This is a genomic window from Streptomyces sp. NPDC107765 (assembly GCF_055657085.1).
In genome coordinates this window covers 169891-226329 of record NZ_JBVKBL010000014.1, presented here as the reverse complement: position 1 = coordinate 226329, position 56439 = coordinate 169891, and the positions used below count along the sequence as shown (strand labels likewise).

Sequence of the window (56439 nt, the reverse complement as noted above, 5' to 3'; positions counted from 1 at the left end):
ACGGCCCCACAGGCGACGGGCCGGCGGGCAGCGAGCCAGCGGGCAGCGGACCGGCAGACAGCGGTCCGGCCGGCGGTGGCTGAGGAAAAGCGGGTGCGAAACGGGCATCCGGTGGGCAGGCTGGTCATCATGATCCTTCCGTTCCACGGCGTCCTCAGGACGTTCCCGATCCCCGCAGGCAGGCCAGCGTGACCGACTGGATCACCACCCCCGTGGAACCGCACCTCCTGCGCGGTGCCCTGGAGGTGGAGCGCACCGCGCACGGCGTGCTGCCGCACCGGCTGCCCGCGTGGGCCCGTCAGCAGTGGCCCGACGACTACCTGTCCATGGTCGAGTCCCAGCCCTCCGGCGTACGGCTGGTCTTCCGCACCCGTGCCACCGCCGTCGAGCTGGACACGCTCCCCACGAAGACGGTCTACGAGGGCGCCCCGCCCCAGCCGGACGGCGTGTACGACCTGGTCGTGGACGGCCGGCTCACCGCCCGGGCCGGTGTCGCGGCCGGCAACGTCCGCACCATCGACCTGTCCACCCAGGTGATCGCCACCCGCTCCGGCCCGCCCGGCACCCTCCGGTTCGGCGATCTGGCCGCCGGCATGAAGGACATCGAGATCTGGCTGCCGCAGACGGAGACCACCGAGCTGATCGCGCTGCGCACCGACGCACCGGTCGAGGCCGCCCCGGACCGCGGCCGCCGGGTCTGGCTGCACCACGGCAGCTCGATCAGCCACGGCTCCTCCGCCGAAGGCCCCACCGAGACCTGGCCGGCGCTGGCCGCCGCCCGCGGCGGGGTGGAGCTGATCAACCTCGGTTTCGGCGGCAACGCCCTGCTGGACCCGTTCACCGCCCGCGCCATGCGGGACACACCCGCGGACCTGATCAGCGTCAAGATCGGCATCAATCTGGTCGGCCACGACCTGATGCGGCTGCGCGCCTTCGGGCCGGCGGTCCACGGCTTCCTCGACACGATCCGCGACGGGCACCCGACCGCGCCGCTGCTGGTCGTGTCGGCCGTCCTGTGCCCGGTCCACGAGGACACCCCCGGACCCGGCGCGCCGGACTTCAGCTCCGGGACGCTGCGCTTCACCGCCCTCGGCGACCCCAAGGACCCCGGGCGCCTCACGCTGAACCGCATCCGGGACGAGCTGGCCCGGATCACCGCCGCGCGGGCGGTCGATGACCCGAACCTGCACTACCTCGACGGCCGCGTGCTCTACGGCGAGGCGGACCACGCCGAACTGCCGCTGCCCGACGCGCTCCACCCGGACCCGGCCGGCCATCGCCGTATCGGCGAGCGGTTCGCCGAGCGGGTCTTCGGGGACGGCGGCCCGTTCGCCGTCAGGGACGACTGACCGTGTGCCCGAGGACGTTGACGATCCGTCCGTCCGGGTCGCGGACGAAGAAGCGGCGTACGCCCCACTCCTCGTCCGCGAGGGGCCGGACGATCGTGGCGCCCGCGGCCTGAAGGGCGGCGTGGACCGCGTCCACGTCGTCGACCTCGATGCTGAGGTCGGGGGTGACCGGAGCGGTCCGGTCCGCGGTCAGGAAGGTGAGCTGGGCGGTGGGGTTGGCCGGCGAGGCCAGGGTCATGACCCAGCCCTGGTTCATGACCTCGGCCAGGCCGAGCAGCCCGTAGAAGTCGCGGTTCTCCTCCAGGGCGGTCGACCGGAGGTCGGGGACGACCCGGCGTACGGACATGGGGACTCCTCACAGCTGACGTGCGGACAGGTGCGGTCGGGTGTGGCCGGTCAGGGGGTGGCGGGCGGTGACTCGTGGTGCCGGACGGCGTCGAGGACGTCGCGCAGCACGGTGCGGTGGTCGTCCGGGCGGCGGACCAGCGCGAGGCGGGTGGGGGCCAGGCCGGTGACGGGGCGGGCGACGACGCCGGGACGCCGGTAGAGCGCGGCGTTCCCGGCCGCCAGCAGGACCACCCCCAGGCCCTCGGCCACCGCCTCGAAGGTCTCGTCCGCGTTGGCGACCACCCCGCCGACGCGCACCGGCCGGCCGCCCCGTTCGTCCACCGCGAGCCAGTGGTCCCGCAGGACCCCCGCGGATTCCGGCAGTGCCAGGAACGGTTCGTCGAGCAGCGCGGCGAACGGGATCTCGGCGGCCGCCGCGAGCCGGTGGCCGGCCGGCAGCGCCACCCACCGCGGTTCGGTGGCCACGACCTGCACGGCGAACGCCTCCTGCCCCGGGAACGGCAGCCACAGCAGCGCCAGGTCCGTCTCGCCGCCCGCGAGCCCGGCGGTGGCGTCCGCCCAGTCGATCTGCCGCACCTGGAGGCGCCAGTTGGGGCGGCGCTCGGCGAGCCGCGCGCGGATCGCGGGGAGCAGTCCGCGGCCGGTGCTCGTCGAGATGCCCAGGGTCAGCACGGCGGCCTCCGCGGCGGCCGCGTCGCTGACCGCCCGCTGCGCCTCGTCCCAGAGCTGGACCAGCTCCCGCGCCCTGGGCAGCAGCGCGGCACCGGACGCGGTCAGCGTCACCGTGCGCCGGTCGCGGTCGAACAGCTTCACCCGCAGGCCGTCCTCCAGCTGCCGGATCTGCTTGCTCAGCCCCGGCTGGGAGATGAACAGCCGCTCGGCGGCCCGGGTGAAGTTCAACTCCTCGGCCGTGGCGACGAAATAGCGCAGGTCCCGCAGATGAGCGTCCATAGCCATGGGTTATCAGAAGCGGCCTTGGACGCGCAGGAAGTTGCGGACGGACGATGGATCCATGGACACCGACCCTCCCACCGGACCCGTCGCCCTCGTCACCGGCGCCACCCGCGGCATCGGCCGTGAGGTGTGCCGGCAGCTGGCGGCGCGCGGGTACACGGTGCTGCTGACCGGACGCTCGCCGGGCGCCGTGCGGCGGGCGGCCGGGGAACTGCGCGGTGCTCCCGGGGCGGGCCGGGACGTGCGGCCGTTGCGCATGGACGTCACCGACGACGCCGGTGTGGCGGCGGCCGCGGCCGAGGTCGCCGAGCGCTTCGGCCGGCTGGACGTGCTGGTCAACAACGCCGCCATCGGCTACGACACCGGGCAGCGGGCGGTCACCGCCGATCTCGGGCGGGTGCGCGAGGTGGCCGAGACCAACCTCTACGGGCCGTGGCGCACCGCGATCGCGTTCGCCCCGCTGCTGCGCGCCTCGGACCATCCGCGGCTGGTCAACGTCTCCAGCGAGGCCGGCTCGCTGACCACCATGGGCGGCGGCACCCCCGCGTACACCGCGTCCAAGGCGGCGCTCAACGCGCTCACCCGGATGCTGGCCGCCGAGCTGCGGGCCGACGGCGTGCTGGTCAACGCGGTCTGCCCGGGCTGGGTGGCCACCGACATGGGCGGGCCGGGCGGCCGGCCGGTGGCCGAGGGCGCGGCCGGTGTCGTGCACGCGGCGACCCTGCCGGACGACGGCCCCACGGGCGGCTTCTTCCGGGACGGCCGCCCGCTGCCCTGGTAGCCCGCCGCGGCCCCAGGGTGACCCCTCATGTCCGGACAATGTGACCTCCGGACTTCCCGTCAACTGTGCGGGCGGATACGCTCGCGAACGTGGGGAAACGCGATACGGAACAGGCCCTGGGCGCCGAGAGCCCCGTTCAGTTCAGCGTGGACCGGAGCAGTCCGGTCCCGCTGTATTTCCAGCTGTCGCAGCAGCTGGAGGCGGCGATCGAGACCGGCAAACTGGCCCCCGGCAGCCTGCTCGGCAACGAGATCGAACTGGCCGGCCGGCTCGGGCTCTCCCGGCCCACGGTCCGCCAGGCCATCCAGTCGCTGGTCGACAAGGGGCTGCTGGTGCGCCGCCGCGGCATCGGCACCCAGGTCGTGCACAGCCAGGTCAAGCGCCCGCTGGAGCTGAGCAGCCTCTACGACGACCTGGAGGCGGCCGGGCAGAAGCCGGCCACCCGGGTGCTGCTCAACACCACCACCGAGGCCGATGCCGAGGTCGCCGCCGCGCTGGGCATCGCCGAGGGCGCGGAGGTCGCGCTGGTCGAGCGGCTCCGGCTGACCCACGGCGAACCCGTCGCCCACCTGCGCAACCACCTCCCCGCCGGCCTGCTGAAGCTGGACACCGCCGAACTGGAGCAGACCGGGCTGTACCGCCTGATGCGGTCGGCCGGGATCACCCTGCACAGCGCCCGCCAGGCCGTCGGCGCCCGGGCCGCCACCCCGGAGGAGGGGCAGCGGCTCGACGAGCCCGAGGGCGCCCCGCTGCTCACCATGCAGCGCACGACCTTCGACGACACCGGACGCGCCGTGGAGTTCGGCTCGCACGTCTACCGGGCGTCGCGCTACGCCTTCGAGTTCCAGCTGCTCGTACGGCCGTGAGGGCGCCGGGCGGTCCCCGGGAGCCGCGCCGCGGCCGCACCGTGCTCACGTTCACCCAGCCATGTGCTTTCGTCAGAATGTTCTGACAAAGCATTGACGTGGCTCCGCGCCGCCCGTTACAACTCCTCCAGCCGCATTCCGGCGGCCGTGGAGAAAAGGCGGTTCCACGATGATCAGCGTCCGTACGACCGGCGTCCGGCGGCTCACCCTCCGCAGCGCCGCCGCTTTACTGACCACCGTCGCACTGGTCGCCGGGTGCAGCGCCACCGGCGGCCAGGACGCCAAGGACGAGGGGGCCGGCGGCACCCGCATGACCATCGGGATGGTCAGCCACGCCGGCGACGGCGACACCTTCTGGGACATCGTCCAGAACGGCGCCCAGCAGGCCGCCGCCAAGGACCACGTGAAGTTCCTCTACGCCCACGACAAGGAGGGCGGCCAGCAGGCCGAGCTGATCCAGTCCTACATCGACCAGAAGGTCGACGGACTGATCGTCACCCTCGCCAAACCGCAGGCCGTCAAGGCGGCCGTCCGCAAGGCCGAGGCCGCCGGCATCCCCGTGATCACCATCAACTCGGGCGGTGAGTTCTCCCGGGCGTACGGGGCGCTCACCCACATCGGGCAGGACGAGTCGGTGGCCGGCCGCGCGGTCGGCGAGGAGCTGAACCACCGGGGGGCGAAGAAGGTCCTCTGCGTCCTCCACGAGCAGGGCAACGTGTCGCTGGAGGACCGCTGCGCGGGCGTCCGCAAGGGCTTCCACGGGACCGTCGAGAACCTCAACGTCGACGGCACCAACGCCCCGGCCGCCCAGTCCTCGATCGAGGCCAAGCTGCAGTCCGACACGTCGCTCGACGCGATCGTGACCCTCGGCGCCCCCATCGCGGCGCTCTCGGTCAAGGCCAAGCAGGACGCCGGCAGCCACGCACAGATCGCGACGTTCGACCTGAACGGCGCCGTGGTCAAGCTGCTCAAGGCCAAGGACGTCACCTTCGCCGTCGACCAGCAGCCCTACCTCCAGGGCTACGAGGCCGTCGACCTGCTCTGGCTGCACAAGACCAACGCGGACGTCCTCGGCGGCGGGAAGCCGGTGCTCACCGGGCCCGCGCTGGTGACCCAGAAGGACGTACCCCAGCTGACCGAGTACACCGGGCGAGGCACCAGGTGAGAGCAGAGGGAAGACGGGACGACCCCATGAACCGGGACAGATCACCGGTAACGGATACTTGGCCGGTTGGCCCCGGCCGGCCGGCGCCGGAGTGCGGCACCGCACCCGCCCGGACCGGGCGGCCCACACAGCGAATACGACCGACGCAGCCGACACGGCGAGATCAGCGGGAAGGGCGAGTCCTCGTGGCAAGGGTTCGAAGAAGGGGACGCGTCGTGAGCGCCGTGCTGGCAGCGGTGCTCGGCGCCTCCCTGGCGGGGTGCAGCAGCACCGGCGGCAAGCGCGCCGAGGAAGAGCGCGCCGCCAAGGCCGCCGGCGGCAAGGCCGCGGTGAACACCCCCAGGTGGACGTTCGCCATGGTCACCCACTCGGGAGACGGCGACACCTTCTGGGACATCGTGCAGAACGGCGCCCAGCAGGCCGCCCTCAAGGACAACATCAAGTTCGTCTACGGGCACGACGAGGAGGCCCAGCGGCAGAGCCAGCTGGTGCAGTCCTACATCGACCAGAAGGTCGACGGGCTGATCGTCTCCCTCGCCAAGCCCAACGCCATGAAGGACGTCGTCGAAAAGGCCGAGAAGGCCGGCATACCCGTGATCACCGTCAACTCCGGCGCCGAGGAGTCCAAGGCGTTCGGCGCGCTCACCCACATCGGGCAGGACGAGACGGTGGCCGGCGAGGCGGTCGGCGACGAGCTGAACCGGCGCGGCCGCAAGAAGGCCCTGTGCGTCCTGCACGAACAGGGCAACGTCGGCCACGAACAGCGCTGCGAGGGCGCCGCCAAGACGTTCAAGGGCAAGCTGGAGAAGCTCTACGTCGAGGGCACCAACATGCCCGACGTGCAGTCCTCCATCGAGTCCAAGCTCCAGGCCGACCCGGCCATCGACGCCGTGGTCACCCTCGGCGCACCCTTCGCGCCCACCGCCGTCAAGGCCAGGGAACAGGCCGGCAGCAAGGCCGAGATCGACACCTTCGACCTCAACGCCCAGGTCGCGGCCGGCCTCAAGGACAACACCCTCGGCTTCGCCGTCGACCAGCAGCCCTACCTCCAGGGCTACGAGGCGGTCGACCTGCTCTGGCTGTACAAGTACAACTCCGACACCCTCGGCGGCGGGAAGCCGGTGCTCACCGGGCCCCAGGTGATCACCAAGAAGGACGCCGGCGCCCTGCAGGACTACACGAAGCGGGGTACCCGATGACCGCCACCCTCAAGGCCCCCGTCCAGGACGAACGGCTGCTGCACCGCTCCCTGGCCCGCCGGCTGATGGGCCGCCCCGAACTGGGCTCGGTCGTCGGCGCCGCCGCGGTCTTCGTCTTCTTCTCGATCGTCGCCGAGCCCTTCCTGCGGGCGTCCAGCCTCTCCACCGTGCTCTACGCCTCCTCGACCATCGGGATCATGGCCGTACCGGTGGCGCTGCTGATGATCGGCGGGGAATTCGACCTCTCGGCCGGCGTCATGGTCGTCAGCTCGGCGCTGATCTCGTCGATGTTCAGCTACCAGATGACCGCCAACACCTGGGTCGGCGTCGGGGTGTCCCTACTGGTCACCCTCGCCATCGGGGCGTTCAACGGATTCCTGCTGACCCGCACGAAACTGCCCAGCTTCATCATCACGCTCGGCACCTTCTTCATGCTGACCGGCCTCAACCTCGGCTTCACCAAGCTGATCAGCGGCACCGTGTCGACGAAGTCCATCTCCGACATGGAGGGCTTCGCATCGGCCCGTACCCTCTTCGCCTCGCACCTGACCGTCGGCAGCGTCGACATCCAGGTCACCATCGTGTGGTGGATCGCACTGGTCGCCGTGGCCACCTGGGTGCTGCTGCGCACCCGCGTCGGCAACTGGATCTTCGCGGTGGGCGGCAACGCCGACGCCGCGCGGGCGGTCGGCGTCCCGGTCACCAAGACCAAGATCGGCCTGTACATGGGCGTCGCCTTCGCCGCCTGGATCTCCGGCCAGCACCTGCTGTTCTCCTACGACGCGATCCAGTCCGGCGACGGCGTCGGCAACGAATTCCTCTACATCATCGCCGCGGCGGTCGGCGGCTGCCTGATGACCGGCGGCTTCGGCTCGGCGATCGGCGCCGCCGTCGGCGCCTTCATCTTCGGCATGGCCAGCAAGGGCATCGTCTACGCGCAGTGGAATCCGGACTGGTACAAGTTCTTCCTCGGCGCGATGCTGCTGCTCGCCACACTCCTGAACGCATGGGTCCGCAAGCGGGCGGAGGACAAGGCATGACAGCGCTGGTCGAGCTGACCGACGTCAGCAAGTACTACGGCAACGTCCGGGCACTGGAGGCCGTGTCCCTGGAGGTGCACGCGGGGGAGATCACCTGCGTGCTCGGCGACAACGGCGCCGGCAAGTCCACCCTCATCAAGATCATCGCCGGGCTGCACCGGCACGACCGCGGCAGCTTCACCATCGAGGGCGAGGAGACCAGCCTGGCCTCCCCGCGCGAGGCCCTCGACCGCGGGATCGCCACCGTCTACCAGGACCTCGCCGTCGTCCCCCTCATGCCGGTCTGGCGGAACTTCTTCCTCGGCTCCGAGCCGACCACCGGCATCGGCCCCTTCAAGCGCCTCGACGTCGCCACGATGCGCGAGACCACCCGCAGCGAGCTGCTGCGGATGGGCATCGACCTGCGCGACGTCGACCAGCCCATCGGCACCCTCTCGGGCGGCGAACGGCAGTGCGTGGCCATCGCCCGCGCCGTCTACTTCGGCGCCAAGGTCCTGGTCCTCGACGAGCCGACGGCGGCGCTCGGCGTCAAGCAGTCCGGCGTCGTCCTCAAGTACGTCGCGGCCGCCCGGGACGCCGGCCTCGGCGTGGTGTTGATCACGCACAACCCGCACCACGCCTACCTCGTCGGCGACCGCTTCGTCCTCCTCAAGCGCGGCACGATGGCCGGCAGCCACACCAAGAAGGAGATCGCCCTGGAGGAGCTGACCCGTCAAATGGCGGGCGGCAGCGAACTGGAACAACTCAGCCACGAGCTGGCCCGCACCGCCACCCCGGAATTCCCCGGCGGCCACCGGCCCGACTGAGCAGGTCAGCAGGGTGCCGCGCCCCGCACCGGCCGCCCGGCCGCGCGGGGCGCGGCACTGCCGGTCGCGGTGCGCCGGACGCCGCCGGTGATGCACAATCGCACCGGACCCGCACGCCGAGGCCCCGGCCTCCCGAGACCCCCTAGGGACGAGACGACTCTTGCGAGCACGCAGCCACCGCACGGGGGAACCACCCACACCCGTCAGGCACCGGGGGAGCAACGGCGAAGGGGTGGGCCGATGAGCATGTACCGGGACCGGGTGCACCGGGGATCGGCCAGGGCCACCGTGCTGCGCACGGTCGGCACCCGTGAGCGGCGCTCCCACCTGACCGCCCCGCGCGTGCCCACGGTGGGCATCGACATCGGCGGCACCAAGGTCATGGCGGGCGTGGTCGACGCGGACGGCAGCATCCTGGAGAAGGTCCGCACCGAGACCCCGGACAAGTCCAAGAGCCCCAAGGTCGTCGAGGACACCATCACCGAGCTGGTGCTCGACCTCTCCGACCGGCACGACGTGCACGCGGTCGGCATCGGAGCGGCCGGCTGGGTCGACGCGGACCGCTCCAAGGTCCTCTTCGCCCCGCACCTGAACTGGCGCAACGAGCCGCTGCGGGACCGCCTCGCGGGCCGCCTCGCGGTCCCCGTCATGGTCGACAACGACGCCAACACCGCTGCCTGGGCGGAATGGCGGTTCGGCGCCGGCCGCGGCGAGGACCACCTCGTCATGATCACGCTCGGCACCGGTATCGGCGGCGCGATCCTGGAGGACGGCGCCGTCAAGCGCGGCAAATACGGGGTCGCGGGCGAATTCGGCCATATGCAGGTCGTGCCCGGCGGCCACCGCTGCCCGTGCGGCAACCGCGGCTGCTGGGAGCAGTACAGCTCCGGCAACGCCCTGGTCCGCGAGGCCCGCGAGCTGGCCGCGGCCGACTCCCCGGTCGCGTACAACATCATCGAGCGGGTCGGCGGCCGCATCGGCGACATCACCGGGCCGCTGATCACCGAGCTCGCCCGTGAGGGCGACGCGATGTGCGTCGAGCTCCTCCAGGACATCGGCCAGTGGCTCGGCGTCGGCATCGCCAACCTCGCCGCCGCCCTCGACCCGTCCTGCTTCGTCATCGGCGGCGGCGTCAGCGCCGCCGACGACCTGCTGATCGCCCCGGCCCGGGACGCCTTCCGGCGCCACCTCACCGGCCGCGGCTACCGTCCCGAAGCCACCATCGCCAAGGCCCAGCTGGGCCCCGAGGCGGGCATGGTGGGCGCCGCGGACCTCGCCCGCCTGGTCGCCCGCCGCTTCCGCCGTGCCAACCGCCGCCGGGTCGAGCGCTACGAACGCTATGAACGGGCCGGCCGCCGATGACCGAAACCGAAACCCCCACCATGCGCGACGACCACCACACCGCCCTGCCGCCCCGGGCCAAGCGCCGCCGCCCCCTGCTGACGGCGCTGATCGTCTTCCTGCTGATCGCGATCCCGGCCGGCTACATCGTCATCTCCGCCGAGCAGAGCCGCGACAGCGGCGAGGGCAAGGAGGCCGAGGCCGCCGCCACCGGACTGACCAACGCCTTCCCCTCCAAGGTCCAGCAGCGGATCTACAACGTCCCGGTACCGATCGGCTCGACCCCGGTCTACTACTACGAGACCAACTCCTGGGAAACCAGCTCGCTGTTCGTCCAGTTCCGGACCAACGAGTGGGGCCTGGAGCACTACCTCGCGGCCGTCGGCACCAGCACCGCCGCCCTCAAGAAGGACCACAAGACCATCCCGCCGGAGCAGGCGGCGAAGGTCGGCTGGGACTTCAGCGTCGACTGGCCCTGGGCGGGCACCACGACCACCAGCCGCGGACCGCATCCGTCGCAGCGCATCATGGTCAGCTACGACGAGCCGGGACACCCCGTGGTGTACACGGTGTCGACGGTCCGTTTCTGACCGCCGCAGACCCGGCGGGGGTGTGCGTGTGACGGCCGGCCGAGGCCGAGGCCGAAGAGCAGGCCGGGCGGTTGCACCTGCCCCGGCTTCCTGATCGGCCTGAGGGCGGGGCCGTTCGAGGACGCGGGCAGGAGCTGGTGAAGTCATCGGCGGGCTGCGGTCAGGGGGAGTGCGGCTACTGCCGCGAGCAGGTGCCTGACGCGTTTCCCAGGGTGGTCCCCCATGTGCGGTGGCGTACGGGTTCACCGGGGATCGAATCGGCCCGGCAATGGCCTGCGCCAGGGGCGGAATAAGCCCCTCCATGAGTATTCGTGGCCATTTCCGACCTCACGCCGCCACCTCTGTGGCCGCTACATTCACCCCCGACCGGACACATACCCGACCAGGGGGAAATAGGCGACGATGCGCCCCATAGGACCCGTCAGCCGCGTTGGCAGATCACTCATGGCGGTGACCGCTACGGCGGCCGCCTGGGCGGTCACCGCCATGGGCCTTGCCGCCTCACCGGCTGCTGCCACACCCACCAATACGACGGCGCCCCGGCCCGGCGACACCTGTACGGCGGCCGACCTCGGCACACGCCACCCGTACATCAAGACCACCGAAGTGTCCCCGACGATCACCCACTTCAAGGGCTGGTACGTCACCGAGGGCACAACCGGCAACCAGACCGTCAGCACCAGCACCCAGACGACCATCTCGGTCTCCGTCGGCCTCAACGGCAACGTCGAGGGGAGTTTCGCCGTCGAGACCCTCGGCAAGGTCGGCGCAAGCCTGGGCCTGAACGTCAAGGTCGACTACTCCTCCACCAGCACCGAGTCGAATGCGGTCACGTGGAACTTCAACCAGCCCGGCTACTACGGCGCCTACAAGGGCACCAAGAAGGTCACCGGTACGTACGGAAGCCTCAACTGCAACCGCGTCCAACAGGGCGACGGCAGTTGGGCGTTGAAGTGGATCGAGGGGCCCGACGGCGGTAGCTTCACCACCTTCACCACCCTTGAGGAAGGCGCGGTGCGCTGCCAGGACAAGGTGCCCGCAGGCAGCATCATGGCCAAGGCACAAGACCTCCTCGACTGCGGCTCGGCCGCCGCGAAGGCCGAGCACCCGGCGGGTGCGGTGGCGCCGACGGCGGAGCAGAAGCGGGACCGCCTCGTGCAGCACCCGGCTCCCACCAGCGGCACGATTGCCGAACAGCCCAAGGCCACCGGGCGCAGCGCGCGGGCCGCGCTCGACTGCCAGGCCGGCGCCTACAAGATCGCCGTACCCGGCAAGCCCCTGTCCTGGGGCGCGCCGCTCCTGGCGGCCGACGGTGTCCGCCTGCGGCCCTCGACGATCTTCAGCGCCCACCTGGACAACTGGCGCCTGTGCAACGTGACGGAGCACAACGGGGTCCTCGAAGCGTCCCTGTGGAACTGGGGCAACGGCGGGTGCGCGACCCTCGCCGGGCAGAACGCGGCCGCCGAACGGGCGGTCCTGACGACGGCCCCCTGCGCGGAGGACGACCTCCAGCGGTTCTACATCTACCGCGACGTACCCGGCAGCTCGAAGATCGGTGTGCAGAACAAGTACACCGGCTCCATGATGGGCCACGACCGGTACGCGGACGGGGAGTTCATACGCCAGTACTCCAGCGGCAGGCAGGCAGGACGGTACGGGTACGTACACCCTGATCGGAGTCTGACGGCCCACACCCCGTGAGCGGCCCCGCACGTGAACCCCCGACCTCCCGGTTTCGTGCGGGGCCCTCCGCGTCCCTGCTCCGAGCCCGGCCTTGGGGACCAAAGCCGGGCTCGGAGCAGCCGACACCTCGTTGCCGCCCACGCACTTGCCTGATGAACGGCCAGGAAGTGCCACATGGAGCCGGCGTAGGCGGAGTCGGGGTGACGCAAACCGAGGAGGATCTTGCCGTCGGCGTCTTGCAGGTAGAGGTGGGCGCCGATGCCGTTGAGGACGGTTTTCGCGCCTCTGGACGAGGCTGGAGGGGGGCTGGGCCGGTCAGCGGCTGGTGCTGTTGCCGGTGGCCGTCTCAGCGGCAGCTCCTGGGCCGGCGAGTCGGAGCAGTTCGACGTGGCGGCGGATCAGGTCGCGGGTCGAGGCGGCCATCCGGAGGCGTGGCATGACCTCTGGCCGGAACCAGTGCAGCATGACGCCCTCGGTCAGGTGCAACGTCGCGGGGTCGCCGGTCCAGTGGCCGGTGCTCCTCCAGGACCGGTCCCCCGGTTCGCGGCCGCCGCCGAGCAGGGACCACGCTCCTGGCTCCCAGATGCCGGGGATGTCGTCCCGTAGGTGCAGCAGGTATGCGCCGGCTCCGTTGTAGATCAGCACTGATGCGTTCGCCGGCGGACACGGGTTGGGCAGGGCCGAGTCGGTCGGCGTGGTCTGTTCGGTCACGGACGCACCGTCCTGGGGTCGGAGTCGGAGGCCGCGGGGGCGGCCTGGTAGCCGGATGCCTGGAGGGTGAACATCTGGGCGTAGTCGCCGCGGAGGTCCATGAGCTGCTGGTGCGAGCCGGATTCGGTGATCCGGCCACCGTCGAAGACGTAGATCCGGTCGCATTCGACGACGCTCGCCAGCCGGTGCGAGATCAGCACCGTGATCTGATCGGCCCGCGCCTTGTTCCGCAACACCGCCTGATAGACGGCGTGTTCGGCCTTGGGATCCATGCTCGCGGTGGGTTCGTCGAGCAGGAGCACGGGAGCGTTCTTGTACAGCCCTCGGGCCACGGCGATCTTGGCCCATTGGCCGGCCGACAGCTCTTGGCCACCCCGGAACCGTTTCGACAGCACCGCCTGCCAGGTGCCCGGCAGACCTGCGATGACCTGCTCGGCTCCGGAGGCCCGCGCCGCGTCCAACGCCCGCTGGGGGTCGGTGTGGGTGAGCGTCCCGCGGGAGACCGTGAGGTTCGCCAGTGCGCTGAACGGAAAGTGCACCGGGTCCTGGAGCACGGTGGCGACCCGGGCTTGCAGCGACTCGGAGTCCATGTCCCGCACATCCACCCCGTCCCAGCGCACCGTGCCTTCGCCCGCCTCGTACAGCCCGGCGATCAGCCGTGAACAGGTGCTCTTCCCGGAGCCGTTGACGCCCACGAAGGCGACCGTCTCCCCGGCGCGCAGCGTCATCGAGACCCCGCTCAGTGCGGGCGTCTCCTTGCCGGGGTAGGTGAAGCCGACGTCCTCGAGCGTGAGGGCGGCGACGGTGGCCGGTGCGGTCAGCGCACGCCGACGGGGTTGCAGCCCGCGGCAGCGTTCCTGGAACCTCAGGAGGTCATCGACCCACATGGCGTGCTCGTAGACCAGGTGCGCCACGTCCACGAAGCGGGTGAGCGCGGCCTGTCCGGTCTGGATCGCCAGGACCGCGCCGGCACCGGCGGCGAGCGGAAGCCAGCCGGCGATCAGCATGGCTCCCAGCGCGACATACGTGACGCCGGTCCCGATCCCGCCCACGGCCCGGCCGGCCAGCGTCAGTACGGCGGAACTCACGCCGAGATGGGTGTCCTCCTCGGCGATCCGGGCGGTCAGCCGGCGGTGCTCGTCCAGGATGGCGTCCTGGGCGGTGTCGGAGCGCAGTTCGGCGGCGGCGTCCCGCTCCAGCAGCAGCCAGGAGAAGACCCGCACCCGGCGCTGGAGGGCGTTCCACCGCTTGAAGCTGTGGAATCGCGCCCTCGCCGTGCGCACCGCCGCGGCCCCGACGGGCAGAACGGACAGCAGGAGCAGAGGGAGCAGGGCGGGGTGCAGTGCGGTGAGCACGCTGGCCGTGCCGATCAGTCCGAGCAGCGTGGAGGCCAGGGCGACGACCTGGCCGACGATCTGCCGGGCATAGAACAGGCCGCGGTCGGAAGCGCGGTAGGCGTCGTCGTGCCAGTCGGCATCGTCGACGACCTCCAGCCGGACATGTGCGGTCAGCCGCAGGAAGTCACACTCCAGCGCGGTGCGGATCTTCGGCGTCACCCGCGCCTGCGCGACGGCGACCCCGGCCTCCAGAAGCGCCCGTGCGGACAGGAAGCCCACCACGAGCAGAAGCTGCGGCACCGCGCCGCGGACCTTGTCCGGCGTCGGCCCGTGGCCGAACAACTCCCGCAGCACCCCCACCGACGCCACCAGCCCGCAGGCCGCCATGGCCGCGGAGACCAGCTGGAGCACCACGACGGCCAGCGTGGCCGATCGGTCCGCCTGCCACGCCAGCCGGCCGATCTGTCCCACGATGCGCGGCAGCCGCACCAGGACCTCGCCGACCGTCGACCTGGCCGCGGCGCCGTCGTAGACCGACCAGTACGCCTCCTCCAGCTCATCGGCGACATCACCGTCCCCCGGTTTCGCGGGCTCAGTTGCCGGCGGAAGGCTCAGTGGTTCCTGCCGGGGCCCGGGCAGGCTCGCGCGCTGCTGCGGTGCCGGCGCCGCGGCTTCTTTATCCGCTTTGTCCGCGCTCATGCCCACCACCTCGTATCCGGACGGGATGAGCGCGGCGCACGTCGAGAAGAGGCGTCAGCTACCTGCCTGGGCTGAGCTGCGCCCCGGGCTGTGGTCTGCCGTCGTTCGAACCGAACAGGGCGATATGTGAGGGCGAGCGCAGGATTCATGGCTTCTCCAGAAGACGGGGATGGGTACAGGTGCTCTAAAGAACGGCCCGTTCCGCTCCCCGTAACGGGTGATGAAGGGGCAGATCGTGAACAAACGTTCTCTTGAGCGGCCGTGGGCAGACGGGGCCTTGAATCCGGAGTGAGGGCGGAACTCGAACGGCATGTTTCCTCCCTGCGTGGGATTGCCTCGCTGCGACCGGCGCGGGCTGGAGGCGGGGTTTCGGGCATGCCTGGGTGGGCAGTGGCGCCGGCGTGCCGCTGCCCTGGGGGCGGGGTGCTTCAGGAGGCGGGGGTGTGCAGGTCCCGGTTCCAGGTCTTGATCGCGTGGGGAGGCAGGGGCGGGGCGACGGGGTGTGAGAAACCGTGAGAGGGGAGAGCGCGCAGGGCGTGAGTGAGATGGGAGAGCGCGCAAGGCGTGCGCGAGATGTCGTCGCACATCGTCCACGATGAGGCTCTGACCTGCACAGATCCCGCTTCGGGCGCGGTGGGCGGCCACGCTCCGGCGGTCCTCGGACCGGCTCGTCCTGACCCGGGTGTCAGGATCGCGTCACGGAGTGGGTAGCGTGGTCGGGTGAGTGAGAAGACCCTGCAGCACCGGATCGATGGTCCAGACGACGCACCCGTACTCGTCCTCGGTGCCGCGCTGGGTACCACATGGCACATGTGGGACCGGCAGATCCCCGAGCTGACCCGCCAGTGGCGGGTCATCCGTTTCGACCTGCCCGGACACGGCGGTTCCCCCGCCCACGCGGCGCCCTCCGTCGCCGAGCTGGCCGACCGGCTGATCGCCACGCTCGACGCCCTCGGCGTGGACCGCTTCGGCTACGCCGGCTGCAACATCGGCGGCGCCATCGGCACCCAGCTGGCGCTCACCCGCCCGCATCGCGTCACCTCCCTGGCACTGGTGTCCTCCTCGCCGCGCTACGGGACCGCCGACGCCTGGCGGCAGCGCGGCGTCGTCATCCGCACCAACGGACTCGACCCGATCGCCCGCACCGCCCCCGAGCACTGGTTCACGCCGGGCTTCGCCGGCGCCCAGCCCGCCATCGTCGAATGGGCCGTGCAGATGGTGCGGACCACCGACCCCGGCTGCTACATCGCCGCCTGTGAGGCGCTGGCCTCCTTCGACGTGCGCTCCTCGCTCGGCCGCGTCGGCGTGCCCACGCTCGTCGTCGTCGGCTCCGAGGACCAGGTCACCCCGACCACCGACGCCCGCACCCTGGTCGCCGGCATACCCGACGCGAGCCTGGCCCTGGTCCCCGGCACCTCCCACCTGGCGCCCGTCGAGCAGCCCGCGGCCGTCACCGAGCTGCTCATCCGGCACTTCACCAACGCCTGGCACGACAAGCCCGGCCCCGGTGGCCAAGCGGCCATCGGCGCCGCCGCCCCCAAGCCGCAGATCGCACCCCCGCCGCCCCCGCAGGCGCCCCCCGCCGCCATAGAGTCCGGCCTCGCCCAGCCCGAGCAGGACCGCGGCGGCACGTACGAGGCGGGCCTCAAGGTCCGCCGGGAGGTGCTCGGCGACGCCCACGTCGACCGCGCCCAGGCCGCCGCCGACGACTTCACCGGCGACTTCCAGGACTTCATCACCCGCTACGCCTGGGGCGAGACCTGGACCCGCCCGGGCCTGGACCGCCGCACCCGCAGCATCATCACGCTCACCGCACTGACCGCCCGCGGCCACAAGGAAGAGCTGGCCCTGCACACCCGGGCAGCCCTCCGCAACGGCCTCACCCCGTCGGAGATCAAGGAAGTCCTCCTCCACACGGCCATCTACTGCGGCGTCCCGGCCGCCAACTCCGCCTTCGCAGTCGCCCAGCAGGTCATCCGCGAGGAAACGACACCGGAGGGCTGAGGAGGGAGGGGAGCGGAGCGGGGGCCGCCGGCCCTCGGCGTCTCCTTGTGTCGGCTGCACTGCCTGAGCGCCCTCTTTCCCCGCCGCCCACCCGCTCCTTGGTTTTACCGGCCGCCCATCTGCTCCTTGGTTTTGTCCGTCGCCCACCCGCTCTTGCTTTTTCCCCGCCGCTCACCTGCTTCTTGGCTTTCCCCGCCGCGCACCCGTTCCTTGGTTTTTCCCCGCCGCCCACCCCCCTTCGGGGGGTGGGCGGGTCAGGTGACGCGGGGACGCGCGTGTCAGAGACGCGAGCCGGGCGATCACACCGGCGCCCAGCCCGCTCCCCGGCGCGGCAAGATGGCAGGCATGGAACTCACCAAGAAGACCCATGCCTGTGTCCGGCTGGAGAAGGACGGGCAGACGCTCGTGATCGACCCGGGTGTCTTCAGCGAGGAGGACGCGGCCGTCGGCGCGGACGCGATCCTGGTCACCCACGAGCACATGGACCACTTCCACGAGGACCGGCTGCGGGCGGGGATGGAGGCCAACCCCGGTGCCGAGATCTGGACCCTCGCCAGCGTCGCCGAGCAGCTCTCGGCCGCTTTTCCCGGCCGCGTCCACACCGTCGGCGAGGGCGACACCTTCACCGCGGCCGGTTTCGAGGTCGAGGTGCACGGCCAGCTGCACGCCGTGATCCACCCCGACATCCCGCGCGTCACCAATGTCGGCTACCTCCTCGACGGCGGCGCGGTGTTCCACCCCGGCGACGCGCTCACGGTCCCCGAGGGGCGTACGGTCGACACCCTGCTGCTGCCCGTCCACGCGCCCTGGAACAAGGTCGCCGAAGTGATCGACTACGTCCGCGAGGTCGCGCCCCGGCGGGCCATCGACATCCACGACAGCCTGCTCCAGGACCACGCCCGCCCGATCTACGACTCCATGATCGACAAGCTCGGCGGTACGGACCACGGCCGGCTCACTCCTGGCAGCCACACCGCAGTGCGCTGAACCACGGTGGGCTGAGCGAAGTGGGCTGACCGCAGTGCGCTGAACCGCGGCGGGCTGAACCCCGGGCTGAACCCCGGGCGGCCGATGGCCCCCGGCCCGGCCCCCAGGCCCGCTTCCCACCCACCAGGCCCCGCCGAGTGGGCCGGGACCGGGCCCGGACCAGGACCGGGCCCGGGTTGTCAGTGGCGGGCGGTAGGTTTGCAGACATGCGCATCGCGACCTGGAACGTCAATTCGATCACCGCCCGCCTGCCGCGGCTGCTGGCCTGGCTGGAGAGCTCCGGCACGGACGTGCTGTGCCTCCAGGAGACCAAGTGCACCGCCGAGCAGTTCCCGTACGAGCAGCTCCGCGAGCTCGGCTATGAGGCCGCGGTCAACGCCAACGGCAGGTGGAACGGCGTGGCCGTGCTGTCCAAGGTCGGGCTGGAGGACGTCGTCGTCGGCCTCCCCGGCGGGCCGCAGTACGACGGCGTGGAGGAGCCCCGCGCCATCGCGGCGACCTGCGGCGCGGCCCGGGTCTGGTCGGTCTACGTGCCCAACGGCCGCGAGGTCGACCATGCGCACTACACCTACAAGCTCGGCTGGTTCGAGGCCCTGAAGACCGCGGTCGCCGAGGACGCGGCGGGCGACCGCCCGTTCGCGGTCCTCGGGGACTACAACGTCGCCCCCACGGACGAGGACGTCTGGGACCCCGCCGTCTTCGTCGGCTCCACCCACGTCACTCCCGCCGAGCGCGCCGCCCTCCAGGCCCTCCGCGAGGCGGGCCTGTCGGACGTCGTCCCGCGCCCCCTCAAGTACGACCGCCCGTACACCTACTGGGACTACCGCCAGCTCGCGTTCCCCAAGAACCGCGGTATGCGCATCGACCTCGTCTACGGCAACGCCCCCTTCGCCAAAGCCGTCTCCGACGCCTACGTCGACCGCGAGGAGCGCAAGGGCAAGGGCGCCTCGGACCACGCCCCGGTCGTGGTGGACCTGGACGTCCAGCCCGTCGGGGCGTAACGGGCTTCCCGTTCGAGGCTCCTCAGGGCACGAGGCGGATCCCCTCAGACCACGAGGCAGATCCCTTCAGGGCACGAGGCGGATCCCTTCAGGGCGTGGGCGTCCTGCCGGACATCAGCGTCCTACCGGAACATCAGCGCCCTCCCGGGCATGAGCGTCCTCCCCGGCACGAGCGTCCTCAGCTCGATCGACTCGCCCAGCGCGCGCAGCCCCGCGTCGCCCGGGTGGAGGTGGTCGCCGCTGTCGTAGGCGGGGCGCATGCGGGCGGGAGCGGCCGGGTCGCGGAGTACGGCGTCGAAGTCCAGGGTCGCGTCGAAGGCGCCCTGCCCGGCGCCGTCGCGCAGGAAGGCGTTGACGGCCTGCCGGCGGGCTTCCGCGGCCGGGGTGCAGTCGGGGTAGCCCCCGCACGGCGTGAGGGTTGCCGCGACCGCCCGCAGCCCCCGCTCGTGCGCCCGCCGGGCCAGCGCCCGCAGACCGGCGATGACGTCCTCGGCCGGGGTGCCCCAGCGCACGTCGTTGATGCCCTCGAAGACCACCACGGTCCGCGCCCCCGCCTGGGCCAACACGTCCCGTTCCAGGCGGTGCTGGGCGCTGACCCCGCCGGTGTCCGTGCTCACCCCGTCGCCCTGATAGCGGTCGGTGACGATGCGGTTCGCCGAGATGCCGTGGTTGAGCACGCCGTAGCGGGGCAGCGCGTGCTGGGCCCGGAAGCGGCGGGCGAGGACGTCCGGCCAGCGGCGGTTGGTGCCGCTCGTCGACTTCACCCCGTCGGTGATCGAATCGCCCAGCGCGACGATCGAGCCGGGGCCGCCGTCGATCTCCAGACCGGTCAGGAACGGCCAGAAGGCCATGGTCTGCGGGTAGGCGCCACCGGCCGTGTCCCGGGTGCGGTCGCCGCCGCCGTCGGCGCTCACGTACGAGAGCTGGGCCGCCTCCTGGTGCACCGGCGCCGCGGTCACCGTCCCGGGCAGATGCAGGCTCACCAGCAGATCGGTGTCCGCGGGGACGGTGAAGGCGGCGGGATCGCTGAACAGTTCCGCGCCGGCCGGTATCCGGGCCCCGGCCCGCCCCCGGAAGGTCAGCGCCACGGGCCGGCCGTCGGCCGCCGCCCCCGTACCGCGCACCGCGATGCTCGCCGCCCCGATGGCGACCGGTGCCGCCGCGAAGGTGTTGGCGATCCGGATCCGCGCCCGTGGCCCGCCCGCGCCGCTGTGGACGACCAGCCGCACCGTACGGTCCCGCCAGGGGCCGACGGCGCGGTAGCCGGCCGTGCTCGCCGCCCAACTCCCGGTGCGGCCGCGCCCGGTGTCCCGCACCGACAGCGCGAAGACGTGCAGGGCGGCCGCGGCCGGGGGCGCGGGTGGCAGCACCACCGACGCCACCTCCCGCCCCGGCCGCAGCGGTACGGTCACCGCGTAGAGGCGCGCCGGACCGGCCGACTGCCCGTCCGGGGCGTTGACGTGCGGCAGCGCCACCGCCTTGGTGCTCAGCGGGCCGGCGCGCCAATCGGGAGCGGTGAGTTCGTAAGCGCTGTGCGAGCCGTCCCGGTAACGGACGGTTCCGCGGCCGGCCGCCTGGCCACCCGTACCTGCCACGAGGAAGGTCAGCGCATCACCCCGGCCGCGCACCGCGACCGCCTGGCCGTCGGCCCGTACGTTGTCCGGCGTCCCGGCCGCGCCGCGCGGCCGGCGGAGTCGTGCGCCGTCGAGGGTCAGCACGCTCCCCGGCGACCAGCCGGCCGCCGCCAGGTCCTGCGCGGACAGCGAGCGGCCCGCACCGTCGAAATCGGCCGCAGCGGGGCGGGAGTTGTCGCTCACCGCCGTGTTGTCGAAGAGCCGGGGCAGCGGGCGGGGTGCCGGCGGCGCCGTGGTTGCCGCGGCCGTCGGCGCGAGCGCGGTGCCCGGCAGCGCGGTCATCAGGAGCAGCAGTGTCAGGGCGGTACCCCATCGGCGTAGGCGCATCGGTCCGTGTCCCCCTCCGGTCGCCGTTCCGCTCCGGGCGGACTGAAGGTAGGGAGCCGACGGGGGCGCGTCAAGGTGGCGTACGGCGCCGGGGCACGCCGCGCGCCTGTGGCCCCGACCACAGGTGGGGTGGGACCCTGCACACCATGAACATGTCTTTCCTGGACAAGTGGCGCAAGCGACCGCCGACCCGCCGGTCCGTGCCGCTCGCGGAGTCGGTGCGCGCCGACCCGGAGAGCGTCATCGAGCTGCTGTCCGAGTGCGAGCTGCTGCGGTCCCACGCCGCCACCGCGGGGGTCGAACTCGACGATTCGGTACGGTCGTTGGAGCGGCTGGACCAGCTCCAGCCGGTCTGGCGGGACGATCCCGAGGTGGCGCCCTGGCTCGGCAACGACGCGGGCCTGTACCTGGGCACCGTAGTGGTGCGTACCGTCCGCGGCGCGGTCTGGCACGTCTGGCCGGACGGGCAACCGGTGGTCCGGCTGGCGTCCGGGCGCGAGATCGACGTCGTGGCGGCCGGCCACCAGTGGGCCGACGACGGCGCGCCGGAACTCTCCCAGGTGTACGCCGAGGCCGCGGAGAGCTGAGCCGTAGAGCGAGGCCGCGGAGAGCTGACCCGTAGGCCGAGGCCGCCGGGAGCCGACCCGTAAGCCCGCGATCGCCGCACCCGGCCCCTCCGTACCGCTCCGGTGCCCGCCACCGAGGGCACCACCCGGCCCCGCACCTCATCAGACCGACTTACCCGATTTATCCTCGCGAATCCGCCTGGACGTGCGTGTCAGGGCGTACCGCCTCAATCTCCCCGGTAGTTTGCGGGCTCTCCGCTGTACGGATGAGAGTGGGCAGGTCGGACATGGCCGGTGAGGCGCTGATTGAACTGCGCGGGGTCAACAAGCACTACGGAAAACTGCACGTCCTCCAGGACATCGACCTCACCGTCGACCGTGGGGAGGTGGTCGTGGTCATCGGGCCCTCCGGGGGCGGGAAGTCCACCCTGTGCCGGGCCATCAACCGCCTGGAAACCATCGAATCGGGCACAATCGAACTCGACGGCAGACCACTGCCCGAAGAGGGCCGGGCACTCGCCCAACTGCGCGCCGAGGTCGGCATGGTCTTCCAGTCGTTCAACCTCTTCGCCCACAAGACCGTGCTCGACAACATCATGCTGGCCCCCGTCAAGGTCCGGAAGAAGCGCAAGGACGAGGCCGCGCGGCGCGCCCGTGAGCTCCTGGACCGGGTCGGGCTCGTCTCCCAGGCCGACAAATATCCCGCGCAGCTCTCCGGCGGCCAACAACAGCGCGTCGCCATCGCCCGCGCGCTCGCCATGGACCCCAAGGCGCTGCTCTTCGACGAGCCGACCTCCGCACTCGACCCGGAGATGATCAACGAGGTGCTGGAGGTCATGCGCCAGCTCGCCCGGGAGGGCATGACCATGGTCGTGGTCACCCACGAGATGGGCTTCGCCCGGTCCGCCGCCAACCGCGTGGTGTTCATGGCCGACGGCCGGATCGTCGAGGACCGCACCCCCGAGGAATTCTTCACCGCCCCGCGCAGCGAGCGGGCGAAGGACTTCCTCTCCAAGATCCTCAAGCACTGAACGGGGGTGCCGCCATGCCGTACCGACAGTCTGCCCACCGACGCTCCACGCGCCTGCCCCGCACCCGCACGGTCCTCGTGCTCGCCGTAGTGGGCGTCCTCGCACTGGTCCTCGCGGGCTGCGGCCGGGCCGGCAGCCCACCGGTCAAGGGCCCCGAGGGCAGCGAACTGCCCCAGTACCCGGTCGCCAGGAACTTCCGACTGCCGTCCTCCCCGACCTGGGTGGCGGCCAAGCGCCGCGGCCACCTCATCATCGGCGTCAAGGAGGACCAGCCCTACCTCGGCGAGAAGGACCCCGCCACCGGCGTCTACACGGGCTTCGACATCGAGATCGCCAAGATGATGTCCGCCGCCCTCGGCTTCCCGCCGCGCACCATCCAGTTCCGGACCATCGCCTCCGCCAACCGCGAGACCGCCCTGCAGAACGGCCAGATCGACCTCTACGTCGGCACCTACACGATCAACGACAAGCGGAAGAAGCTGGTCGGCTTCGCCGGCCCGTACTACATGGCCGGCCAGTCCCTGCTGGTCCGCACCGACGAACACGACATCCACGGACCGCAGGACCTGGCCGGCAAACGCGTCTGCTCGGCGGCCGGCTCGACCCCGTACCAGCGCATCCAGTCCGAGTACCCCAAGGCCGTCCTCGTCGCCTACGACACCTACTCGGTGTGCGTGGACAACCTGCTCACCTATCAGGTCGACGCGGTCACCACCGACGACGCGATCCTGCTCGGCTACGCCGCCAAGGTCCCCCGCGAGCTCAAGGTGGTCGGCAAACCCTTCTCCGAGGAGCCGTACGGCATCGGCGTCCCGCGCGCCGACAACGCGCTGCGCTTCGCCCTGAACGACGCGCTCGCCGCGAACGAGAAGAACGGCAACTGGAAGAAGGCCTACGACGCGACCCTCGGCCTGTCCGGGGTGCCTGCCCCCGAGCCGCCCCCGATCGACCGCTACCCGGCGACCTGAGCCGCCAAGGAACCGACCGATGAACGTTCTCCTCGACAACCTCTCCCTCTACGCGGAGGGGCTGCTCGGCACCGTCGAACTCACCGTCTACGCCTCCCTGCTGGCGCTCGCCCTCGGCTTCCTCATGGCGGCCTTCCGGGTCGCCCCGGTCCGCTCGCTGCGGGCCTTCGGCACCGCGTGGGTGACGGTGCTCCGCAACACGCCGCTGACCCTGCTGTTCTTCGCGGTGGTGCTGGGCCTGCCGCGGTTCGGCCTGGTCCTGCCCTTCAAGCTCTTCGCCATCCTGGCGCTCGGCTGCTACACCTCCGCCTTCATCTGCGAGGCGGTCCGCTCCGGCATCAACACCGTGCCGACCGGACAGGGCGAGGCGGCCCGCAGCCTCGGCATGACCTTCCCGCAGACCCTCGGCATCGTCGTCCTGCCGCAGGCGTTCCGCTCCGTCATCCCGCCCATCGGGTCCACACTGATCGCGCTCGCCAAGAACTCCGCGATCGCCGGCGCCTTCAGCGTCGTCGAACTCCTCGGCGTCTACAAACCGCTCAACGAGCTCGGCTACAGCATCATCTGGACCTTCGTCTGGATCGCCGTCGGCTACCTGATCGTGACCCTTTCCATCAGCGCGATCTTCAACGTGCTGGAGAAGCACTACGGAGTCGCCCGATGACCGCCAACGCCCTCTACGACGTCCCCGGCCCCCGGACCAGGACCCGCCACCGGGCCTACGGACTCGCCGGGACGGTCGTGATCCTCGCCCTGATCGGCTGGATCCTCTATCTGCTCTTCGTCACCGGCCAGTTCACCACCGCGAAATGGAGCCCCTTCACCTACGTCGGCATCCAGGAACTCCTGCTGAACGGACTGGCCAACACCCTGCGGGCCTTCGGGTTCGCCGCGGTGCTGTCACTGGCCTTCGGCGCGGTGCTCGCCACCGGGCGGCTCTCCGTCCACCGGCCGGTCCGCTGGCTGTGCACGCTGGTGGTGGAGTTCTTCCGCGCGATGCCCCTGCTCGTCATGATCTTCTTCATCTACGTGGCGCTCCAGGTGGCGCCGCTGCCCGCCCTGGTCGCCGGCCTGACGCTCTACAACGGCTCGGTCCTCGCCGAGGTCTTCCGCAGCGGCATCAACGCCGTCGAGCGCGGCCAGGGCGAGGCCGCCTACGCGCTCGGCATGCACAAGACACAGGTCATGACGTACGTGCTGGTGCCCCAGGCGGTCCGGGCGATGCTGCCGGCGATCATCAGCCAGCTGGTCGTCGCGCTCAAGGACACCTCGCTGGGATTCCTCATCACCTACGAGGAGTTCCTGCACGCCGGCAAGCTCATCGCCTCCAACCTCGACTACGACCTGCCGTTCATCCCCGTCGTCATGATCATCGCGCCGATCTACATCGGCATGTGCATGCTGCTCTCCTGGTTCGCCAACTGGGTCTCCCGGCGCCAAATGCGCAACCCCAAGGTCGAGTCCGCCGAGGTGGCCGCCGCGGAACCGGGGAACCTCATGCCGGGCGACCACCAGCGGCCGGCGCTTTGAGGCGGGGGCCGGGCGGAGGAGGCGCGGGGAGGCAGGGAAGGGGAAGGGAAGGGAGGAGGAGGGAAGGGAGGGGGCGCGGGCTTTCCCAGGCCCTTCCGGGGCGTTTGAGGATCCGTACGGGCCCTCCGTGGCCGCTGGGGCCGCCGTCAGCGGATGTGGCGCGCGAGCCAGGGGCTGAGCGCCCCGCCCAGGACCAGCTCCTTGTACGTCTCATCACCGGGCAGCGGGACGACCAGCCACTGTCCCGGCGGGAAGAACCGCGTCTTGACGTGGGCCAGACCGCCGTACACGGACCGCAGGAACGCCGGCACCGCATCCCGCGGCACATCCGCGAACTCCACCCCGTCCACGGTGATCTTCGCATCGTCCTCGGGGAACAACTGGACGCTGACCGCCGGATCCCCGCCCAGCTCCACGAACGCCTCGTGCGGCAGCGAGCCGTCCGGGTCCAGCACGGTGAACGCCCCGGCGGAGGTGCGCCGGGAGGTGACGTCCGCACCGATGTCGTCCGTGACGGTCACTTCGAGCCGGTACTCCTCGGCGACCTCCCGTACGGCCGCGACGGCTGACTCGGTCGTGGGCAGATGCGGCCGCTGCTGCGGGGTCGACGCGGAATATCCCATACCTGCGATCATGCCACCGGCCGCTCCCGGGCCGTGACGCATGGCCCGCGCGGCCGCCCGGGGCTACACCCGCCACACCCCGTCCCGCATCAGCTCCCGCCCCGCGAGCTCGTTCACCTCGCGCCAGACCAGGATCCGGCGCGGGCGGAAGACGAGGAACACCCAGGCCTCCCGGCCGCGCGGATCCCAGCCGAGCTTCTCGGCGAATGCCTTGCCCGTGTCGTCGGGCAGTGCGTCGGAGGCGACGGTCTCGGCCGTGCTCTCGATGAGGACCACGTCCCGGGTGGGGCCCAGCGCCACCCAGGAGGCACCGTTGGCCCGGAGGTTGCGGGCCGTCGGGTTGTTCTTCTTCGTGGCCATCACCAGCCGCTCGTCGTGCCAGACGAACGACAACGGCACGAGGTAGGGCGTGCCGTCGGCGGACGCCGAGGAGACCCAGGCGTCCTCGTCCGTCCTCAGTCGTGCGAGCGCATCGCGCTTCCGCTGCCCGGCGTCGCGGGCCGGTGGGGTGGTGGCCATGCGGTGAGGCTAGCGGCCACCACCCCGGGCCGCCTCGGGCCCGCGCTGTACGCCCCCGGTCCTACGACCGGTCCGCGGGCCGCCGGGAGGAGGGAGAACAAACCACGAAGGAGAACCAGGGGTTGAGAACCAGGGGTTGAGGTGGGTCAACCCGTGGTGCGATGACCTGGGCCGGGGTTCGTGGAACCGTTGATGACACGAACAGTCCGTCAGACGACGTCCCTTCGGGAGGCCCCGCCATGTCCACCCTCACCCTCCTCACCCACCCCGGCGTAGCCCGTTCCCCCAATCCGCACACCCGCGCTCCCGGCGCCCTCGTTCCCCGCACCCTCGCTCGTCACTCCCTCGGCGCACGCCGCCCTACCTGCCCCGGCTCTCACCCACGTGTCGACGAACCGGGGCCGGCACCGCCGCGGCGCCTAGTCGCGCACCGGGACGGAGACGTACGAGGGATCGTCCGCGGGAGAGGAGAACGTCAGCCGGGCGCCGGACGGATTGTGCTCGATGTACAGCGGATCGACGGTGTCCACGACCACCGCCAGCTTGTGCCCGGCCGGGACGTCGTAGGCGGTGGAGAACAACTCCAGGTCCACGCCGAAGGGCTGCCCGGGCGTCTTGCCGTGGAAGGTGTACGGCGCGTGGGTCACCAACTTGCCGATGCCGAGCGGGCCGACGTCGTAGAGGTACGCGATCGCGGTACCGCTCTCCGCGGTGCTGGTGAGGGTGGTGTGCAGCCGGGTGGTGCCGCGGACCCGCTGCCCGGTCTCGTAGCGCTCGGACTGCCAGACGGCGGCCAGCGAGCGCGGCAGCAGCGGGATCGAGGCCATCGGCGGCAGCCGGAAGAACTGATCCAGCATGCTGGAGAGGAAGATCATCCCGCCGTCGGCGCCGGAGTCCCAGTTGGTGTTGATCTGCGGGCTGCCGTCCAGGGCGATCTTCCGGTGCGCGGACGGCACGTCCTTCCAGCTCTTGTAGCCCTCGTAGGCCCCGCTGGAACGGGACTTGAGCAGCACCGGAGATTCCTTGTCGATCCCGTTGTCGGCGCCCTTGAGGTAGTGGTCGAACCACCGCTGGGTGTCGGTCCAGGTGTCGTTGGGCAGCCCGAACAACCCGAGGGCCTCGGCGGTCGCATGGTCGCCGGGCCGGAACTCCAGCCGCTTCGGTCCCTTGAGCTTGTCGAAGAAGTCGGCGTACTGGTTGGGCGGGAAAAGCGAATCGCCCCATGCGTTGCCCAGCATGATCGCCGCGCCATTGGCGTTGATCCGGTCGAGATAGGTGGCGGGGGAGCGCTTCTTCCCCCAGGCGATCAGGTCCTTCTCCTTGGAGAGGTTGGAGGCCAGGAAGTCCTTGAGCACGGTGCGCAGTTCGGCGCTCGGCCGCCCGGTCAGCTCACCAGTGCCGCCGAGCATCGCCGCCGCCTGCAGATGCTGGGTCCGTCCGCTGTAGATCGAATCGATCAAGTTGGCCCAGCCGCTGAGCGCCGCCACCACCTTGATCCGCTTGTCGAACGCAGCTGCCAGCAGACTGATCCCGGCCCCGTAGGAGACCCCACCCATACCGACCCTCTGCGGATCGGCGGGGGTATTCGCCAGCGCCCAGTCGATGACCTTCGAGGCATCGGCGATGTCCTCCGGTCCGGCGGTCTCGATCTGCCCGCCGGACTGCCAGAAGCCGCGCGAGTTGTATCCGACGACCACATATCCCGCGTCGGCCAGCTTCTTGGCCTGTGCCATGTACTCGATCTGCGGCATCGCCCAGCTGGTGGGCAGCACGATGACCGGGTACCGCCGCGTCCCGTCCGCACCGGCGGGCATGAAGACGTTGGCCTTGAGGGTGATCCCGCCCTCGCCCTTGATGTCGACGAACCGCACGGAGGCGGAACCGGCGGACGCCGTGGCCGCGGGGGTGGCGTCCCGGGTCGCCGCCTGGGCGGTGGCCGGTGCGCCGGTGAGCACGGTCGTGGCCAGCACTGCCGCCGAAACGGTGCCGATAGCGGCGCGCAGGGTCGTACGGGAGGGGGTCATCATCTGCTCCAGATCTCGATGCGAGCCGGCCGCACGCTGTCTGGGGACAGGAGGGGGCATACGCCCGACCCGAGGTGACTGGAGAGTAAAGTCCGACCCTTACCGAAGGTAACCCATCGGTAGGTTACGGGTGGGTAACAGCCTTGGGTCGGGGGCGAGTCGGGGCTGAGTGGGGGTGGGTCTGGGCGAGGTGCTCCCGACTTCGGCGGAGGGCGGGCGAGTTGGGGTGAGGCGGAGGGGGAGGCTGGTTGGGTCGAGTGTGGCCTGGCGTTGCCTGTCTGGTCTGGCGTGGCCTGCGCCCTGGCCCGGCCCGGCGCAGCCCGGGGTGAGCCTGTCTGGCCCGTCGCTGAGTCCGTCTGTCCGGGCTGGCTGTGGCGGCGGGGGTGAGTTCATCCACGTGGAGGTACGTCGGGGCCGACTCCGACTCCCGGCCGCCTCGGGGTGCGTGGGGCGGCGCCGGATTCGAGTTGGGGGCAAGGTGGGGCGGGTCGAATTCGGGCGGTGTGGAGCCGTGTCCGGTCGTGTTCGGCTGGGGCAGGCCGCATCGAGCCGCATCGAGCCGCATCGAGCCGAGTCCAGCCGCGTCGAGGCGAGTTGGGGTGGGGCGAGGAGAGCCGGGGTCTGTCAGGCGTCGCCTGGCCTCGGTGGGCAAAGTTGAGCTGGCTGGGACTAGTTGGCCGGTGCGAGTTGGTGCGAGTGGCGCGAGTTGGGGGTGGGCTGGGCTGAGTTGGATGGCGCGGGCGGCGTTGGGCACGTCTGGGCGCGTCTGGCTGCGGCGGGCCGAGTTGGTTCAGTGGGGGCGAGTCGGGGTGGTTGGAGGAGTGGCTGGGGGGTGGGGGAGTGTCGGGGTGGGGGAGAGGTGGGGGCGGGGGAGCTAAGGATGGGGCGACGGTCGGTTGATGGCGAGTTGGAGAGGAGCAGGTCGTGAAGGCGGCTGAGGTGGGTGGGGCGGCGTGGGCTCAGACGCCGTTCGATGTGAGTGAGCGGCGGGCCTGGGCGGGGAGCGTGGCCGCCTACGAGGCAGGGTTCGGCAGGCTGTGTGCGTATCCGGTGCCCGCACTGCTCGAGGCTGCGGGGGTGGGGCCGGGCATGCGGGTGCTGGACGTGGGGACGGGCCCCGGAGTGGTCGCTGCGGCGGCGGGTGCGCGGGGTGCCGAGGTGGTGGCGGTGGATGCCGAACCCGGGATGGCTCGGCGTGCCGCTCAGGGTGTTCCGGATGCTTCCGTATACATTGCCGCGTTGCCTCAACTGCCCTTCGCGGGCTATCAGTTCGATGCGGTGGTGGGCAACTTAGTGCTCAATCATGTGGGGCGGCCGCGGGTGGCGCTTGCGGAGCTCCGTCGGGTGACCCGGCCGGGCGGCCGGATCGCGCTCACGGTCTGGGCCGCGCCCGCGGCGTCCGGGCAGGCGCTGCTCGGACGGGCCGTGGCGGCAGCCGGAGTGCCCCGGCCGGCCGATGTGCCCGCGCTCGCGCCGGAGGACGACTTCCCTCGTACGGAGGAGGGACTCACGGCGCTGCTGACCGGGGCGGGGCTGACCGAGGCGGGGTGCCGTTCGCTGGCCTGGGATCACCGCACGACGGCGGAGGAGTGGTGGCAGGGGCCGGCGGCAGGGGTGGCCACGATTGGGCGGGTCGTTACCAGTCAGGGGGCGGAGGGAGCCGAGCGCGTTCGGCGACACTTCACCCTGCTGGCCGAGGAGTTCAAGGACGAGGACGGTGGCTTGGTGCTGCCGCACCGGGCGTTGCTGGCGTATGGCCGGGTGCGCCAGGCGGGGTGAAGTTCGCGTCAGGTGGCGCGGTGGCTGGCTCGTTACGGCGCCCCGGGCGCGGCACGGCGAGCAGTGAAAGGAGAGCAGCGAAAGTCAAGCGGCGAAAGGCAAGCGGAAGAAGGCAGGCAGATGAAGGTGAGTAGACGAAGGTAAGCAGGCCAGGGCCGGCGTTGGTGGGGCGTACGACCTGACGAAGAGCCTGCGTTCTGGCTGGTCGGCTGCCTTGAAGTGGTCACCATCGAGGAGCAGTTGGCCGAGGCTTAGCAGGACGTCGAGCGCGACTGCCGGCTGGGCCCTGAAGCCCGGGTGCTGGACGCGCGGGATGCGGTCGCGGTGGCGCTGGCGCCCGCTCTGGGCGACGTCGAGCGGGCGCTCGGCGGGCTGTGTGTCCCGTCCGACGGCGCAGCTGCCCCGGTGGGTCCGACCCGCCTCGGGGCGGCCGCCGCGGAGCGGTCCGGCGGTGCCCGATCCGCTGGCGTACACCTCGTGCAGGTGCTGGCGGTGGGACGCGTACCGCAGGGCGCGGGAGGGGTGTGTCGGGGTGCGTACCGGCGCGGCGGGTGAACTGCTGCGAGCCGGCCTGGTGGGCGTGCTCGCTGCCGGCATTCAGGGGCCCGTCCTTGCCCGCCATGGCCGCGGTGCGGCTGCCCGTGGTGGACGTCCAGCATCCGTTCCTCTTCACCGACCAGCACCCCGACGAACGCCCCGGCTTTGGTGACACCCTCACCCTCACCCACGCCCCCACCGACGCCCCCCACCGAGGCGCCGATCGTGCGTTACCCGATCATGCCGTCCACACCGGCCACCACACCCGCCGCCGAGGCCAGCGCTACGGCCTCGGCAGTGCGGAGGGTGCGGAAGGTGCGGGAGATACCGAAGGGGTGGAGGGGCGGGTGGCCTACCTGATGGTGGGGGCGGGAAGGGTGGTGAGGAAGGTGGAGAGGGCGGCGTTGAAGTCGTCCTCCTGTTCCAGGTTCGGCATGTGGGCTGCCTCGGGGATGATCGCCAGGGTGCTGTCGGGGATGCGCTGGTGCAGGTCGCGGGCGTCGCTCACGGGGGTGTAGACGTCCTCCGTGCCGACGACCACCAGTGCTGGTACGGACATCCGCGTGAGCAGCTCCCGGTAGTCGGGGCGCTCGGCGCGGCCGCGCAGGGCGGCCGCTGCGCCCTCGGGCGGGGTGCCGGTCATCATGCCCAGGACGTGTGCGGCGACCTCCGGCCGGGATGCGATGGTGCTCGGTGCAATCATCTTGTCGAGCACCTCCTGCGCATAGTCGGCCATCCCCTCACGCAGCAGGCGCTCGGCCATCGCCCGGCGGCCTGCCTTGCCCTCGTCGCTCTCGGGCGCCGCGAAGGTGTCGGCGAGCACCACACCGCGGATCCGCTCGGGGAAGAGGCGGTAGCACTCCATGACGATCTGGCCGCCCATGGAGAGCCCACCCAGTACGCAGCGTTCGATGCCCAGGTGGTCGAGCAGCCCGGCGATGTCGCGGGCGAAGGTATCCAGCGGCGTAATGCCCGGAACGACCGAACTCTCGCCGTAGCCCCTCAGGTCCGGGGCGATCACCCGTCGGCCGGCCCGGCTGAAGTGGGCGATCTGCGGACGCCACATGGAGCGGTCGAAGGGGTGGCCGTGGATGAGCACCAGCGGCTCGCCACCGCTCTCGTTCCGGTGGCTCTCCTCCCGATCACCCGCATCCTCGTAGCCGACGGTGATTTCGCCTATGACGACCGATCCCATGCTGAACATCCCCTCCGCGTTCAATGTGACGCGCTCGATGTTATGAGGTGCAATTACTCGGCGCAATAGGAATAATGTGATCGGTGCAATGTAGGCTATGGCGTGCTGAGGGTGGTCTGCGCTGGTCAATGCCGCGATGTTGTCGTGGCAGGGCAGGGCAGGGCAGGGCAGCGGCGAGGGCGAGGGTGGGCGGCGCGAGCGAGGGTGGGCGGGCACGCCGGGGGCCGGGGAGTGGGACCTCACCCCGGGGCCAGGGAGACGGGCAGATGGGAAGACGGGAAGACGGGGAGCGGGAAAGGTGAGGATGGACGACTATCGGGTGCTGGCTGATGGGGTGGCGGCGGACATTGCTGCGGGGCGGCTGCGGCCGGGGGACCGGTTGCCGCCGTTGCGGCGGTTCGCCCGGGACCGGCGGATCGCCAGTTCCACCGCGGCCCGGGTGTATCGCGAACTGGGCCGGCGCGGCCTGACCGTCGGGGAGGTCGGCCGCGGCACCTACGTTCGTACCGCCACACCGCGCGCCGAAACCTCCCTGGCCGAGCCGGCGGAGGCCCGGATCGACCTGGAACTCAACTTCCCGGTCCTGCCGGAGCATCCCGCGCTGCTCGCCAAGAGCCTCGAACGCCTGGTGCGCCCCGATGCCCTGGCCGCCGCGCTCCGCCCGGTGGGCCCGGCCGGTACGGCCGCGGCGCGGGAGGCCGCCGCCGCCCATCTCGTCCGGGCCGACTGGGCCCCGGATCCCGGCCAGTTGCTCTTCGCGGGCAACGGGCGGCAGGCGGTGGCCGCCGCGATCGCCGCGCTGGTGCCGGCGGGCGAACGGCTGGGCGTCGAAGCGTTGACGTATCCCGTGGTCAAGGGCATCGCGGCCCGGCTGGGCGTCACCCTCGTCCCGCTCGCCATGGACGAGCACGGTCTGACGCCCGCAGCGGTCCGGGCCGCCGCCCCGCTGCGTGCCGTCTACCTCCAGCCGGCGCTGCACAACCCGCTCGGCATCACGATGCCCGACCAGCGGCGACGTGAACTGGCCGATGTGGCAAGGGAGTTGGATCTGCGGATCATTGAGGATGCGATCTACGGGTTTCTTCGCCCCGACCTTCCGCCGCTGGCGGCTGTGGCGCCCGAGCGCACCGTGGTGATCGACAGCCTGTCCAAGCGGCTGGCGCCCGGCCTGTCCCTCGGTTTCCTCACGGTGCCCGAGGGCCTCAGCCGCGAACTGGCGGCCGCCCTCCGGTCGGGGACCTGGACCGCCTCCCGCTTTGCACTGGAGGCGGCCACCGGCTGGATGGCCGATGGCACCGCGGCGGCCCTGGAGGAGGCCAAGCGCGCCGATGCGGCCGAGCGTCAGCGGATCGTCGCCGAGCGGCTGGACGGCTTCCGTGTCCGGGCCGATCCGCAGGCGTACCACTGCTGGTGGGACCTGCCGGAGCCGTGGCGGGCCGACACCTTCGTCGCGGCTGCCGCGCGCCGCGGGATCGCCGTCACCCCGGCCGGAGCGTTCGCCGTCGGCACGGGGCACGCCCCCAACGCCGTACGCCTGGCGCTCGCCTCCCCGTCGCTCGACGCCCTGGCCGAGGCGCTCGACGTCTTGGCCGGGCTGGCCCGGGGCGTACCGGAGGACAGCGGTCCGGCGGAGTGAGCGGGCGGTCGGAACGGCCGGGACGGGGGGATGACCACGACGGCCAGGAGGGGTGGGGACGGCCGGGCGGATGGGGCAGCTGGCGCGCTCAATACGGTCGCCGGGCGCCGCCCCGCCCGGTACCGCCCGCCCCCTCGGCCCAGGCGGCGCCCAGCGGCGCCCCTCGGCTCAGGTGGCGCTCATCGCCCCCCCGGCTCACGTCCCGCTCATCATGTCCCCGAGACCCGTGCGGAGATCGTCGGCGTTCATCACCGGCTGGAGCGCGACCTTCGCGTTCAGGTCCATGAAGAACGATTCGAGCACCGGTGGCATCTGGGAGGACTGCTGCATGTCGAAATAGAAGAAGCAGGTGCGCTCGCCGTCTTCGAGGGTGAAATACGCCGCCTCCGGCTGGAGGGCGGCGTACGCCGCATCCAGGATCTTCAACAGGGTGCCGTTCCTGAATACCGCGTTGCCCGCCTCGGTCGGTATCCGGGCCTTCAGGACCATCCTCATCGGACTCACTCCTCGGCTGACTGTGGAGTCCCGTCTGTCCCTGTGTCTCTACCTGAGCATCTCTGTCCGAGCGCTCTATCCGAATGCTCTATCTGAGTGCTCTGCCCGAGTGCTCTGCTGAGTGTCTTTGTCTGATGTCTCTGTCCGACCCTGGCGGTCCGTCCGACGCTGCCTGCCCCGTCTGCCCCGTCTGCCCCGTCAGTCCCTGAATCTGCGCCCGGGTCCTGTTTGTTTCAGCCTCTCACGGCATGGCACGGCACGGCGCGGCACGGCGGCCGGGGCGGGCGTGGGCACGGCGGTCGGGCCAGGCGACATGGGCCCCACGGTCAGTGCAGGGGCTCGGGGCGGCCGGTGGGCGGCACTTCCTCGGCCGGCGGGACCGGGCCCGGCGGCGTGCCGTCGCCGAACGGCCGGCCGCCCAACTCCTCGCGGTGGTGCGGGGTCAGCCAGCCGGACAGGTCCGGCCCGACCGGGACCAGACCGGCCGGATTGATGCCCGTGTGCACCCGGTAGTAGTGCTGCTTGATGTGGTGGAAGTCGACGGTGTCGCCGAAGCCCGGGGTCTGGAAGAGGTCCTTGGCGTACGCCCACAGCACCGGGTCCTCGGCCAGCTTGAACCCGTTGCACTTGAAGTGGCCGTGGTAAACGGCGTCGAAGCGGACCAGTGTGGTGAACAGCCGGATGTCGGCCTCGGTGATCGTGTCGCCCACGAGGTAGCGGCGGTCCGAAAGCCGCTCGGACAGCAGGTCCAGGCGCCGGAAGAGATCGTGGAAGGCGGACTCGTACTCGCTCTGCCCGGTGGCGAACCCGGCCCGGTACACCCCGTTGTTGACGTCGCGGTAGACGCCCGCCATGACCACGTCGATCTCCTCGCGCAACGGCTCCGGATACAGGTCGGGCGCGCCGGGACGGTGCAGCGCGGTCCATTCCGTGGCGAAGTCCAGGGTGATCTGCTGGAAGTCGTTGGTGACCAGCTGGCCGCTGGGGATGTCCACGAGAGCGGGCACGCTGACCCCACCGGGGTAGTCCTTCTCGCGGGCGTCGTACGCCTCGCTGAGGTAGCGGATGCCCAGCACGGGGTCGCGGCCGTCCGGGTCCAGGGTGAAGCGCCAGCTGCGGTCGTCCTGGAGGGGGTCGGTGATGGCGAGCGAGAGCGCGTCCTCCAGCCCGAGCAGCCGCCGGGAGACCACGGCGCGGCTCGCCCACGGGCAGGCGCGGCTGACCACCAGGCGGTAGCGGCCGGCCTCGACCGGCCACCCGTCGCGGCCGTCCGCCGTGACGCGGTCGGCGAAGTGGCTCTTGGCACGCTTGAAGGGCTTGCTGCCGTACGCGGCATTGCCGTCGCTCTTGCCGTTCCCGTTCCCGTTCCCGTTCCCGTTGCCGTTCCCGCTGTCGTTGCCACTTCCCTTGCCGTTGCCGGGCATCATCGGCTCCTTCCGTCTGCGGTGGCGCGGACCCCCGGGCCATTGCGTGCCCCTCGTGTTCTCCATCGTGTGCCCTCCGGGCCCGGACCTCATGGCGGGGACCCGGGCCGTCGGGCCGTGCGCCTTACGGCACGTCGTGCGCCTCACGGCAAGCCGCGTGCCTTACGGCAGGTCGGGTGTCTTGCGGTGGAATTCCTCCGGAATGCGGGATGGAATGTAAGAGAGGTGTCCTACGGGACCTGTTCAGCGCCCCGGAGCACTGCCTACCATCGCCCGATGATCAAGAAAGCACTCAGCGTCGCCCTGGTGGGCGCCGCATTCCTGGCACCGTCCGCGACCGCCGGCGCGGCGCAGGGCTGGCAGCGCGTCGGGGACGGGATCACGGCCGGTCTCAGCGGCATCGTGGTCGACGGTCGGCACGGCGACACGGTGGACACCCTCGCCGTCCGTGACAACAAGAAGCCCGGCGAGAACCGCCTGGTCGCGGTCGCCTACCGCCCCGGCGCCGCCCCCCGGGTGACCCCCGTGACCTGGCGCGGCACCCTGCCCGTCGACCTGGAGGCGATCGACGCCGTACCGGGCCGGGCCCATGAGTACGTGGCCCTGGCGAGCGACGGGACGGCGTACCGCATCCGCCGCGAGAACACCACCGTCCGGGTACTGCGCACGTTCCGGCTGCCCGGTGTTTCGCCGGACGGAAACTACGAAGGATTTGCGCTGGCCGCCGTCGGACACGGGAAAATAGCCGCGGTATGGGCGGACCGGGGAAGCGATGATCACCCCGGGAAACTCACCGCGGCGGAGTGGAACCCGGCCACCAATGCATTCGGCTCCCGGGATTCCGCGAAATTCCGGGCACCGTATCCGAAGAAGGACGTCCGGCAGATCTCCGACGTGAAGCTCTCCGCCGAGGGCGCGCTCACCGTGTCGTCCACCTCGGATCCGGGCGACGACGGGCCGTTCGCCTCCGCGCTCTACGCCGCCGGCCGCCTGTCCGTCGGCAAGCACGGCGCCGTCCGGCTGAAGGTGTCCGACGCACCGAAGCGGCTCGCCACCTTCTCCGGGCACAAGATAGAGGCGCTGGCCTGTCTGCCGAAGTCCCACGAGGGCGTCCTCGGCTCGGACGACGAGAACGCCGGCGGCTCGATCACCGAGGCAACCTTCTGCCACCCGTGAAGAGTTCCTTCCGCTACGCGTGACGAGCTCCTTCCGCCACGCGTGAAGAGTTCCTTCCGCTACGCGTGACGGGGTCCTTCTGCCGTCCGTGACGCGCTGAGGTTCCGCCGCCCGTAAGAGCGCTAGGGGACAGCCGTCCCTGCCCCTCCTCCCCCCCACCTCACCCCAAGTGCGTCAGGTCCGGTCGCAGTCGGTGCCAGATCGGGTGGCGCAGCCGGCCGGCCGAGGTCCAGCCGCTGAAGGCGATCTCGGCGACGAGCCGGGGCTCGGCCCAGTGGGCGCCCGACGCGTCCACCGGGTTGACGAACGGGGAGCGGTCGAGCGGGATCACCCCCAGGTACCGCGCCAGTTCGTGGCGCTCCTGGTCGGACAGCCCCGAGCCGACCGAACCGACGTACCGCAGCCCGGACGGTTCCGCCACCCCGGCGAGCACGGACCCGGGCAGTCCGGCCAGGGTGCCGTGGCCCTCCAGCCAGCCGCCGATGACCACGTCGAGGGTCTCCAGATGCTTGGTCTTGCGCCACTCGGGTGACCGGACCCCGGGCAGGTACACGGAGGTGAGCCGCTTGGCCACCACGCCTTCGAGGCCGCCCTGCAGCGAGGCTTCCCAGGCCTGCTGACCGTGGCCCTCCACATGGCCGGGCACCGACCAATTGGGGCCGCGCAGTCCCAGCCCGGCCAGTGCGGTGCGGCGCTCGAAGTACGGCGCGCCCAGCAGCGACCCCTCCAGGTACATGAGGTCGAAGAGGACCAGGTGGACCGGGTGCTCCATGGCCAGCCGGGCGGTGCGGCGCGGATTGACCACGCCCATCCGGCGCTGCAGCAGCCCGAAGTCGGGCCGGCCGCGCGCGTCGAGGACCACGACCTCACCGTCCAGCACGGCAATCCGGCCCCGCAGTTGCTGCCCGAGCGGCGCCAGCTCCGGGTACGTCGTGGTGGCGTCGTTGCCCGCCCGGGTGACCAGTCGGATCGTGCCGTCGCCCGGGGTGTTGACGATGCACCGCGCGCCGTCCCATTTGGCCTCGAACGCCCAGGCCGCCTCCTCGTGCGGGGCGGGCAGCGGCCCGATCGTGGCCAGCATCGGCTGGATCACGGGGTACGGGGCCGGGCCGCGCCCGGTGGTGGGGGCCATGGTTCGATCATCGGCCGACGGGCGGGGGTTTGCAGATCGGCGCCGGGCGGGCTGAGCGGGGCGCTCCGGCCGCCGGCCGGATCAGCCGGCGGGCCGGCGGAAGACCAGCAGATAGCGCCAGAAGAGCAGGCGCCGGATGCGGCACCCGGGGAGCAGCTCCGCGGCCTGCCGACGGATGCGGGGGAGTGGCACGGTCGGTGGGGCGGTCGGCGCCCGTACCGGATCTGACGCACCGGACGGCCGGAGCGCCTCCGCCGCGCCCACGGCGAGCCGGGCGGCGGCGTTCACCGGAGCGGCGGCCAGGCTCCAGGCGTAGTCGGCCGGCGACCGCTCCGGATAGCAGCCGAGGACGGCCAGGACACCGCCGGGCGCGAGCGCCGCCCGCAGGGTGCTCACCGTCTCGAAGGGCATGTGGTGCAGGCTCGCCAGGCAGGAGATGAAGTCGTAGTGGCCGGGCGGGAGTTGGAGCCGGGCCGCGTCCGCCTGCTGGTAGCGCACCGGCGGTCCGCCGGGCGTTCCCGCGGTCGCGGCGCGGGCCCGGGCGAGCGTCTCGGCCGACGGGTCGACCGCATGGACGTCGATGCCCCGTGCGGCCAGTCGCCGCGCGAACCGCCCGGTGCCGCACCCCACGTCGAGGGCCGTACGGCAGTCCGGGGGCAGCTGCCGTAGCAGCAGGCGGTGGTAGTGGTCGTTGTGATCGAACGGCATGGGGTGACTGTAGGGGGGCCCACGGTGACGGTGCTGCCCTGAGGGGCGGCGGACCCCGGCCGCCGCCGGCCCCCGCCTCGTTCCTTAAGATCGTTTGCGGTATGCCGAGAGGCGTGGGCCGAGCGGGCGACGGAAGCGACGGAGGGGTGTCGATGAGCCGGGGAGTGCTGGTCACGGGGGCCTCGCGGGGGATCGGGCGGGCGGTTGCCGAGCGGTTCGCCGCGGGCGGGGACCGGGTCGCGCTGCATTACGCGTCCCGGCGGGAGGCGGCGGAGGAGGCCTTCGCCGGGCTCGCGGGGAGCGGGCACGTGCTGGTGCACGGGGACGTGAGCACGCCGGAGGGGGCCGAGGCGGTGGTCGCGGCCGCCGTGGCGGGGCTGGGCGGCGTCGACGTACTGGTCAACAACGCCGCGGCGAACGAGGCGCATCCGCTGGACCGCACCTCGTTCGAGGACTGGCAGCGGGCCTGGCGGCGGATCGTGGACGTCAACCTGCTCGGCGCGGCGCATGTGAGCTACTGCGCGGCGCGGAACATGATCGAGCGCGAGGTGGAGGGCCGGATCGTCAACATCGGCTCGCGCGGCGCGTACCGCGGCGAGCCGGACCATCCGGCGTACGGCGCGACGAAGGCGGCGCTGCATGCGATGGGCCAGTCCCTGGCGGTGCACCTCGCGCCGTACGGGATCGCGGTGGCGTCGGTGGCGCCGGGGTTCGTGACCACCGAGCGGGTCGCGGACCGGCTGACGGAGGAGGTGCGGCAGCAGAGCCCGTTCGGGCGGGTGGCCGCGCCCCTGGACGTGGCGTCGGCCGTCCACTACCTGGCCTCACCGGAGGCGATCTGGTCCTCGGGGGCCGTCCTGGACGTGAACGGTGCCTCGCACCTGAGGTGAGCCCGGAAAAGGGGAAGCCCCGGCCGAACGGGGGAATTCGGCCGGGGCAGCTCGGGGGAGGGCGCTCGGCGCCGCTTCCAATTGAACGATAAATCATAGGGCAGAGCAATGCGCTGCGGAGTGACCGTTCTCACCCATTGATGCCTGTTTGTGATGGGCCGTTGACGGTCCGGCCGGCCCCCGGCTGCCCCCGGCGTGCCGTCCGCGGGCGGGAAGAAGAAGCGGCCGGCGGAGAGCGCGCCCACCGCGAGCACGGCCTGCAGCAACCTCCGCCTCGTGTTGGTGTGATCGTCCGATGACATCCTTCAGGTGCTCTCACGCCGGTTTCCGCGCGGACGGGAGCGACACCGGGGGCGGCGGGTTCCGTACCCGATCGGCTGGCCGCGCGGGGCGTTCGTCCCACGGACCCCCGGACCCCCGGACCCCGGACCCACGGCCCACGGCGCGGGTGCGCTCGCCCAGGGGCTCCACGGGCCCCCGAAGCACCGGCGCCGGACGGTGCTACGGGCTGACCGCCAGCACGATGTACGCGGCCAGCAGGGTGAGGTGGACGCCGCCCTGCAGCGGGGTGGCGCGGCCGGGGACGACCGTCAAGGTGCCCACGATCACGGTCAGCGCCAGCAGCACCGTATGGCTGGCGCCCAGGCCCAGGACCAGCGGTACCGGCAGCCAGACCGTGGCCAGCGCGACCACGGGGATGGTCAGGCCGATGCTGGCCATCGCCGAGCCGAGACCGAGGTTCAGACTCGTCTGCACGCGGTCGCGGCGGGCCGCGCGGACCGCCGCGATGGTCTCCGGCAGCAGCACCAGCAGCGCGATGACGATGCCCACGACCGACGACGGCAGACCGGCCGCGGCCACCCCGGACTCGATGGCCGGCGACACCCCCTTGGCCAGCCCGACCACCGCGATCAGCGCCAGCGCCAGCAGGCCCAGGCTGGCCAGCGCGGCCCGCGCGGTCGGCGGGTCGGCGTGGTCCTCGGTGTCGATCACCTCGCCGGCGGAGGTCACCGGCAGGAAGTAGTCCCGGTGCCGGACCGTCTGGGTGGCCACGAACAATCCGTAGAGCACCAGCGAGGCCAGCGCCGCGAAGACCAGCTGCGGGGTGGAGAACCGCGGGCCCGGCGCGGTCGTGGTGAACGTCGGCAGCACCAGGCTCAGCCCGGCCACCGTCGCGACCGTCGCCAGCGCGGCCCCGGTCCCCTCGGCGTTGAAGACGGCCACCCTGCGCCGGAGCGCACCGACCAGCAGGCACAGTCCGACGATCCCGTTGCAGGTGATCATCACCGCCGCGAAGACGGTGTCCCGGGCCAGCGCGGCGCTCTTCTCCCCGCCGTCCACCATCAACGTGACGATCAGCGCCACCTCGATGACGGTCACCGCGACCGCCAGCACCAGCGACCCGAACGGCTCGCCCACCCGGTGCGCGATCACCTCCGCATGGTGCACCGCGGACAGCACCGCCGCGGCCAGGAAGTACGACACCAGCCCGACCAGCGGGGACGGCAGCGACCGCCCCCACGTCAGCCCGAGCAGCACCACCGCCAGCACCGGCACCACCGTCGTCCAGTGCAGGAAGGGCGAACGGAGAGATGCGATCATGCCGACGAGCTTCGCAGACCAGCCGGACATATCCCGGCAAAAGCACCGCGCTCAGGCCGGCCGCCGTGCCGTGCTCAGGCCGCCGCCCGATGCCCCTTCGGCTCCGCCGGCGCGGTCGCGGCCTTGGTGACGTCCGCGACCACCTCGACCACGTCCGGCCCGTACGCCTGCGAGTTGACCACCTTCAGCAGCAGGCAGAACTGACCGTCGGCACCGTGCCGGCGGGCCAGCCGGGCCCGGTTGCGGACGAGATGGCGCACCGCGGCCCGGTGCGTGACCGGACGCTGCCCGGCCGCCAGGAACACCGGCCGGCCGCCCTCACCCGCCGTCAGCCGGGCCAGCAGCACGTACTCCACCGCACCCGGCTCCACCCGGTACGCCGTACCGCCGATGGTGAAGGTGCCCCGGCCGGCCCCGGACTCGTCGCCCGGGTGCACCGCGACCCCCGGCAGCAGACTGGCCACGTGGGCGGCCAGCCGGCGGTGCACGGTGGGATCGCCGACGCAGAACTCGGTGCGCGCCCCGAACCCCTGGAGCCCGGTGTCGTGCGGGGCCACCTCCGGGTGCGCACCACAGTTCTCGATCACCGCGGCCAGCCCCAGCAGCGCCAGCGCGTCATGGCGCGGGATGGACCAGTGCGGCGAGGAACTGTCGCGGTGGGTGACCAGTACGCACTCCGAACCGCCCGGCAGCCCGAAGAAGCTCTGTTCACGGGCCAGCTTCCGGCGGGCCGCGGCCGTCTGGCCGGCCCAGCCCGCCACCAGCCCCACGACGAGGGCCGCGGCCGCCACGGTCAGGAGCAGCAGGGTGTCATCCATGGCCGGGGAGCGTAGCGGCTGCCCGGCTGTGCGTTCGAGGGCGGGGCGCCGGACGGCCGCGGGAAGGGCTCCGCCGGCCTGCCGCCGGCCCGTCGTGCGCCACCGCCCGTGATGTCCGTCGGATGTCCGGAACGTCACCTCACCCCCGTTCCGCGGCCGCTGTGTGCCGTCCGTGTGTCGTCGATGTACCGTCCCGCGCGGCGGCGTTGATGGGCGCGGCGACGCCGATTAGCCTCCTGGGACCGTTCGTTCGAATGGGCGGTCCCAGGGAGGGCACGCAGCGTGAGCGTTGACGAGAGCCAGGACAGTGCGACCGGAGCCCCGGCCCGGCACACCGGGACCGCGGCCGGGGAACTGGAGGGACTCGCCGAGCAGTCCCGGGCGCTGGCCGACGGCAGCGTGACCTCCACCGCGCTGGTCCGGCGCTCGCTGGAGCGCATCGAGGCCACCCAGGGCACCGTCAACGCCTTCCGGCGGGTACGCGCCGAGGCGGCCCTCACGGAGGCCGCCGAGGCCGACCGCAGACTCGCCGCCGGCGAGCGGCTGCCGCTGCTCGGCGTGCCGGTCGCCGTCAAGGACGACACCGACGTGGCGGGCGAGCCCACCGCCTTCGGCTGCGCCGGTGAATTCCCGCCGAAGGAACGCGACTCGGAGGTGGTCCGGCGGCTGCGCGCGGCCGGCGCGGTCATCGTCGGCAAGACCAACGCCTGCGAACTGGGGCAGTGGCCGTTCACCGAGGGCCCGGCCTTCGGCAACACCTGCAACCCCTGGAACCTCGCGCACACCCCGGGCGGTTCCTCCGGCGGCTCGGCCGCCGCGGTCGCCGCCGGCCTGGTGGCGGCCGCACTCGGCACCGACGGCGCCGGCTCGGTACGGATCCCCGCCGCCTGGTCCCACCTCGTCGGCATCAAACCCCAGCGCGGCCGCATCTCCACCTGGCCGGACCCCGAGGCGTTCCAGGGGATCACCGGCATCGGCCCGCTGGCCCGTACGGTCGAGGACGCGGCGCTGCTGCTGGACGTGGCCGCCGGCAACCACGCCGGCGATCTGCACCGCCCGCCCGCCATCGCGGCCCAGGAAGCGGTCCGCCGCGACCCGGGCCGGCTGCGGATCGCGCTGTCCTGGAAGGCGGCCACCACCTTCACCCGCAAACCGCTGCATCCCGACGTCCGGGCGGCGGTCACCGACGTGGCCCGCACCCTGGCCCGGCTCGGCCACTTCGTCGAGGAGGCCGAGCCGGACTACGGGCTGGTGGGCCTGGCCTTCGTCCCGCGGGCCACGGTCGGGGTGGGGGAGTGGGCCGCCCGGGTCCCCGACCGCTCCCTGCTGGACCGCCGGACGCGCGGGTCGGCGCGGCTGGGCCGGCTGCTGAGCGGGCCCGTACTGCGCCGCGCCCGGGCCGCCGAGAGACGCCAACAGCAGCGCATCGGCGCCCTGTTCGGCCCCTATGACGTGCTGCTGACGCCCACCACGGCAACCCCGCCGCCGCGCATCGGCACCCTCGCCAAGATGAGCGGCTGGCGCACGGATCAGGCCATGATCGCCGCCTGCCCGTACGCCTGGCCGTGGAACGTCCTCGGCTGGCCGGGCGTGAGCGTCCCCGCCGGGTTCAGCGCGGACGGCCTGCCGCTGGGCGCCCAGCTCCTCGGCCCGGCCCACGGCGAGCCGCGCCTGATCTCGCTGGCCGCCCAGCTCGAAGCCGAACTGCGCTGGTACGAGCACCGGCCGCCCGACCGTCCGGGCCGGATCGACGGCGCGGTGGTCAGCCGAGGAGCGTGAGGACCGCCTCGGTGCTGCCGGTCTCGCCCAGCCGCGGGAAGACCTTCTCCAGGCTGTTGCGGTGCGCCGCCTCGTCCAGGTCAGCCATGGCGTCGGTGACGAGGGTGACGTGGTAGCCGTGCTCGTGCGCGGCGCGGGCGGTGGACTCCACGCCGATGCTGGTGGCGATGCCGGCCAGCACGATCTGGGTCACCCCGCCCTCGCGCAGCTCCCGGTCCAGCCCGGTGCCGTGGAAGGCGCCCCAGCGCTGCTTGCTGACGGTGAGGTCACCGGGCTGCCGGTCCAGTTCGGGCACCAGCTCCGCCCAGTCGGCCGGCGGCGTACCGCCGGCCGACGGGAACTCCGTACGGCCGGGCGCGCCACCGGTGACGTTCACCAGGACGACCGGCAGGTCCCGGGCGCGGAACGCGGCGGCCAGCCGGGCGGCCCGGCCGACGACATCGGCGGCGGGCACCGGCACGGTGGGCAGCCCGGTGATCCCCTTCTGCAGGTCGATCAGGACCAGGGCGGTCTTCGGGTCGAGAGTGGTGACGGGCATGACGCTCCTTGCGGATGGAGGGGTTGAGGACATTGATGGGGTTGATGGGGCGCGACTGAGGCCGGAGACCGGTGGCCGGATTCAGCCGTCGGCCGGGGCTGCGCCGCGGCGCAGCGTCCGGTCGGCGACGGTCAGGACGATCAGCAACAGGCCCAGCACCACGCCGATCAGCGCGACCCGGTGCAGCCCGGGGTCCGCGGCCTGCTGCCCGTAGAGCAGCCCGATCAGGCCGGCGGCGGTGAGGGCACCGAGGTACTGGGCGGTGCGCTGCAGCCCGGCCGCCGCGCCCACGCCGTCGGCCGGGGCCTGGGCGTAGACCGCCGCCTGGTTGCCGGTCGAGGCCAGGCCCTGCGGGACGCCGAACAGCGCTCCCGCGCACAGCAGCACCAGCAGCGGGCTGGCCCCGTGGAGCAGGAGGAAGACCGTGCTGCCGGCGGTGAGACAGACCGCGGCGACGGCCAGCGGCGCGCGGATGCCCTTCGTCCGGGCACCCACGACCGCGCAGACCGCGGCCGCGCCGGACATCGGCAGCATGACCAGCCCGGCGTGGAAGGACGAGTAGCCGTGCGCCTCCTCCAGCCACTGGCTGAAGCCGTAGAGCACGCAGTAGATGACCAGGTACGTCAGGCCCTGCCGCAGATACGTCAGCACCAGCGCGCGGTTGCGGGCGAGCATCCGCAGCTCGATGAACGGCTCCGGATGCCGCAGCTGCCACCACACCAGGACGGCCCCCAGGACGGCGGTCGGCACCAGCAGCGGCCACTGCGGGTCCTGCAGCCGCAGCAGGAAGAACATCGCGCAGGTCAGCGCGCCGGCGAACAGCCCGAGGCCCAGCGGATCGAGCGAACCGGCGGCGGACCCGGCACCCCCGACGGCGGCGCTCCGGTTGCCGCTGCCGCCCCGTTCCCCGCCCCGCGCACCACCTTGCCTGCCGTCCGCCGGCAGCCAGGCCAGCGCCCCCGCCCCGGCCAGCAGCGCCAGCGGGACGTTGACCGCGAACACCGCGCGCCAGCCCGCCGTGGCGACCAGCAGCCCGCCGAGCGTGGGCCCGACCGCTGCACTGCCCAGCGCGGCCAGCGACAGCCGGCCCAGGACGTACCGGGGCGTGGGCCGGCCCAGCCGGCGGGACTCGGCGCGCAGCAGGGCCATCGCGGCGGGATAGGCCGCCGCGGTACCGATGCCGAGCACGGCCCGGGAGACGATCAGCAGGGTGAAGCCGGTCGCCAGTGCCCCGAGGAGCCCCGCCGCGCAGACGGCGAGCGTCCCGGCGAGGAACACCCGGCGCGGGCCGATCCGGTCGGCCAGCCGCCCCATGCAGGGCTGGCCCACCGCGCTGGAGAGGTAGAGGGCGGAGACGAGCCAGGCGGTGTCCGCGGCGCCGACCCGGAAGTCCTGGCCGATGGCCACCAACGACGTGGCGATCATCGTCGAATTGACGGGGTTGAGCAGCGAGCCGAGCAGCAGCGGCGTCATCAGCCGGGCGCCGAAGGCCCGGTCCTCGGGGCGCGCGGGCCCGGCGGAGCGGTCCGGCGCGGCCGTCGAGCGGGCGCCGGCACCGTCCCCGGCGGCGGAGTCGCTCATTCCTGCGTCAGCCGCCGTATCAGCCCGGTCGCCTCGGCCAGGGTCTGCTGCTCCTGCGGGCTCAGCCGGTCGGCGATGGCCACCGCGAGCCAGTTGTGCTTGGCCCGGCGCACCATGTCGATCAGCCGGCGGCCCTCCTCGGTGAGCGAGAAGACCACCTGGCGGCCGTCCGTCGGATGCGGGCTGCGGGCGAGGGTCCCCCGCTCCTCCAGCGCGCCGACGGTCAGCCGCATCGACTGCGGCCGGACCAGCTCGGCGCGGGCCAGCGCCGCGATCGTGGCCGGACCGTCGGTCTCGATCCGGGAGAGCACCGCGCGCTGGGAGGGCGTGAACTCGCCGTCCGACGAGGCGATGCGCAGATGTCGCATCAGCTGGGAGAGAGTCGCCCGCAGGTCCGTCGCGAGCCGTTCCTGTTCCTTGTCCGGCATGCCTCCACCGTAAGAGATCAACAGGCAAACTTGCAAGGTTGCCTGCCAAAATCGACGATCCGCCGCGGACGCGCCACGCTGGAGATGGTCTTGCCAGCACCCATGGCGGGGCCTACGGTCACCTCCACACGCGTAGACCCGCGTGGGCTGCAGGCTGACTTAGGACAAGGGAGCAGCTCATGGCCGATGTTGTGCGTGCCGCACTGGTCCAGGCGACCTGGACCGGCGACACCGAATCGATGATCGCGAAGCACGAGGAACACGCCAGGGCGGCGGCCGCGCAGGGCGCGAAGGTGATCGGCTTCCAGGAGGTCTTCAACGCTCCGTACTTCTGCCAGGTCCAGGAGCCGGAGCACTACCGCTGGGCCGAACCGGTGCCCGACGGCCCGACCGTACGGCGCATGCGGGAACTCGCCCGCGAAACCGGCATGGTCATCGTCGTCCCGGTCTTCGAGGTCGAGCAGTCCGGCTTCTACTACAACACCGCGGCCGTCATCGACGCCGACGGCACGGTCCTGGGCACCTACCGCAAGCACCACATCCCGCAGGTCAAGGGCTTCTGGGAGAAGTACTACTTCAAACCGGGCAACGCCGGCTGGCCGGTCTTCGACACCGCCGTGGGCAAGATCGGGGTCTACATCTGCTACGACCGCCACTTCCCGGAGGGCTGGCGGCAGTTGGGCCTCAACGGCGCCCAGCTGGTCTACAACCCCTCCGCCACCTCCCGCGGCCTGTCCGCCTACCTGTGGAAGCTGGAGCAGCCCGCGGCCGCCGTCGCCAACGAGTACTTCGTCGCGGCGATCAACCGGGTCGGCGTCGAGGAGTACGGCGACAACGATTTCTACGGCAGCAGCTACTTCGTCGACCCCCGCGGCCGGTTCGTCGGCGAGGTCGCCAGCGACTCCAAGGAGGAACTGGTCGTGCGGGACCTGGACTTCGCCTTGATCGACGAGGTCCGCCAGCAGTGGGCGTTCTACCGCGACCGCCGCCCCGACGCGTACGACGGGCTGGTGCAGCCGTGACCCACCACCCCCATGACGCGACGGACCTGCACGCCCGCCACCGGGCCGTGCTGCCCTCCTGGCTCAGCCTCTACTACGAGCGGCCCCTGGAGCTCACCCACGGCGAGGGCCGGTACGTCTGGGACGCCGAGGGCAACCGCTACCTCGACTTCTTCGGCGGCATCCTCACCACCATGACGGCCCATGCGCTGCCCGAGGTCACCAAGGCCGTCAGCGAGCAGGCCGGCCGCATCATCCACACCTCGACGCTCTACCTCTCCCGGCCCATGATCGATCTGGCGGAGCGGATCGCGGCGCTCTCCGGCATCCCCGACGCCCGGGTCTTCTTCACCACCTCGGGGACCGAGGCCAACGACGCCGCCCTCCTGCTGGCCACCAATCACCGCCGCTCCAACCAGATCCTGGCGATGCGCAACAGCTACCACGGCCGGTCCTTCTCGACCGTCGGCGTCACCGGGAACACCAGCTGGTCACCGACCAGCCTCTCGCCCCTCCAGACGCTCTACGTCCACGGCGGGGTGCGCAGCCGCGGCCCGTACGCCGGCCTGGACGACCGGGCGTACATCGCGGCCTGCGTCGCCGACCTGGAGGACATGCTCCAGCAGACGGCCGGCGGCGTCGCCGCGCTGATCGCCGAACCGGTCCAGGGCGTCGGCGGCTTCACCCTGCCGCCGGACGGCCTCTACGCGGCCTTCCGCGAGGTCCTGGACCGGCACGGCATCCTCTGGATCAGCGACGAGGTGCAGACCGGCTGGGGCCGCACCGGCGACCACTTCTGGGGCTGGCAGGCCCACGCGGACAACGGCCCGCCGGACCTGCTCACGTTCGCCAAGGGCATCGGCAACGGCATGTCCATCGGCGGGGTGGTGGCCCGCGCCGAGGTGATGAACGCGCTGCCCGCCAACTCCATCTCCACCTTCGGCGGCAGCCCCGTCACGATGGCCGCCGGCCTGGCCAACCTCACCTACCTCCTCGAACACGACCTCCAGGGGAACGCCCGGCGGGTCGGCGGCCTGCTCATCGAGCGCCTACGGGCGGTCGCGGCCGGCCTCGACGTGGTACGCGAGGTACGCGGCCGGGGCCTCATGATCGGCCTCGAGCTGGTCCGCCCCGGCACCGACGTCCCGTCCCCGGAAGCCGCCACCCAGGTCCTGGAGGCCGCCCGCGAACGCGGCCTCCTCATCGGCAAGGGCGGCCAGGGCGGCGCGGCGCTACGGATCGCTCCCCCGATGACGTTGACGGTGGCCGAGGCGGAGGAAGGCGCGGAAGCGCTTGCCGCGGCGCTACGGGCTGTTTGATGCCCACGTACCTGGCCGTCCCGCCGCGGGGCTCGCTCGCCGTTGCGCTTTGCGGCGCCCCGCACGTACCTGTCTGCGGCGCCGCGGGTCGTCTCGCCGTTGCGCCTGCGGCGGGCTGGGTTGTGGTGGGTGCGGTGACGGTCCTGCGGGGCCTTGTTCGTGGACTGCTGACGCTTTACGTCCACGAACAAGGCCCCTCCGGCCCGTCCCCTCCCGTTGGGGGAGTGTGCGGGTGGGTGGGGGCGCGCGTCGTTGCCCGCGCACCTGGTGTCATGTGGTCTTGGGAATGCCTCGCCCCGCCCGGTTGGTTGTGGCCCCGCAGGGGGCCCTTGCGACCCTTACGGGTTCTGTTCGACCGTCCCGTAGGGGTTCCCAGGTCCCCTTGCATGCCCCAACGCCCGCCCCCACGCACCGCATTCCCATCCCCTCACGGGAGGGGACGAGCCGGAGGGGCCGGGGTGTGGGACGTAAAGCGTCAGCAGTCCCACACCCCGGCCCCGGAGGCCCGTCACCGCACCCGACACCCACCCAGCCCGCCGCAGGCGCAACGGCGACCAAGCCCCGCGGCGGGACGGCCAGCTATATGCGGGGCGCCGCAAAGCGCAACGGCGAACAAGCCCCGCGGCGGGACAGACGGGTACGTACGCGGCGCCGCAAAGCGCAACAGCGAGACGACCCGCGGCGCCGCAGACAGGTACGTGGGAATCAAGCCCCAAGGGCCCTCGCCAGGCGGGAGAAGAAGCGGCTGTGGGCGAGGCGGCTGCACGGCGCCTCCGGGTTCCACGGCAGGAGGCGTACGCGTGCCTCCAGTGCGCGCCAGTGCGCGTCGGCGCGCAGGGTCTCGGGGCGTGCCGCGTTGGCCCGGGCGTCGATGAGGATGATGTCGGGGGCCAGCCCGGCCGCCTCCGCCCAGCCGACCGTGGACCAGTTGATGCCCGCGCCGGTGGGCGGCTCGATCAGGTTCACGCCGTGCTCGGCGAGTGCGCGGAGGTCCGGCCAGGAGCTGGGGCGGGCCAGATGGACCCGCTCCGGGCCGGCGGGTGACAGGGCCAGGACCCGGGGGCGTTCCGGGCCGCCGGCCGCCTGCCGCAGGGCGTCCTCCGCGGCGTCCAACTCCCGTGCCAGGCCCAGTGGTTCGCCCTGACCGAGGGAGCCGGCCAGCGCCGCGAAGCGTTCGCGGACCTCGGCCAGGCTCCGGCCCGGGCCCACCGCGACGGTGGCGACCGGTACGTGCGCCTCCAGTTCCAGTGCGGTCTTCTGCTCCAGGCCGTAGAGCTGCTCGCCGTCGTACGTCACCGCCACCACGAGGTCCGGCTCCACCTCCAGCAGCGCGTCGGGGTGCAGCGCGGTGCCCGCGCCCAGGTAGGGGATCTCCGCCAGCGGCAGCTCACCGCCCTTGGCGGGGTCGGGGGCGGGGCCGTCGTGCTGCGACCCGAACAGGCCCACCGGGCGTATGCCGTGGTCCCACAGGGTCGCCCCGGCCTGTATGTACGTCACCAGCCGTGCCGGCCGCTGTCCGGCCACCACCAGGCGCCCCCGGTCGTCGGAGAACTCCCACGGTGTGCGCTGCTCCATGACCTGCCGCCCTTTCGGTGTCGTCCGCCCTGACGTGTGCCGCTCGCGAGGATTGCCCGCCGGCGTCGGCCGATACCTGCCCATCGCGCCACTTCCGCACCCCTCTGCGCCCGTCGCGGCCCGTGTGGACCGACCGGCCGATCGCCGGTGCAACACGAACCCGCCGCGCTGATCGAGCGTCACGGTATTGCCACGGATGGTGACATGCTTCTACGGTGTCTCCTTCTCGAGCGGAATCTACGGGTGTAGACCGGTCATGACATGGCGTCAGGCAGGCACGGGTAGACGGGCAGGGAGCTGACATGGTGAGCCGTACGGTCGTCCGGGGCGGACTGGTGATCACCGCCGCCGATGAGATCCACGCCGATGTCCTGGTGGAGGACGGGCGGATCGCCGCCCTCGCCGCCCATGGCAGTCCGACCGCCGACAGCTGGGCGGCCGCCGCCGACCGCACCCTGGACGCCACCGGCAAGTACGTCATCCCGGGCGGCGTGGACGCCCACACCCACCTGGACTTCCCCTTCGGCGGGACGGCCTCCTCGGACACCTTCGAGACCGGTACCCGCGCGGCGGCCTGGGGCGGCACCACCACCATCGTCGACTTCGCCGTCCAGTCCCGCGGCGCCTCGCTCCGCGCCGGCCTGGACACCTGGCACTCCAAGTCCGACGCCCAGTGCGCGATCGACTACGCGTTCCACATGATCCTCTCCGACGTCAACGAGCACACCCTCAAGGAGATGGACCTCCTGGTGGCCGAGGGCGTCACCTCGTTCAAGCTCTTCACCGCCTACCCGGGTGTCTTCTACAGCGACGACGGGCAGATCCTGCGCGCCATGCAGCGCTGCGCCGACAACGGCGGGCTGGTGATGATGCACGCCGAGAACGGCATCGCCATCGACGTGCTGGCCGAACAGGCGCTGGCCGCCGGCCGTACCGACCCGCGCTACCACGGCGAGGTCCGGCACGTCCTGCTGGAGGCCGAGGCCACCCACCGCACCATCCAGCTCGCCCGGGTCGCCGGCGCCCCGCTCTACGTCGTCCATGTCTCCGCCGAGGAGGCCGTCGCCGAGATCACCCAGGCCCGCGACAAGGGGCTGAACGTCTTCGGCGAGACCTGTCCGCAGTATCTGTTCCTGTCCACCGACAACCTCGCCGAGCCGGATTTCGAGGGCGCCAAGTACGTCTGCTCCACGCCGCTGCGGCCGCGCGAGCACCAGGCGGCGCTCTGGCGGGGCTTGCGCACCAACGACCTCCAGGTGGTCTCCACCGACCACTGCCCGTTCTGCTTCAAGGGCCAGAAGGAGCTCGGCCGCGGCGACTTCACCAAGATCCCCAACGGTATGCCGGGCATCGAGAACCGGATGGACCTCCTCCACCAGGGCGTCGTCGAGGGCCGGATCAGCCGCCGCCGCTGGATCGAGATCGCCTGCGCCACCCCGGCCCGGATGTTCGGCCTCTACCCGAAGAAGGGCACCATCGCCCCCGGCGCCGACGCCGACCTCGTCATCTACGACCCCGCGGCCGAGCAGACGGTCTCCGCCCGGACCCACCACATGAACGTCGACTACTCGGCCTACGAGGGCACACAGCTCACCGGGCGGGTCGAGACGGTCCTCTCGCGCGGCGAACTCGTCATCGACCGCCGGGAGTTCACCGGACACGCGGGCCACGGCCAGTACATCCCGCGTGGCACCTGCCAGTACCTCATCTAAGGAGCGCCGCCGTGGACTTCGGAGTTGTCCTGCAGGCCGACCCGCCCTCCTCCGCCCTCGTGTCCCTCATGCGGCGCGCCGAGCGCAACGGCTTCCGCTACGGCTGGACCTTCGACTCGGTCGTCCTGTGGCAGGAACCGTTCGTCCTCTACAGCCGCATCCTGGAACACACCGACCGGCTGATCGTCGGCCCGATGGTCACCAACCCCTCCACCCGTACCCCCGAGGTCACCGCCTCCACCTTCGCCACCCTCAACGAGATGTACGGCAACCGCACCGTCTGCGGCATCGGACGCGGCGACTCCGCGATGCGGGTGGCCGGCCGGCGGCCCAACACCCTGGCCCGGCTGGGCGAGGCGATCGGCATCATCCGCGACCTGGCCGAGGGCCGCGAGGCCGACCTCGGCGACGGCCACCGCGTCCGCATCCCGTGGATCCGGGGCGGCCGCCTCCCGGTCTGGATGGCCGCCTACGGCCCGAAGGCCCTGGCCATGGCGGGCCGGCTGGCCGACGGCTTCATCCTCCAGCTCGCCGACCCGTTCCTCACCGAGTGGATGATCAAGGCGGTACGCCAGGCCGCGGCGGACGCCGGCCGCGACCCGGCCGCCGTCACGATCTGCGTCGCCGCCCCCGCCTACGTGGGCGAGGACCTCGACCACGCCCGCGAGCAGTGCCGCTGGTTCGGCGGCATGGTCGGCAACCACGTCGCCGACCTCGTAGCCCGCTACGGCGAGCACTCCGGCATGGTCCCCGACGAGCTGACCGACTACATCAAGGCCCGCACGGGCTACGACTACGCCCACCACGGCCGCGCCGACAACCCCGACACCACCTTCGTCCCCGACGCCATCGTCGACCGCTTCTGCCTCCTCGGCCCGCCCGCCGCCCACCGCGACAAGCTCCGCGCACTCAAGGCCCTGGGCGTCGACCAGTTCGCCGTCTACGCCATGCACGACGCCAAGGAAGCCACCCTCGACGCCTACGGCACGGACATCATCCCGGCATTCACCGAGGCGTAGCGGGGGCCTCAGGGCATCCGGGCCGGCCACTGAGCCCCTCCCGCCGCCGCCCTACTCCCCCCGCTCCGCCAGCCCCGCCAGCAACCTCGGCAGGGCCGTCCCGATCGGCTCACGGACGATCTCGTCGGCGAGCGGGTCGTACGGCGTCGGCTCGGCGTTGACGATGATCAGCCGCGCTCCGTGCTCCGCCGCGACCCCGGCGAGCGAGGCCGCCGGCTGGACCTGGAGCGTGGTCCCGACGGCGATGAACACCTCGGCGGCCTTGGCCACGCCCAGCGCCGTCCCCAGCACCTGCGGATCCAGCCGCTCGCCGAACATCACCGTCGCCGACTTCAGGATCCCGCCGCACACCAGGCAGTCCGGATCGGGCTCACCGGCCGCCACCCGCGCCAGCGCGTCCGCCATCGACGACCGCGCATGGCACCGCGTACACGTCACCGCCCGCACCGTCCCGTGCAGCTCCAGCACCTTGCGCTCGGGCACCCCCGCGAGCTGGTGCAGCCCGTCCACGTTCTGCGTGATCACCCGCACCGGCGTCCCGGACCGCTCCAGCAGTGCCACCGCCTCGTGCGCCGCGTTCGGCTTCGCCCGGAACGCCGGACTCTCCCGCCGCATCTGCCACGACCGCCGCCGGATCTCCGGGTCGCTCATGTACGCGTCATACGTCACGAGCTTCTCGGCCTCCGGATCCCGCCGCCACAGCCCGTTCGGCCCCCGGTAATCAGGGATCCCCGAATCCGTGGAAATTCCCGCCCCGCTCAGAATCCCCACCAACACCCGCCGCGTCCGGCCCCCGTCCCCTGCACCACTGCTGCTCATGGGGCCGAGGGTACGCAGCGGGGGCGGTCATCGGCGAGGGAATTGGGGGTGGGGCGGGGCTGGTCCGGGTGCCGGCTTGAGGAGAGAGTGGGCGGGTACGGATCGGGGGCATCGGCGTGGGTGGGCTCTGGCCGGGTGTGGGGCGGAGCGGGTCCGCGGGACGTGGGAGAGACGAGGAGTTGCGGCGACGTGTTCAGCACCCGGCCCACGCTTCAGGGCACCTTCGGGATGGTCTCCAGTACGCACTGGCTGGCCTCGCAGTCGGCGATGGCGGTGCTGGAGGACGGCGGAAACGCCTTCGACGCGGCGGTGGCGGCCGGGTTCGTCCTGCATGTGGTCGAACCGCATCTGAACGGGCCCGCGGGCGAGGTGCCGATCCTGCTGGCGCCCGCCGGCGGGCCGGTGCGCGTGCTGTGCGGGCAGGGGCCGGCACCGGCCGGGGCGAGCGTGGCGCACTACACCTCGCTGGGGCTGGCGCTCGTTCCGGGCACCGGGCCGCTCGCCGCCGCCGTCCCCGGGGCGTTCGACGCCTGGATGCTGCTGCTGCGCGACCACGGCACCAAGTCGCTCGCCGAGGTCCTGCGGTACGCCATCGGTTACGCCGAGCACGGGCACCCCGCCGTCGAACGGATCGGCCGGACCGTCGAAACCGTCCGGGAACTCTTCGAGACGGAGTGGACGTCGTCCGCCGAGATCTACCTGCCCGGCGGGACGGCGCCCGCCCCGGGCGGTCTGCTCAGGAACCGCCCGCTGGCCGCCACCTGGCGGCGGCTCCTCGCGGAGGCCGAGGCCGCCTCGGCCGGGCGCGAGGCCCAGATTGACGCGGCCCGCCGTATCTGGCGCGAGGGCTTCATCGGCGCGGCGCTCGCCGACTTCGCGGCCCGCCCGGCCATGGACACCACCGGCGAACGGCACGCCGGCACCCTCACCGGCGACGACCTGGCCGCCTTCTCCGCCACCTACGAGGCGCCGGTCACCCATGACTGGCACGGCTGGACCGTGGCCAAGGCGGGCGGCTGGTCGCAGGGGCCCGCCTTCCTGCAGCAACTCGCCCTGCTCCCCGAGGAGTTGCCCGTCTACGGCAGTCCCGAGTACGTCCATCTGCTCATCGAGGGCTGCAAGCTGGCGATGGCGGACCGGGAAGCCTGGTACGGCGACGCGGACGAGGTGCCGCTCGCCACCCTGCTCGGCGAGGAGTACAACGCCGCCCGCCGCGCGCTCATCGGCGAGCACGCCTCGTACGAGCTGCGGCCCGGCAGCCCGGACGGCCGTACCCCGCGGATCGGCAAGCACGCCACGGCGGTGGCGGCCGGCGAGGACCGGTACGGCGGCCCGGCGGCTCCCGGGACGGTGAGCGGCCTCTCCGTGAGCGGGGCGGGCGAACCGACCGTAGGGGGCGGGGTGCTCGCGGACGTCGCGCCGGAGGTGGACCGCACGGGCGCCACCCGGGGCGACACCTGCCATCTCGACGTCGCCGACCGCTGGGGCAACCTCGTCTCCGCCACCCCTTCGGGCGGCTGGCTGCAGTCCAACCCCGTCGTCCCCGCCCTCGGCTTCCCGCTCGGCACCCGGTTGCAGATGGCCTGGCTGGAGGAGGGCCTGCCGAACTCGCTCACCCCGGGGCGCCGCCCCCGCACCACCCTCACTCCGTCCCTGGCGCTGCGCGACGGCGTGCCGGTGATGGCCTTCGGCACACCGGGCGGCGACCAGCAGGACCAGTGGCAACTGCATTTCTTCCTGGCGGTGGCCCTGCGTCCGGGGGTCCGCGGCGGCCTCGACCTGCAGGGCGCCATCGACGCCCCGAACTGGCACAACGACTCCTTCCCCGGGTCCTTCTTCCCGCGCGGGATGCGGCCGGGCAGCGTGACCGTGGAATCCCGGATCGGCACGGCGACGGTCGAGGCGCTGCGCCGGCGCGGCCATCTGGTCACGGTCGGCGACGCATGGTCCGAGGGGCGGCTGTGCGCGGTGGCGCGGGACCCGGAGACCGGGGTGCTGTCCGCGGCGGCGAACCCGCGCGGGATGCAGGGGTACGCGGTCGGGCGTTGAGCCCGCACCTGGCCGTACACCCCGCGGCACCGGGATTTCATCTTGCGGCCGGCTGCTGTGTCAGTGGCTCATGGTTCGATGGACACATGATCGAAGCACTTCGTACCCAAGAACCGGGAGACACCACGAACATCACCGATGCCGCTGCCGTCACGAACGTCACCGATGTCACCGATGTCGATGTGACCGATGTCGATGTGACCGATACCGGGATCACCGAGACCGGGGTCACCGGTGTCGCCGATGCGGCAGGCGCCCCCATGACCCTCTCACCGGACCTGTCCGGGCTGGACCTGGCGGCCGTCGGCGCCGCCATCCGCCGTGCCGCGGCCGACGAGATCATGCCCCGCTTCCGGCAGCTCGCCGTCGAGGACATCGTCGAGAAGAACGGCCCGCACGACCTCGTCACCACCGCCGACCGGCGCGCCGAGGAGCACCTGACCGTCGCCCTGACCGCCCTGCTGCCCGGCTCCCTCGTGGTCGGCGAGGAAGCGGTGCACGCCGACCCCGGCGTGCTCGACGCGCTGCACGGCGACGCCCCCGTCTGGATCGTCGACCCGGTCGACGGCACCCGCCAGTTCGTCCACGGCGACCCCGGCTTCGCCACCCTCGTCGCGCTCGCCCACCGCGGAGAGCTGCTCGCCTCCTGGACGTACGCCCCCGCGCTCGGCCTGATGGCCGTCGCCCGCCGCGGCGCCGGCGCCGAGCTGAACGGCGTCCCGCTGCGCACCGGTAGCCCCGCCCCGGACGCGATCCTGGACGTGGCGACGTCCCACCACGACTTCACCGACAACGACCAGAAGCGGGTGCTGGCCGCCCTCGACACCGGCGGGATCGCCCCCCGGCCCTGCGGTTCGGCCGGCCTGGAGTATCTGCACATCGCCCGCGGTGACCTCGACGCCACGGCCTTCAGCTGGGAGAACCCCTGGGACCACGCCGCCGGACTGCTGCTGGTCCACGAGGCGGGCGGCGCCAGCGGTACGGTCACCGGCCGGCCGTTCCGGATAACCGGCGGCAATGCGCTGCCCTTCACCGCGGCCCGGGACGCCGAAACCGCGCGGCGTATCCTCGGACTGCTGGCAGCCGCCAACTGATCCTCACCGACGAGGGTCGGACGTGAGGGGAGTGGCGCAGGTGCCGAGGA

General features: G+C 72.1%; 49 protein-coding genes and 1 pseudogene (1 of these 50 only partly in view). 30 read left to right on the top strand and 20 right to left on the bottom strand.

Annotation, left to right across the window (positions count from 1 at the left end):
- Window positions 1–188 precede the first annotated feature (188 nt).
- Window positions 189–1349: a GDSL-type esterase/lipase family protein gene (locus ACZ7MX_RS30225; RefSeq protein ID WP_472136593.1), complete on the top strand. Its 1161-nt coding sequence runs from the start codon at window positions 189–191 to the stop codon at window positions 1347–1349.
- Here the strand turns inward: ACZ7MX_RS30225 and ACZ7MX_RS30220 are convergent.
- Together ACZ7MX_RS30220 and ACZ7MX_RS30215 are read right to left on the bottom strand one after the other, a co-directional pair.
- Window positions 1336–1695 (bottom strand): VOC family protein, encoded by a 360-nt coding sequence (locus tag ACZ7MX_RS30220; RefSeq protein ID WP_472136591.1) that lies wholly within the window; start codon window positions 1693–1695, stop codon window positions 1336–1338. The genes ACZ7MX_RS30225 and ACZ7MX_RS30220 overlap by 14 nt on opposite strands.
- A gap of 50 nt (window positions 1696–1745) precedes the next feature.
- Window positions 1746–2648, bottom strand: a complete 903-nt coding sequence (locus ACZ7MX_RS30215; protein WP_472136589.1) for a LysR family transcriptional regulator — start codon at window positions 2646–2648, stop codon at window positions 1746–1748.
- A gap of 61 nt (window positions 2649–2709) precedes the next feature.
- On the opposite strand from ACZ7MX_RS30215, the gene ACZ7MX_RS30210 reads away from it, so the two are divergent.
- From ACZ7MX_RS30210 to ACZ7MX_RS30170, 9 genes and pseudogenes are all read left to right on the top strand, one after another.
- Window positions 2710–3432: an SDR family oxidoreductase gene (locus ACZ7MX_RS30210; protein ID WP_472136587.1), complete on the top strand. Its 723-nt coding sequence runs from the start codon at window positions 2710–2712 to the stop codon at window positions 3430–3432.
- Between the two features lie 89 nt (window positions 3433–3521).
- Window positions 3522–4298 carry a GntR family transcriptional regulator gene (locus ACZ7MX_RS30205; protein WP_472136585.1) on the top strand — a complete coding sequence of 259 codons (777 nt, stop codon included), beginning with the start codon at window positions 3522–3524 and terminating at the stop codon, window positions 4296–4298.
- A 169-nt stretch (window positions 4299–4467) separates the two neighbouring features.
- Window positions 4468–5463, top strand: coding sequence for a sugar ABC transporter substrate-binding protein (locus tag ACZ7MX_RS30200; protein WP_472136583.1), 996 nt, complete (start codon window positions 4468–4470; stop codon window positions 5461–5463).
- A gap of 185 nt (window positions 5464–5648) precedes the next feature.
- On the top strand, window positions 5649–6662 hold the full coding sequence (locus tag ACZ7MX_RS30195) for a sugar ABC transporter substrate-binding protein (RefSeq protein WP_472136582.1): 1014 nt from the start codon (window positions 5649–5651) through the stop codon (window positions 6660–6662).
- On the top strand, window positions 6659–7702 hold the full coding sequence (locus tag ACZ7MX_RS30190; protein WP_472136580.1) for an ABC transporter permease: 1044 nt from the start codon (window positions 6659–6661) through the stop codon (window positions 7700–7702). The genes ACZ7MX_RS30195 and ACZ7MX_RS30190 overlap by 4 nt, the downstream gene beginning before the upstream one ends.
- On the top strand, window positions 7699–8508 hold the full coding sequence (locus tag ACZ7MX_RS30185) for an ATP-binding cassette domain-containing protein (protein ID WP_472136578.1): 810 nt from the start codon (window positions 7699–7701) through the stop codon (window positions 8506–8508). Before ACZ7MX_RS30190 ends, ACZ7MX_RS30185 begins: the two co-directional genes overlap by 4 nt.
- A 240-nt stretch (window positions 8509–8748) precedes the next feature.
- Window positions 8749–9870 carry an ROK family glucokinase gene (locus ACZ7MX_RS30180; protein WP_472136576.1) on the top strand — a complete coding sequence of 374 codons (1122 nt, stop codon included), beginning with the start codon at window positions 8749–8751 and terminating at the stop codon, window positions 9868–9870.
- Window positions 9867–10439 (top strand): hypothetical protein, encoded by a 573-nt coding sequence (locus ACZ7MX_RS30175; RefSeq protein WP_472136574.1) that lies wholly within the window; start codon window positions 9867–9869, stop codon window positions 10437–10439. Before ACZ7MX_RS30180 ends, ACZ7MX_RS30175 begins: the two co-directional genes overlap by 4 nt.
- A 444-nt stretch (window positions 10440–10883) precedes the next feature.
- Window positions 10884–12123 (top strand): annotated as a pseudogene (locus ACZ7MX_RS30170) (hypothetical protein).
- Window positions 12124–12437: 314 nt separating this feature from the next.
- On the opposite strand, the gene ACZ7MX_RS30165 reads toward ACZ7MX_RS30170, so the two are convergent.
- Together ACZ7MX_RS30165 and ACZ7MX_RS30160 are read right to left on the bottom strand one after the other, a co-directional pair.
- Window positions 12438–12833: an NUDIX hydrolase gene (locus ACZ7MX_RS30165; RefSeq protein WP_472136572.1), complete on the bottom strand. Its 396-nt coding sequence runs from the start codon at window positions 12831–12833 to the stop codon at window positions 12438–12440.
- Window positions 12830–14869, bottom strand: coding sequence for an ABC transporter ATP-binding protein (locus ACZ7MX_RS30160; protein ID WP_472136571.1), 2040 nt, complete (start codon window positions 14867–14869; stop codon window positions 12830–12832). The genes ACZ7MX_RS30165 and ACZ7MX_RS30160 overlap by 4 nt, the downstream gene beginning before the upstream one ends.
- 720 nt (window positions 14870–15589) lie before the next feature.
- Between ACZ7MX_RS30160 and pcaDC the strand changes: the two genes are divergently transcribed.
- From pcaDC to ACZ7MX_RS30145, 3 genes are all read left to right on the top strand, one after another.
- Window positions 15590–16873, top strand: coding sequence for a bifunctional 3-oxoadipate enol-lactonase/4-carboxymuconolactone decarboxylase PcaDC (gene pcaDC, locus ACZ7MX_RS30155; protein ID WP_472136569.1), 1284 nt, complete (start codon window positions 15590–15592; stop codon window positions 16871–16873).
- A 345-nt stretch (window positions 16874–17218) separates the two neighbouring features.
- Window positions 17219–17860, top strand: coding sequence for an MBL fold metallo-hydrolase (locus tag ACZ7MX_RS30150; protein WP_472136567.1), 642 nt, complete (start codon window positions 17219–17221; stop codon window positions 17858–17860).
- A 206-nt stretch (window positions 17861–18066) separates the two neighbouring features.
- Window positions 18067–18861, top strand: a complete 795-nt coding sequence (locus tag ACZ7MX_RS30145; RefSeq protein WP_472136565.1) for an exodeoxyribonuclease III — start codon at window positions 18067–18069, stop codon at window positions 18859–18861.
- Between the two features lie 122 nt (window positions 18862–18983).
- Here ACZ7MX_RS30145 and ACZ7MX_RS30140 read toward each other — a convergent pair whose 3' ends face one another.
- Complete coding sequence (locus ACZ7MX_RS30140) at window positions 18984–20822, bottom strand: SGNH/GDSL hydrolase family protein (RefSeq protein ID WP_472136563.1); 1839 nt, start codon at window positions 20820–20822, stop codon at window positions 18984–18986.
- Between the two features lie 146 nt (window positions 20823–20968).
- Between ACZ7MX_RS30140 and ACZ7MX_RS30135 the strand changes: the two genes are divergently transcribed.
- The 5 genes from ACZ7MX_RS30135 to ACZ7MX_RS30115 all read left to right on the top strand — a co-directional run bounded on the left by ACZ7MX_RS30135 (window position 20969) and on the right by ACZ7MX_RS30115 (window position 24917).
- Window positions 20969–21409 carry a DUF6278 family protein gene (locus ACZ7MX_RS30135; RefSeq protein ID WP_310726437.1) on the top strand — a complete coding sequence of 147 codons (441 nt, stop codon included), beginning with the start codon at window positions 20969–20971 and terminating at the stop codon, window positions 21407–21409.
- 266 nt (window positions 21410–21675) lie between these two features.
- Window positions 21676–22419, top strand: coding sequence for an amino acid ABC transporter ATP-binding protein (locus ACZ7MX_RS30130; protein ID WP_472136675.1), 744 nt, complete (start codon window positions 21676–21678; stop codon window positions 22417–22419).
- Between the two features lie 14 nt (window positions 22420–22433).
- Complete coding sequence (locus ACZ7MX_RS30125) at window positions 22434–23387, top strand: glutamate ABC transporter substrate-binding protein (protein WP_472136562.1); 954 nt, start codon at window positions 22434–22436, stop codon at window positions 23385–23387.
- Between the two features lie 19 nt (window positions 23388–23406).
- Window positions 23407–24051 (top strand): amino acid ABC transporter permease, encoded by a 645-nt coding sequence (locus ACZ7MX_RS30120; RefSeq protein ID WP_351532973.1) that lies wholly within the window; start codon window positions 23407–23409, stop codon window positions 24049–24051.
- Window positions 24048–24917: an amino acid ABC transporter permease gene (locus ACZ7MX_RS30115; protein WP_472136560.1), complete on the top strand. Its 870-nt coding sequence runs from the start codon at window positions 24048–24050 to the stop codon at window positions 24915–24917. Before ACZ7MX_RS30120 ends, ACZ7MX_RS30115 begins: the two co-directional genes overlap by 4 nt.
- Window positions 24918–25063: 146 nt before the next feature.
- On the opposite strand, the gene ACZ7MX_RS30110 is transcribed toward ACZ7MX_RS30115, so the two are convergent.
- The 3 genes from ACZ7MX_RS30110 to ACZ7MX_RS30100 all read right to left on the bottom strand — a co-directional run bounded on the left by ACZ7MX_RS30110 (window position 25064) and on the right by ACZ7MX_RS30100 (window position 28083).
- Window positions 25064–25540: a hypothetical protein gene (locus ACZ7MX_RS30110; RefSeq protein WP_472136558.1), complete on the bottom strand. Its 477-nt coding sequence runs from the start codon at window positions 25538–25540 to the stop codon at window positions 25064–25066.
- 63 nt (window positions 25541–25603) lie between these two features.
- The gene (locus tag ACZ7MX_RS30105; protein ID WP_472136557.1) at window positions 25604–26059 is read right to left on the bottom strand and encodes a pyridoxamine 5'-phosphate oxidase family protein; all 456 of its coding nucleotides are present in this window, start codon (window positions 26057–26059) and stop codon (window positions 25604–25606) included.
- A 419-nt stretch (window positions 26060–26478) separates the two neighbouring features.
- A complete protein-coding gene (locus ACZ7MX_RS30100) occupies window positions 26479–28083 on the bottom strand; it encodes a CocE/NonD family hydrolase (RefSeq protein WP_472136555.1) in 1605 nt (534 codons plus the stop codon).
- A 1005-nt stretch (window positions 28084–29088) separates the two neighbouring features.
- Here ACZ7MX_RS30100 and ACZ7MX_RS30095 point away from each other — a divergent pair.
- The gene (locus ACZ7MX_RS30095) at window positions 29089–29862 is read left to right on the top strand and encodes a class I SAM-dependent methyltransferase (protein ID WP_472136553.1); all 774 of its coding nucleotides are present in this window, start codon (window positions 29089–29091) and stop codon (window positions 29860–29862) included.
- Between the two features lie 889 nt (window positions 29863–30751).
- Here ACZ7MX_RS30095 and ACZ7MX_RS30090 read toward each other — a convergent pair.
- Window positions 30752–31594, bottom strand: coding sequence for an alpha/beta fold hydrolase (locus ACZ7MX_RS30090; RefSeq protein WP_472136551.1), 843 nt, complete (start codon window positions 31592–31594; stop codon window positions 30752–30754).
- Window positions 31595–31898: 304 nt separating this feature from the next.
- Here ACZ7MX_RS30090 and ACZ7MX_RS30085 point away from each other — a divergent pair, with 304 nt between their 5' ends.
- Window positions 31899–33230: an aminotransferase-like domain-containing protein gene (locus ACZ7MX_RS30085; protein ID WP_472136549.1), complete on the top strand. Its 1332-nt coding sequence runs from the start codon at window positions 31899–31901 to the stop codon at window positions 33228–33230.
- Between the two features lie 195 nt (window positions 33231–33425).
- Here the strand turns inward: ACZ7MX_RS30085 and ACZ7MX_RS30080 are convergent, their stop codons facing one another.
- Both ACZ7MX_RS30080 and ACZ7MX_RS30075 read right to left on the bottom strand, forming a co-directional pair.
- The gene (locus tag ACZ7MX_RS30080) at window positions 33426–33725 is read right to left on the bottom strand and encodes a hypothetical protein (protein WP_472136547.1); all 300 of its coding nucleotides are present in this window, start codon (window positions 33723–33725) and stop codon (window positions 33426–33428) included.
- Window positions 33726–34051: 326 nt separating this feature from the next.
- Window positions 34052–35152, bottom strand: a complete 1101-nt coding sequence (locus ACZ7MX_RS30075; protein ID WP_472136545.1) for a glutathione S-transferase family protein — start codon at window positions 35150–35152, stop codon at window positions 34052–34054.
- Window positions 35153–35425: 273 nt separating this feature from the next.
- Here ACZ7MX_RS30075 and ACZ7MX_RS30070 point away from each other — a divergent pair, with 273 nt between their 5' ends.
- Window positions 35426–36325: a hypothetical protein gene (locus ACZ7MX_RS30070; RefSeq protein WP_472136543.1), complete on the top strand. Its 900-nt coding sequence runs from the start codon at window positions 35426–35428 to the stop codon at window positions 36323–36325.
- A gap of 160 nt (window positions 36326–36485) precedes the next feature.
- Here the strand turns inward: ACZ7MX_RS30070 and ligD are convergent, their stop codons facing one another.
- Window positions 36486–37457 carry a non-homologous end-joining DNA ligase gene (ligD, locus tag ACZ7MX_RS30065; RefSeq protein ID WP_472136541.1) on the bottom strand — a complete coding sequence of 324 codons (972 nt, stop codon included), beginning with the start codon at window positions 37455–37457 and terminating at the stop codon, window positions 36486–36488.
- Between the two features lie 81 nt (window positions 37458–37538).
- Complete coding sequence (locus ACZ7MX_RS30060; RefSeq protein WP_472136539.1) at window positions 37539–38165, bottom strand: class I SAM-dependent methyltransferase; 627 nt, start codon at window positions 38163–38165, stop codon at window positions 37539–37541.
- 152 nt (window positions 38166–38317) lie between these two features.
- Here ACZ7MX_RS30060 and ACZ7MX_RS30055 point away from each other — a divergent pair, with 152 nt between their 5' ends.
- The gene (locus ACZ7MX_RS30055) at window positions 38318–39055 is read left to right on the top strand and encodes an SDR family NAD(P)-dependent oxidoreductase (protein WP_472136538.1); all 738 of its coding nucleotides are present in this window, start codon (window positions 38318–38320) and stop codon (window positions 39053–39055) included.
- A 501-nt stretch (window positions 39056–39556) separates the two neighbouring features.
- Here the strand turns inward: ACZ7MX_RS30055 and ACZ7MX_RS30050 are convergent.
- Together ACZ7MX_RS30050 and ACZ7MX_RS30045 are read right to left on the bottom strand one after the other, a co-directional pair.
- Window positions 39557–40657, bottom strand: coding sequence for a calcium:cation antiporter (locus ACZ7MX_RS30050; RefSeq protein WP_472136536.1), 1101 nt, complete (start codon window positions 40655–40657; stop codon window positions 39557–39559).
- A gap of 74 nt (window positions 40658–40731) precedes the next feature.
- Window positions 40732–41475, bottom strand: a complete 744-nt coding sequence (locus ACZ7MX_RS30045; protein WP_472136534.1) for a hypothetical protein — start codon at window positions 41473–41475, stop codon at window positions 40732–40734.
- A gap of 282 nt (window positions 41476–41757) precedes the next feature.
- On the opposite strand from ACZ7MX_RS30045, the gene ACZ7MX_RS30040 reads away from it, so the two are divergent.
- Entirely contained in the window at window positions 41758–43254 is a 1497-nt protein-coding gene (locus ACZ7MX_RS30040; RefSeq protein WP_472136532.1) for an amidase, read from the top strand.
- Here the strand turns inward: ACZ7MX_RS30040 and ACZ7MX_RS30035 are convergent.
- The 3 genes from ACZ7MX_RS30035 to ACZ7MX_RS30025 form a co-directional block, all read right to left on the bottom strand.
- Window positions 43238–43792, bottom strand: coding sequence for an isochorismatase family protein (locus tag ACZ7MX_RS30035; protein WP_472136531.1), 555 nt, complete (start codon window positions 43790–43792; stop codon window positions 43238–43240). The genes ACZ7MX_RS30040 and ACZ7MX_RS30035 overlap by 17 nt on opposite strands.
- Window positions 43793–43873: 81 nt before the next feature.
- Entirely contained in the window at window positions 43874–45373 is a 1500-nt protein-coding gene (locus tag ACZ7MX_RS30030; protein WP_472136529.1) for an MFS transporter, read from the bottom strand.
- Complete coding sequence (locus tag ACZ7MX_RS30025) at window positions 45370–45801, bottom strand: MarR family winged helix-turn-helix transcriptional regulator (protein WP_472136527.1); 432 nt, start codon at window positions 45799–45801, stop codon at window positions 45370–45372. The genes ACZ7MX_RS30030 and ACZ7MX_RS30025 overlap by 4 nt, the downstream gene beginning before the upstream one ends.
- A gap of 179 nt (window positions 45802–45980) precedes the next feature.
- Between ACZ7MX_RS30025 and ACZ7MX_RS30020 the strand changes: the two genes are divergently transcribed.
- Together ACZ7MX_RS30020 and ACZ7MX_RS30015 are read left to right on the top strand one after the other, a co-directional pair.
- Complete coding sequence (locus ACZ7MX_RS30020) at window positions 45981–46823, top strand: nitrilase-related carbon-nitrogen hydrolase (protein ID WP_472136525.1); 843 nt, start codon at window positions 45981–45983, stop codon at window positions 46821–46823.
- Window positions 46820–48121, top strand: coding sequence for an aspartate aminotransferase family protein (locus tag ACZ7MX_RS30015; protein ID WP_472136524.1), 1302 nt, complete (start codon window positions 46820–46822; stop codon window positions 48119–48121). The genes ACZ7MX_RS30020 and ACZ7MX_RS30015 overlap by 4 nt, the downstream gene beginning before the upstream one ends.
- 705 nt (window positions 48122–48826) lie before the next feature.
- Here the strand turns inward: ACZ7MX_RS30015 and ACZ7MX_RS30010 are convergent.
- On the bottom strand, window positions 48827–49696 hold the full coding sequence (locus ACZ7MX_RS30010) for an ABC transporter substrate-binding protein (RefSeq protein WP_472136522.1): 870 nt from the start codon (window positions 49694–49696) through the stop codon (window positions 48827–48829).
- Window positions 49697–49998: 302 nt separating this feature from the next.
- On the opposite strand from ACZ7MX_RS30010, the gene hydA reads away from it, so the two are divergent.
- Together hydA and ACZ7MX_RS30000 are read left to right on the top strand one after the other, a co-directional pair.
- Window positions 49999–51408, top strand: a complete 1410-nt coding sequence (hydA, locus tag ACZ7MX_RS30005; RefSeq protein ID WP_472136520.1) for a dihydropyrimidinase — start codon at window positions 49999–50001, stop codon at window positions 51406–51408.
- Window positions 51409–51419: 11 nt separating this feature from the next.
- The gene (locus ACZ7MX_RS30000) at window positions 51420–52427 is read left to right on the top strand and encodes a TIGR03842 family LLM class F420-dependent oxidoreductase (protein ID WP_472136518.1); all 1008 of its coding nucleotides are present in this window, start codon (window positions 51420–51422) and stop codon (window positions 52425–52427) included.
- A 51-nt stretch (window positions 52428–52478) separates the two neighbouring features.
- Here the strand turns inward: ACZ7MX_RS30000 and ACZ7MX_RS29995 are convergent, their stop codons facing one another.
- Window positions 52479–53246, bottom strand: a complete 768-nt coding sequence (locus ACZ7MX_RS29995; RefSeq protein ID WP_472136516.1) for an SIR2 family NAD-dependent protein deacylase — start codon at window positions 53244–53246, stop codon at window positions 52479–52481.
- Between the two features lie 189 nt (window positions 53247–53435).
- Between ACZ7MX_RS29995 and ACZ7MX_RS29990 the strand changes: the two genes are divergently transcribed.
- The 3 genes from ACZ7MX_RS29990 to ACZ7MX_RS29980 all read left to right on the top strand — a co-directional run.
- Window positions 53436–55295, top strand: coding sequence for a gamma-glutamyltransferase family protein (locus tag ACZ7MX_RS29990; protein ID WP_472136515.1), 1860 nt, complete (start codon window positions 53436–53438; stop codon window positions 55293–55295).
- A gap of 260 nt (window positions 55296–55555) precedes the next feature.
- Window positions 55556–56389, top strand: coding sequence for an inositol monophosphatase family protein (locus tag ACZ7MX_RS29985; RefSeq protein ID WP_472136673.1), 834 nt, complete (start codon window positions 55556–55558; stop codon window positions 56387–56389).
- Between the two features lie 40 nt (window positions 56390–56429).
- Window positions 56430–56439: the 5' end (the start) of a phytoene desaturase family protein gene (locus tag ACZ7MX_RS29980; protein ID WP_472136513.1), read on the top strand. It continues 1412 nt past the right edge of the window; only the first 10 of its 1422 coding nucleotides appear in the window; it begins with the start codon at window positions 56430–56432; the stop codon falls past the right edge of the window.

Bases quoted from the DNA above. Each gene is read 5' to 3' on its own strand.
- ACZ7MX_RS30185 (WP_472136578.1), top strand. From the start codon at position 7,699: ATGACAGCGCTGGTCGAGCTGACCGACGTCAGCAAGTACTACGGCAAC.
- ACZ7MX_RS30100 (WP_472136555.1), bottom strand. From the start codon at position 28,083: ATGACCCCCTCCCGTACGACCCTGCGCGCCGCTATCGGCACCGTTTCG.
- ACZ7MX_RS30060 (WP_472136539.1), bottom strand. From the start codon at position 38,165: ATGCCGTTCGATCACAACGACCACTACCACCGCCTGCTGCTACGGCAG.
- ACZ7MX_RS29995 (WP_472136516.1), bottom strand. From the start codon at position 53,246: ATGAGCAGCAGTGGTGCAGGGGACGGGGGCCGGACGCGGCGGGTGTTG.
- ACZ7MX_RS30105 (WP_472136557.1), bottom strand. From the start codon at position 26,059: ATGGCCACCACCCCACCGGCCCGCGACGCCGGGCAGCGGAAGCGCGAT.
- ACZ7MX_RS30220 (WP_472136591.1), bottom strand. From the start codon at position 1,695: ATGTCCGTACGCCGGGTCGTCCCCGACCTCCGGTCGACCGCCCTGGAG.
- ACZ7MX_RS30210 (WP_472136587.1), top strand. From the start codon at position 2,710: ATGGACACCGACCCTCCCACCGGACCCGTCGCCCTCGTCACCGGCGCC.
- ACZ7MX_RS30190 (WP_472136580.1), top strand. From the start codon at position 6,659: ATGACCGCCACCCTCAAGGCCCCCGTCCAGGACGAACGGCTGCTGCAC.
- ACZ7MX_RS30140 (WP_472136563.1), bottom strand. From the start codon at position 20,822: ATGCGCCTACGCCGATGGGGTACCGCCCTGACACTGCTGCTCCTGATG.
- ACZ7MX_RS29985 (WP_472136673.1), top strand. From the start codon at position 55,556: ATGACCCTCTCACCGGACCTGTCCGGGCTGGACCTGGCGGCCGTCGGC.
- ACZ7MX_RS30175 (WP_472136574.1), top strand. From the start codon at position 9,867: ATGACCGAAACCGAAACCCCCACCATGCGCGACGACCACCACACCGCC.
- ACZ7MX_RS30145 (WP_472136565.1), top strand. From the start codon at position 18,067: ATGCGCATCGCGACCTGGAACGTCAATTCGATCACCGCCCGCCTGCCG.
- ACZ7MX_RS30080 (WP_472136547.1), bottom strand. From the start codon at position 33,725: ATGAGGATGGTCCTGAAGGCCCGGATACCGACCGAGGCGGGCAACGCG.
- ACZ7MX_RS30150 (WP_472136567.1), top strand. From the start codon at position 17,219: ATGGAACTCACCAAGAAGACCCATGCCTGTGTCCGGCTGGAGAAGGAC.
- ACZ7MX_RS30160 (WP_472136571.1), bottom strand. From the start codon at position 14,869: ATGAGCGCGGACAAAGCGGATAAAGAAGCCGCGGCGCCGGCACCGCAG.
- ACZ7MX_RS30085 (WP_472136549.1), top strand. From the start codon at position 31,899: ATGGACGACTATCGGGTGCTGGCTGATGGGGTGGCGGCGGACATTGCT.
- ACZ7MX_RS30200 (WP_472136583.1), top strand. From the start codon at position 4,468: ATGATCAGCGTCCGTACGACCGGCGTCCGGCGGCTCACCCTCCGCAGC.
- ACZ7MX_RS30180 (WP_472136576.1), top strand. From the start codon at position 8,749: ATGAGCATGTACCGGGACCGGGTGCACCGGGGATCGGCCAGGGCCACC.
- ACZ7MX_RS30050 (WP_472136536.1), bottom strand. From the start codon at position 40,657: ATGATCGCATCTCTCCGTTCGCCCTTCCTGCACTGGACGACGGTGGTG.
- ACZ7MX_RS30090 (WP_472136551.1), bottom strand. From the start codon at position 31,594: ATGGGATCGGTCGTCATAGGCGAAATCACCGTCGGCTACGAGGATGCG.
- ACZ7MX_RS30030 (WP_472136529.1), bottom strand. From the start codon at position 45,373: ATGAGCGACTCCGCCGCCGGGGACGGTGCCGGCGCCCGCTCGACGGCC.
- ACZ7MX_RS30055 (WP_472136538.1), top strand. From the start codon at position 38,318: ATGAGCCGGGGAGTGCTGGTCACGGGGGCCTCGCGGGGGATCGGGCGG.
- ACZ7MX_RS30125 (WP_472136562.1), top strand. From the start codon at position 22,434: ATGCCGTACCGACAGTCTGCCCACCGACGCTCCACGCGCCTGCCCCGC.
- ACZ7MX_RS30075 (WP_472136545.1), bottom strand. From the start codon at position 35,152: ATGATGCCCGGCAACGGCAAGGGAAGTGGCAACGACAGCGGGAACGGC.
- ACZ7MX_RS30130 (WP_472136675.1), top strand. From the start codon at position 21,676: ATGGCCGGTGAGGCGCTGATTGAACTGCGCGGGGTCAACAAGCACTAC.
- ligD (WP_472136541.1), bottom strand. From the start codon at position 37,457: ATGGCCCCCACCACCGGGCGCGGCCCGGCCCCGTACCCCGTGATCCAG.
- ACZ7MX_RS30115 (WP_472136560.1), top strand. From the start codon at position 24,048: ATGACCGCCAACGCCCTCTACGACGTCCCCGGCCCCCGGACCAGGACC.
- ACZ7MX_RS30120 (WP_351532973.1), top strand. From the start codon at position 23,407: ATGAACGTTCTCCTCGACAACCTCTCCCTCTACGCGGAGGGGCTGCTC.
- ACZ7MX_RS30110 (WP_472136558.1), bottom strand. From the start codon at position 25,540: ATGGGATATTCCGCGTCGACCCCGCAGCAGCGGCCGCATCTGCCCACG.
- ACZ7MX_RS30025 (WP_472136527.1), bottom strand. From the start codon at position 45,801: ATGCCGGACAAGGAACAGGAACGGCTCGCGACGGACCTGCGGGCGACT.
- ACZ7MX_RS30045 (WP_472136534.1), bottom strand. From the start codon at position 41,475: ATGGATGACACCCTGCTGCTCCTGACCGTGGCGGCCGCGGCCCTCGTC.
- ACZ7MX_RS30010 (WP_472136522.1), bottom strand. From the start codon at position 49,696: ATGGAGCAGCGCACACCGTGGGAGTTCTCCGACGACCGGGGGCGCCTG.
- hydA (WP_472136520.1), top strand. From the start codon at position 49,999: ATGGTGAGCCGTACGGTCGTCCGGGGCGGACTGGTGATCACCGCCGCC.
- ACZ7MX_RS30020 (WP_472136525.1), top strand. From the start codon at position 45,981: ATGGCCGATGTTGTGCGTGCCGCACTGGTCCAGGCGACCTGGACCGGC.
- ACZ7MX_RS30070 (WP_472136543.1), top strand. From the start codon at position 35,426: ATGATCAAGAAAGCACTCAGCGTCGCCCTGGTGGGCGCCGCATTCCTG.
- ACZ7MX_RS30215 (WP_472136589.1), bottom strand. From the start codon at position 2,648: ATGGACGCTCATCTGCGGGACCTGCGCTATTTCGTCGCCACGGCCGAG.
- ACZ7MX_RS30135 (WP_310726437.1), top strand. From the start codon at position 20,969: ATGAACATGTCTTTCCTGGACAAGTGGCGCAAGCGACCGCCGACCCGC.
- ACZ7MX_RS30035 (WP_472136531.1), bottom strand. From the start codon at position 43,792: ATGCCCGTCACCACTCTCGACCCGAAGACCGCCCTGGTCCTGATCGAC.